The organism is Faecalibacter macacae, from assembly GCF_003687725.1.
Taxonomy (GTDB): Bacteria; Bacteroidota; Bacteroidia; order Flavobacteriales; family Weeksellaceae; genus Empedobacter; species Empedobacter macacae.
On record NZ_RDOJ01000001.1, the window covers coordinates 62867 to 120537 of the forward strand.

The 57671-nt window shown below is 33.3% G+C and carries 39 protein-coding genes and 4 tRNA genes (2 of these 43 running past the window's edge); 35 read left to right on the plus strand and 8 right to left on the minus strand.

Features of this window, described 5'->3' with window-relative positions:
* The 4 genes from EAH69_RS00340 to EAH69_RS00355 form a co-directional block, all read right to left on the minus strand.
* Positions 1 to 1886 carry the 5' portion of an alpha-amylase family glycosyl hydrolase gene (locus EAH69_RS00340; RefSeq protein ID WP_121933219.1) on the minus strand. The gene continues 910 nt to the left of window position 1, outside the view, so only the first 1886 of its 2796 coding nucleotides appear in the window; its start codon is at positions 1884 to 1886; its stop codon lies beyond the left edge, outside the window.
* Between the two features lie 95 nt (positions 1887 to 1981).
* A complete protein-coding gene (locus tag EAH69_RS00345; RefSeq protein WP_121933220.1) occupies positions 1982 to 3043 on the minus strand; it encodes a SusE domain-containing protein in 1062 nt (353 codons plus the stop codon).
* A 1-nt stretch (position 3044) separates the two neighbouring features.
* On the minus strand, positions 3045 to 4679 hold the full coding sequence (locus EAH69_RS00350) for a RagB/SusD family nutrient uptake outer membrane protein (protein WP_121933221.1): 1635 nt from the start codon (positions 4677 to 4679) through the stop codon (positions 3045 to 3047).
* Positions 4680 to 4690: 11 nt separating this feature from the next.
* Positions 4691 to 7612 (minus strand): SusC/RagA family TonB-linked outer membrane protein, encoded by a 2922-nt coding sequence (locus EAH69_RS00355; RefSeq protein WP_121933222.1) that lies wholly within the window; start codon positions 7610 to 7612, stop codon positions 4691 to 4693.
* Positions 7613 to 7834: 222 nt separating this feature from the next.
* On the opposite strand from EAH69_RS00355, the gene EAH69_RS00360 reads away from it, so the two are divergent.
* From EAH69_RS00360 to EAH69_RS00410, 11 genes are all read left to right on the plus strand, one after another.
* Complete coding sequence (locus tag EAH69_RS00360; RefSeq protein ID WP_121933223.1) at positions 7835 to 8854, plus strand: LacI family DNA-binding transcriptional regulator; 1020 nt, start codon at positions 7835 to 7837, stop codon at positions 8852 to 8854.
* 160 nt (positions 8855 to 9014) lie between these two features.
* On the plus strand, positions 9015 to 10361 hold the full coding sequence (locus EAH69_RS00365; protein WP_121933224.1) for an MFS transporter: 1347 nt from the start codon (positions 9015 to 9017) through the stop codon (positions 10359 to 10361).
* 5 nt (positions 10362 to 10366) lie between these two features.
* Positions 10367 to 11023 carry a beta-phosphoglucomutase gene (pgmB, locus tag EAH69_RS00370; RefSeq protein WP_121933225.1) on the plus strand — a complete coding sequence of 219 codons (657 nt, stop codon included), beginning with the start codon at positions 10367 to 10369 and terminating at the stop codon, positions 11021 to 11023.
* A gap of 28 nt (positions 11024 to 11051) precedes the next feature.
* Positions 11052 to 13346: a glycoside hydrolase family 65 protein gene (locus EAH69_RS00375; protein ID WP_121933226.1), complete on the plus strand. Its 2295-nt coding sequence runs from the start codon at positions 11052 to 11054 to the stop codon at positions 13344 to 13346.
* Positions 13347 to 13629: 283 nt separating this feature from the next.
* Positions 13630 to 15498, plus strand: coding sequence for a glycoside hydrolase family 13 protein (locus EAH69_RS00380; RefSeq protein WP_121933227.1), 1869 nt, complete (start codon positions 13630 to 13632; stop codon positions 15496 to 15498).
* A gap of 418 nt (positions 15499 to 15916) precedes the next feature.
* Positions 15917 to 18022, plus strand: a complete 2106-nt coding sequence (locus tag EAH69_RS00385) for a glycoside hydrolase family 97 protein (RefSeq protein ID WP_121933228.1) — start codon at positions 15917 to 15919, stop codon at positions 18020 to 18022.
* Positions 18023 to 18285: 263 nt separating this feature from the next.
* The gene (locus tag EAH69_RS00390; protein WP_121933229.1) at positions 18286 to 20454 is read left to right on the plus strand and encodes a glycoside hydrolase family 97 protein; all 2169 of its coding nucleotides are present in this window, start codon (positions 18286 to 18288) and stop codon (positions 20452 to 20454) included.
* 252 nt (positions 20455 to 20706) lie between these two features.
* Positions 20707 to 22368, plus strand: a complete 1662-nt coding sequence (locus EAH69_RS00395) for an alpha-amylase family glycosyl hydrolase (RefSeq protein ID WP_121933392.1) — start codon at positions 20707 to 20709, stop codon at positions 22366 to 22368.
* A 169-nt stretch (positions 22369 to 22537) separates the two neighbouring features.
* Positions 22538 to 23914, plus strand: coding sequence for an alpha-amylase family glycosyl hydrolase (locus tag EAH69_RS00400; protein ID WP_121933230.1), 1377 nt, complete (start codon positions 22538 to 22540; stop codon positions 23912 to 23914).
* 93 nt (positions 23915 to 24007) lie between these two features.
* A complete protein-coding gene (locus tag EAH69_RS00405; protein WP_121933231.1) occupies positions 24008 to 24535 on the plus strand; it encodes a PepSY-like domain-containing protein in 528 nt (175 codons plus the stop codon).
* A 143-nt stretch (positions 24536 to 24678) separates the two neighbouring features.
* Complete coding sequence (locus EAH69_RS00410; RefSeq protein ID WP_121933232.1) at positions 24679 to 26274, plus strand: class I SAM-dependent methyltransferase; 1596 nt, start codon at positions 24679 to 24681, stop codon at positions 26272 to 26274.
* A 58-nt stretch (positions 26275 to 26332) separates the two neighbouring features.
* Here the strand turns inward: EAH69_RS00410 and EAH69_RS00415 are convergent, their stop codons facing one another.
* Together EAH69_RS00415 and EAH69_RS00420 are read right to left on the minus strand one after the other, a co-directional pair.
* Entirely contained in the window at positions 26333 to 27283 is a 951-nt protein-coding gene (locus tag EAH69_RS00415) for a hypothetical protein (protein ID WP_121933233.1), read from the minus strand.
* A 115-nt stretch (positions 27284 to 27398) separates the two neighbouring features.
* The gene (locus tag EAH69_RS00420; protein WP_121933234.1) at positions 27399 to 30140 is read right to left on the minus strand and encodes a M16 family metallopeptidase; all 2742 of its coding nucleotides are present in this window, start codon (positions 30138 to 30140) and stop codon (positions 27399 to 27401) included.
* 117 nt (positions 30141 to 30257) lie between these two features.
* Here EAH69_RS00420 and EAH69_RS00425 point away from each other — a divergent pair, with 117 nt between their 5' ends.
* From EAH69_RS00425 to EAH69_RS00440, 4 genes are all read left to right on the plus strand, one after another.
* Positions 30258 to 32675 carry an alpha-ketoacid dehydrogenase subunit alpha/beta gene (locus EAH69_RS00425; RefSeq protein ID WP_121933235.1) on the plus strand — a complete coding sequence of 806 codons (2418 nt, stop codon included), beginning with the start codon at positions 30258 to 30260 and terminating at the stop codon, positions 32673 to 32675.
* 85 nt (positions 32676 to 32760) lie between these two features.
* Entirely contained in the window at positions 32761 to 34026 is a 1266-nt protein-coding gene (locus tag EAH69_RS00430) for a type IX secretion system plug protein (RefSeq protein ID WP_121933236.1), read from the plus strand.
* Between the two features lie 48 nt (positions 34027 to 34074).
* Positions 34075 to 35058 (plus strand): hypothetical protein, encoded by a 984-nt coding sequence (locus EAH69_RS00435; RefSeq protein WP_230466650.1) that lies wholly within the window; start codon positions 34075 to 34077, stop codon positions 35056 to 35058.
* A gap of 3 nt (positions 35059 to 35061) precedes the next feature.
* Positions 35062 to 37596 (plus strand): hypothetical protein, encoded by a 2535-nt coding sequence (locus tag EAH69_RS00440; protein WP_121933237.1) that lies wholly within the window; start codon positions 35062 to 35064, stop codon positions 37594 to 37596.
* Positions 37597 to 37635: 39 nt separating this feature from the next.
* Here the strand turns inward: EAH69_RS00440 and EAH69_RS00445 are convergent, their stop codons facing one another.
* On the minus strand, positions 37636 to 38091 hold the full coding sequence (locus EAH69_RS00445) for a hypothetical protein (protein ID WP_147439059.1): 456 nt from the start codon (positions 38089 to 38091) through the stop codon (positions 37636 to 37638).
* Between the two features lie 114 nt (positions 38092 to 38205).
* Here EAH69_RS00445 and pruA point away from each other — a divergent pair, with 114 nt between their 5' ends.
* Positions 38206 to 39834 carry an L-glutamate gamma-semialdehyde dehydrogenase gene (gene pruA / locus EAH69_RS00450; protein WP_121933239.1) on the plus strand — a complete coding sequence of 543 codons (1629 nt, stop codon included), beginning with the start codon at positions 38206 to 38208 and terminating at the stop codon, positions 39832 to 39834.
* 49 nt (positions 39835 to 39883) lie between these two features.
* Positions 39884 to 40792, plus strand: a complete 909-nt coding sequence (locus EAH69_RS00455; protein WP_121933240.1) for a cation diffusion facilitator family transporter — start codon at positions 39884 to 39886, stop codon at positions 40790 to 40792.
* A 65-nt stretch (positions 40793 to 40857) separates the two neighbouring features.
* Here the strand turns inward: EAH69_RS00455 and EAH69_RS00460 are convergent, their stop codons facing one another.
* Positions 40858 to 41493: an OmpW/AlkL family protein gene (locus EAH69_RS00460; RefSeq protein WP_121933241.1), complete on the minus strand. Its 636-nt coding sequence runs from the start codon at positions 41491 to 41493 to the stop codon at positions 40858 to 40860.
* Positions 41494 to 41757: 264 nt separating this feature from the next.
* Here EAH69_RS00460 and EAH69_RS00465 point away from each other — a divergent pair, with 264 nt between their 5' ends.
* From EAH69_RS00465 to EAH69_RS00550, 18 genes are all read left to right on the plus strand, one after another.
* The gene (locus tag EAH69_RS00465) at positions 41758 to 42900 is read left to right on the plus strand and encodes an acyl-CoA dehydrogenase family protein (protein ID WP_121933242.1); all 1143 of its coding nucleotides are present in this window, start codon (positions 41758 to 41760) and stop codon (positions 42898 to 42900) included.
* 68 nt (positions 42901 to 42968) lie between these two features.
* Positions 42969 to 43163 carry a 30S ribosomal protein S21 gene (gene rpsU, locus EAH69_RS00470; protein WP_121933243.1) on the plus strand — a complete coding sequence of 65 codons (195 nt, stop codon included), beginning with the start codon at positions 42969 to 42971 and terminating at the stop codon, positions 43161 to 43163.
* A gap of 85 nt (positions 43164 to 43248) precedes the next feature.
* Entirely contained in the window at positions 43249 to 44148 is a 900-nt protein-coding gene (locus EAH69_RS00475) for a tyrosine-type recombinase/integrase (protein ID WP_121933244.1), read from the plus strand.
* Positions 44149 to 44150: 2 nt separating this feature from the next.
* Positions 44151 to 44450, plus strand: a complete 300-nt coding sequence (hpf, locus tag EAH69_RS00480) for a ribosome hibernation-promoting factor, HPF/YfiA family (protein ID WP_121933245.1) — start codon at positions 44151 to 44153, stop codon at positions 44448 to 44450.
* Between the two features lie 139 nt (positions 44451 to 44589).
* Positions 44590 to 44663, plus strand: a tRNA-Thr gene (locus EAH69_RS00485).
* 26 nt (positions 44664 to 44689) lie between these two features.
* Positions 44690 to 44770: transfer RNA gene (locus tag EAH69_RS00490), tRNA-Tyr, on the plus strand.
* 78 nt (positions 44771 to 44848) lie between these two features.
* Positions 44849 to 44921, plus strand: a tRNA-Gly gene (locus EAH69_RS00495).
* A gap of 157 nt (positions 44922 to 45078) precedes the next feature.
* Positions 45079 to 46266, plus strand: coding sequence for an elongation factor Tu (gene tuf, locus EAH69_RS00500; RefSeq protein WP_121933246.1), 1188 nt, complete (start codon positions 45079 to 45081; stop codon positions 46264 to 46266).
* Between the two features lie 65 nt (positions 46267 to 46331).
* Positions 46332 to 46402: transfer RNA gene (locus EAH69_RS00505), tRNA-Trp, on the plus strand.
* A gap of 16 nt (positions 46403 to 46418) precedes the next feature.
* Complete coding sequence (gene secE, locus EAH69_RS00510) at positions 46419 to 46607, plus strand: preprotein translocase subunit SecE (protein ID WP_121933247.1); 189 nt, start codon at positions 46419 to 46421, stop codon at positions 46605 to 46607.
* Between the two features lie 38 nt (positions 46608 to 46645).
* Positions 46646 to 47194 carry a transcription termination/antitermination protein NusG gene (gene nusG / locus EAH69_RS00515; protein ID WP_121933248.1) on the plus strand — a complete coding sequence of 183 codons (549 nt, stop codon included), beginning with the start codon at positions 46646 to 46648 and terminating at the stop codon, positions 47192 to 47194.
* 72 nt (positions 47195 to 47266) lie between these two features.
* Positions 47267 to 47707 carry a 50S ribosomal protein L11 gene (gene rplK / locus EAH69_RS00520; RefSeq protein ID WP_121933249.1) on the plus strand — a complete coding sequence of 147 codons (441 nt, stop codon included), beginning with the start codon at positions 47267 to 47269 and terminating at the stop codon, positions 47705 to 47707.
* A 16-nt stretch (positions 47708 to 47723) separates the two neighbouring features.
* A complete protein-coding gene (rplA, locus tag EAH69_RS00525) occupies positions 47724 to 48419 on the plus strand; it encodes a 50S ribosomal protein L1 (RefSeq protein WP_121933250.1) in 696 nt (231 codons plus the stop codon).
* A gap of 12 nt (positions 48420 to 48431) precedes the next feature.
* Complete coding sequence (gene rplJ / locus EAH69_RS00530; RefSeq protein WP_230466651.1) at positions 48432 to 48962, plus strand: 50S ribosomal protein L10; 531 nt, start codon at positions 48432 to 48434, stop codon at positions 48960 to 48962.
* A gap of 40 nt (positions 48963 to 49002) precedes the next feature.
* The gene (gene rplL / locus EAH69_RS00535; protein ID WP_121933251.1) at positions 49003 to 49368 is read left to right on the plus strand and encodes a 50S ribosomal protein L7/L12; all 366 of its coding nucleotides are present in this window, start codon (positions 49003 to 49005) and stop codon (positions 49366 to 49368) included.
* A 101-nt stretch (positions 49369 to 49469) separates the two neighbouring features.
* Positions 49470 to 53312, plus strand: a complete 3843-nt coding sequence (rpoB, locus tag EAH69_RS00540) for a DNA-directed RNA polymerase subunit beta (RefSeq protein WP_121933252.1) — start codon at positions 49470 to 49472, stop codon at positions 53310 to 53312.
* A 61-nt stretch (positions 53313 to 53373) separates the two neighbouring features.
* Entirely contained in the window at positions 53374 to 57648 is a 4275-nt protein-coding gene (gene rpoC / locus EAH69_RS00545; protein WP_121933253.1) for a DNA-directed RNA polymerase subunit beta', read from the plus strand.
* Positions 57648 to 57671 carry the 5' end (the start) of a DUF3467 domain-containing protein gene (locus tag EAH69_RS00550; protein ID WP_121933254.1) on the plus strand. It continues 267 nt past the right edge of the window, so the window shows 24 of its 291 coding nt (coding positions 1-24); it begins with the start codon at positions 57648 to 57650; the stop codon falls past the right edge of the window. The genes rpoC and EAH69_RS00550 overlap by 1 nt, the downstream gene beginning before the upstream one ends.

The window sequence follows — 57671 nt, forward strand, 5'->3', positions numbered from 1 at the left end:
AAGTTACTTTCTTCGGCATAACCCATAGTATTTTGATTAAAATTATGAGTAGCTTTTCCCCAAAGCATTATTCCTTTTCCTTCGTTATTTCTGTAATTCGCCCATTCTGTTTCTTCTTGTGCAGAACCGTTTTGTCCTAAATGTTCAAAAATTATATAAGAAGTAGGATCTACCGACCATTGATAATCAGCGTATTGTTTTAAGATGTTCACACGGTCTTGTTGATAACTATTGGTGCAATTCTCATCAGATAGCGAACAATTCTGAGTAAAACCTTTTGTTAAATCCCAACGAATTCCATCAATTTTAAATTCTTTAATCCAATATTCTATCGTGCGATTTACGTAATGTTGTGTAGGAGTTAATTGATGATTTAAATCGTACCCAACATTGTAACTGTGTTTAGCTTCCGTATTGACGTAAGGATTAGTATTTGTAGGTTCACCAAAACCATCTCCGTCTGGGTCATTCATCCACATTCTTACTAATGGAGAACGTCCGTAGACGTGATTTAAAGCAATATCTAAAATAACTGCAATCCCGTTTTGATGACATAAATCGATAAACTCTTTCATCTTATTTGCAGGTCCATACGCTTTATCCAAAGCCAAATGATAGGCAGTGTTGTAACCCCAAGAAATATTTCCTTCAAATTCCATTACGGGCATAATTTCGATTGCATTTACATTTAAATTTTTGAAATAATCGAAATCATCAATCAAAGATTCCCATGTTTTAGCCGTGTTAAAATCACGAATTAATAATTCATAAATAATTAAATTTTCTTTGTTTGGTTTTGCGAAATTTTGAACATTCCATTGATAAGAAGGCGCGTTTGTTTGTAAAATAGAAACTTCAAATTCCTGTCCATTTGGATAAATTGGAAGATTTGGGTAAGATGAGGTTGAAATGTATTGATCGTCATAAGGCGATAAGACCAAAGTAGAATATGGATCTGCGGTTTTGATTCCGTCGCTCGTGCGATATTGGAATGAATAGATTTCTCCTGGATTTAAATTATTGATTTCTATCCAATATAAATCTGGATTTGAAGTATCGCGTTTCATAACATAATCATTCGAAATGTTCCAATTATTAAACGATCCAATGACATGAATAAATTCTTTTTGTGGCGCAAATAAAACTAAATAAGCTTTGGTATGATCATTTGTATAGTTAATTCCTTGTTTTAAATTTTGAGGAATAGCTTGGGTAATTACAGTTGGTTTTAAAAACGCTTTGAACGAATTTGAAATGACTTCTTGGGTTATTGGATTTGTAGCTGATAAAGTATAATCTTGGTTAGAATTAATGGTATAATTACGATTAAATATTGTCGTATTATTTAATTCCTGAATTACATTTCCATTGCTTGATAAACGCCAATTTGCAGCTAGAGTAGAAGTAGCATGAATTGTAAATGAATTTCCTGTAGTTACATTCGTAATAGAATTTGGAGCAGGTTGAATCATCTGGACTCTAAATCCACCAACCGAAATATGTATATCTGGATTGGTTTGTAGATTTCCTTGTGCATTTCTAAAAACAAACGAGATTTCTGTTATGTTTGTAGAAGTGTCTACGCCGTAAAATTGGCGAATATAAGTAGGGATTTCTAATTTATAAATTGTACCAGAAACATAAGTTAATTTGGGCTGAGTTGTATTATTTCCCCAATTCCCTATTACATTTTGCCATCTATTTCCATTTATTGTAACACCTGTATGTGCATAAATGTCTCCAGAATAACTCGCTAAGTTTGTATTTGCTTTGTCAAAATAAATTGTTGCTGGTAAATCAGCTTCTAAAGGATTTGGATTCGTTGAAACTTGTGCTTGAATTATTATTGTAAAAAGTCCTAAAATAATAGACATAATGTTTCTCATAAATTGTGGTTTTGAGATTAGACAAAAAAAGCCATTAAAAAAAACTTGAAGAATTTTAATGGCTTTAAATAATTTATTATAAATAGAGGAAATTTCTATTGAGCAGGCGTTAACGTGTATGTTAAGTTATTAAAATCAACAACTATATCATAAGTTCCTGCATCTACAGTGATGTTATCTCCACCGGCAACTAAACTTCCGTTTGCACCACCAAAGTTTTCATCCCATGCATTATTTTTACGAATTTTTAACTCTCCTGCATTTAATACAACATTGTTAGCATACCAAACTTCATTGATTCCATCGAAAGATAATACTTGTGTATCAGGTCCGTCCCATCCGTTAGGAGTTGAACTACCTACTAATCCCCATTGGAAAAATTCAGCAGTATATTCTAAGCTATTTAAATCTAAAGTGATTTTGTAATTTCCAGTTAAAGGCGCTACAATATTAGATCCTCCACTAGCTAAAGAACCTTGGAAAGTATTTTCAGCTGCATTAGCAGTTGTATTTTCACTTCCATAATTTACAGCCCAATCAGCATCTTTACGGAATTTAATTTCGTCACCAACAGCTACTCCTAAATAAGCAACTAATACATTTGGTGTCGTTGTTTTCCAGAATGGAATATCTGGAGAAGAGCCCCAATCAGTAATAGAACCTACTACACCCCAAGGAGTAGAAAGATCCGTAGAAAATGGAGTCACTGTGAACGTCTTTGTTTCTGAGTATAATTTCTCTGCTCCAAAAGTTCCTAAAGATGAAACAATACGGTATTGAACTGTAGCTTCAGTTCCTGCTTCTAAACCTAATTGATCAACTAAGAAAACATTTAAATCAGTTCCAGTAACTGCATAAGAAGTTTCTTGGATAGAAGTTAAAACTTTTGCATTGTCAAAAGTATCAGTTCCTTTAGCTAATTCAATATCATATTTAGGAGTTGTAGAAACTCCATAGCTTGCAGCTGTCCACTCAAAAGTAATTGCTGTTTGTGTTTGTGTATCTTCTGATAGAGCTACTGTATTTGCAGTTGTGGTAATTGCAGGAGCAGTAAATTCAGAAGGATTTAAAACGATGTTTTCGTCATCGTCAGAACAGCTGCTTAGAGACACAATCCCTAAACATGCTGCTGCCATATATTTAATTATTTTTTTCATTTTAGTAACCAGGATTTTGAGTTAAGTTTGGATTAATCGCAATAATGTTTACTGGAATTGGGAATAATTTTCTGATATCAGAAACTGAAGTTCCGTTCGCTACATCTCCTTTGAATGGCCAATCGTATCCAGAAACGAATTTGTTGAAACGAATTAAATCTGTTCTACGTGTTCCTTCCCAGTATAATTCTCTTGAACGCTCATCTAAAATGAAATCTAACGTTAAATCAGCATTAGAAACATTTCCGTTTGCATTACCATATCCACGAGCTCTTAATGCGTTGATATAAGATAAAGCAGTTGCTCTGTCTCCACCAGCTCCACCACGTAAAACAGCTTCTGCATAGTTTAAGTAAACTTCAGCTAAACGAATCATTGGTACATCTGTATCTACAAATTCTCCAGTTGCATCGTTACCGTTAGTTCCGTTTGATTTTTTGTTTGAGAATTTATTAACTGCATAACCTTCATTAAAAGTACTTACGTTAGCAATTTCGTAAGTCTGTCCGTCTGTATAGAACATAGCTCTTTTATCAGACCAAGCAATTGGATTTCCATTACTATCATTTTGTGAAGCTTGGAATTTTTCAACTAAAGCTTTAGTTGAACGTGGACCTCCCCAACCTCCATTAACTCCAGAGTTTGCTGGTTGCATTGTTCCACCGATTGCTGCTTTTACTAAGAAAGTAGATCCACCGTAAGTTTTAGAAGCGTTTCCATCAAAATTTAAAGCGAAGATGAATTCGTTTTGTGCACCGTTTGAATCATTATCTGCTAAGAATAATTCATCATAAGCAGTTCCGTTACCATTAACGTCAGTAGTATGCAATGAATAACCTGATTGAATAGCTAAGTTAGAATAAGCAATAGATTCTGAGTATTTAGCCTGATTAATCCATGTTTCTGCATTTAAGTATAAACGTGATAATAAAGCGTAAGAAGCTACTTTATCAACACGACCGTATTCGTTTCCTCTTGCTTCAGCTAAGCTATTTTGAATATCTAATAATTCAGATTCAACAAAAGTAAAAATTTCTTGACGATTGCTTTGTGTTGGTGTATTACTAGATATTTCCTTAACTAATGGAACGTTCGCGTATAAGTCCATTAAGTTGTAATATGCGTAAGCACGGATAAAACGAGCTTCAGCAATATATTGTGCAACTTCTGGATTTGTAGCTGCTAATCCTTCAGCATTTTTGATGAAAGAATTTGCATAAGATACACTAGTTGCTAAACGGTAGTACATACCTTCGATAAAGCTGTTGTTAGATCCCCAAGACATGGCATGCATGTTTGGTAATCCTGGATCTCCCCAACCAACAATAGCCTCATCTGTAGTTACAACGTTTAAAGTAAACAATGAACGCGTAAACTGAGATGCTCCTTCATCAACACCTATGATGTCTGGTTCACCTAAAATAGGGTCTCCAGCAGGTCCCTTAGTTCCTGTAATAGCTAAAGCAGCATATACTTTAGCTAATGCTGATTTTGCTTGTGTAGCATCTGCGAATACATCATTTTCTGTGATAATATCCGGATCATTTGGCATTAAATCTAAATCATCGTGACAAGATGAAATTGAGAATGCTAAAGCAGCTGCTAATAAATATTTTGTTAATTTAATTTTTTTCATGACTTGTTTGATTAGAATTTAACATTTAAACCAAATACAAATGTTCTTGGACGTGGGTAGAAATTGTTGTCAATTCCTCTAAAAATTTCTGGATCAATACCATCGTAGTTAGTAAATACTGCTACGTTTTGTACTGCTCCGTATAAACGAACATTCATTCCTTTAATAGGCTCATCTAAGTTGTATCCTAATGTAATATTATCGATACGTAAGAATGATGCATCTTGAATGTAGTGATCACTTAATAAGTTTGTTTCTGTAATGTTTACAAATCCTGTTTGGTAGTAATCTCTGTGTACGTTAGATAAATAATTTTGTCCATTACCTGTAGCTTTACGGCTGTAACCTTTAGCAGAAGCTACGTTATTGTATGCGTAGTTTCCGATGTTAGCACGTGCAGAAGCAGATAAGTCCCAGTTTTTGTAACGGAAATAAGTATTGAATCCCATCGTTACATCAGCAAAAGGATCTTTGTGAATGTAGCGGTCATCATCATTAATGATACCGTCATTATTTAAATCTTCGTATGCTCCTTCGATCGCTTTACCGTTAGCATCATAGATTTGTTTGTAAACAAAGAAACTAAATGGATCATGTCCTTCACGGTGAATTTGGATGTTGTTTCCTGTTCCACCATCAATATCTCCTGTCCTGTTATCTGTAGATAAATTCGTTATTTTATTATCGTTTAATGCAATGTTGTAACCAATTCTGAAATCTATATCTTGAGTTTTTACGATATCAGCATTAATACTAAATTCAACTCCTTTATTCTCCATATCACCGATGTTTTTATCGATTTTATTTCCGAAGTTCGTAAAAGGATCTACGTAAACGTTTGCAATTAAATCTTTTGTTTTCTTTTGGTATACATCAACAGAACCGTAGATTCTATTTTTGAATAAGGCGTAATCAATACCAATGTTTAAAGTTTCAGCAATTTCCCATTTCAAATCTGGGCTGATAGTTGCTGGGCGGTATGTTTGATAAAATTGACTACCAAATTGATAATATGCTGTTGATTGAGAAATATCGTAACGAGTCATGTACTTGAAAGTTCCTAAACCATTTACGTTACCTACTTGTCCAAAACCTGCTCTTAATTTTAAATCGTTAACAACAGTAGAACCTTTTAAGAAGTCCTCATTTGTCATGTTCCAAGCAACTGCAACAGACGGGAAATAACCCCACTGATTACCTTCGGCAAATTTAGAAGAAGCATCAGCACGTAATGTACCTGTTACGATATATTTGTTATCGAAATTGTAGTTAAAACGTCCGTAGTAAGATAATAAAGTATGATGATCTCTGTCAATAAATTCATACTCTGGGTTACCTTGCTCAAATAACTCGCTATCGTATCTGTGTTTAAATTCGTTAAAGTATTGGTATCCGTAACCTGCAACAACGTTTAAGTTATGTAATCCAAAATCTTTACTGAATGTTAAATAAGCATCTAATAACTTGTTATAGTTTTGGTTATCGTATCTGTAGTAAGAACCATCCCAAGTGTTTGATGAACTAGGCATATTAGCAGAAACAATATTTCTTCCATTAGCGTTAGAAATATCATATCCAACATTAACAGTTGCAGTAACTGATGGTAAGAAATGTAACTTATAATCCATTTTTGCATTACCTACGAAACGTCTAACTTCAGATGTGTCGTTTTGCTCATTTAATAAAGCAACAGGGTTAGAAGGTGCTAAATTGTGTTTTACTGCTCCATCCATCCATGTGTGGTAACCCCCGAAAACGTTTGCCCCAGAATAAATTGGTTGAGTTGGATCGTATTCTAAAGCAGCTCCAATTGCTCCACGATTCGCAAAAGTATTTTCGATATATGATCCACGAGCATTTAATTCAAATTTTAAGTGGTCATCTAAGAATGAAGGTGATAACGCCATAGATGCAGTTGTTCTATTGATGTTATCTCCTTTTAAAATACCATTTTGATCTGTGTTAGATAAAGAGAAACGAGATGGCATTTTTCCACCAATATTTCCCATAGCACTGAAACTGTGATCAAAACCTACAGCTTTCTTGTAAATTTCTCTTTGCCAGTCCGTATTTGCATTTCCTAATCGAGCAATTTCATCTGCTGTACCAACTTGTTGAACTAACTGACGGAATTCATCACCGTTCATCATATCAACAAATTTTGTTGGAGTATATACAGATGTTGTAGCGTTATAGTTATATGTAAATTTACGTCCTTTTCCTTTTTTAGTTGTAATCATTACAACTCCATTCGCTGCACGAGAACCATAGATAGCAGTAGCCGATGCATCTTTTAAGATTGTCATCGCTTCAATATCGTTAGGATTAATGAAATCTAATGGGTTACGAGAACCACCAATATTATTTTCTGCTAACGGAACGCCATCAACTACGTATAATGGTTGCGAATTTAATGATAATGAACTGTTTCCACGGATAATAATGTTTTGTCCATCTCCAGGTGCACCACCTGCAGAAGTTACAACAACACCTGAAATTTTTCCTGTAACTAACTCTTGTGCAGATGTAATAGAACCTTTGTTAAAGTCCTTTTCAGAAATTTGATTTACAGATCCTGTAATATCTTCTTTCTTAGCCGTACCATATCCAATTACAACAACTTCGTCAAGATTAGTTTCAGAAGATTTATTTAATGAAAATTGAATTTGGTTTTGACCTGTATAAGTATATTCTTGGTCATCGTAACCAAAATAGCTGATTACAATGATATCGCCATCGTTTGCCTCTATTGTAAAGCTTCCTTTATCATCAGCAACTACAGAATCTCCAGAAGTAATGTTTGTAACTTCTGCGCCACTTAAAGTGGTTTTTGTAGACTGATCTGTAACAGATCCTTTAACAATATTTTGTGCCATTAAAATGGCTGGGCATGAAAAAACTAAAGCGATAAGAGATTGCTTTAAAACTCTCATATGTTATTTGTTTTGTTTGTGTTATTTTTAAATTATATTTTTACTTCTCGATACGAAATTAGTTATTTAAATCGTTAGTTGTGTAGCAGTTACACTAATTATATTAACGAAATCGTTTTCGTGTTAATAAAAAATTAAATTTTTAGTTAAGGAAACTTAAATTGCTAAACTTTATAGTTATTTAAGTTTATGTAGAATGAATCAAAGGGGAGGGGTAATAAAATGAAAAAAAATTTAACATTAAAACAAATTGCAAAGGAGTTAGAGGTTTCTGTTTCAACAGTTTCTAAAGCTTTAAAAAATAGTGAAGAAATTAGTGAGGCTACTCGTCAAAAAATACAAGCTTTTGCAAAATTGTATAACTACAAACCAAACAATATAGCCCTTAGTTTAAAGAATAGAAAGACGAAAACGATTGCGGTAATCATACCTGAGGTAGTGCATCATTTCTTTGCGATGGTAATCAGTGGAATAGAAAGTGTATCGAATCAAAAAGGATATAATGTTATTATCTGTATGTCGAATGAGTCGTACGAAAGAGAAGTAATCAATATGGAGATGTTAGCTTCAGGAAGTATTGATGGTTTTATAATTTCGTTATCTAAAGAGTCGCAAGAAAAAAAGGATTATCACCATATTAAAGAGGTAATAAATCAAGGAATGCCTGTTGTGATGTTTGATCGTGTAACGCGCGAAGTTTATACAGATAAAGTAATCATTGATGATGTACTTGCTACACAAGAAGCTATTCAGTTCTTTTTGAGTAAAGAACGAAAGAAAATTGCAATGATATCTACTCCAGATTATATCTCTGTTGGCCGTTTACGCACAGAAGGATATATCCGTACTTTAGAGCAAAATGATATTTCTGTAAACGAAGATTTAATTTTAAGAATAGAGGACGAAACTAAATTAACAGAACAGTTAGAGAACTTATTCGATACACAAGATTTTAATGCACTTATGGCTGTAAACGAAATCTATGCCGTAGCAGCTTTAAAAGTAGCATTAAGAAGAGGAATTAAAGTTCCGGAAGAATTAAATATTATCGGATTTACAGATGGAATTATCTCTCAACATTCTACACCTGCAATATCTACAGTAAAACAAAATGCCTTTAAAATGGGTGAAATTTCTGCTAAACTTCTGATTGATAAATTGGAAGCTGATAATGAACATGAACATTACATAACAGAGGTTATTGGTACTGAATTATTACACCGTGAAACTACATCGTTGTAGTGTAATTTTTTTTCGTTAAATAATTGATTGACTTGTATTAATCCCAAAAAAAAGTCTTAAAATTGTAATCTAATCAAAACATATTTTTACTTCTCAACAATAAAATATAGTTTTGATAAGCTGAAACGCTTATCGTAAATAGTTAATTATAATTACGATAATGGAAAAGCGTAGACTAGGGTTCTGGGAAATCTGGAACTTAAGTTTTGGATATTTTGGTATTCAAATGGGATTTGCATTACAAAATGCAAACGCAAGTAGAATCCTCCAGACTTTTGGTGCTGATGTGCATCATTTGTCTTGGTTTTGGATTGTAGCTCCATTAATGGGTTTAATAGTACAACCTATTATTGGACATTTTTCTGATCAAACATGGGGACGATTTGGTCGCCGTAAACCATATTTCTTAGTAGGAGCAGTATTAGCAAGTTTAGGATTAATCTTAATGCCGCAAGCTGGTGCTTTCACTGCATTACTTCCAGCACTTTGGATGGGAGCAGGTTTTTTAATGATAATGGACGCCTCGTTCAATATCGCGATGGAACCTTTCCGTGCCTTAGTTGCAGATGTTTTACCTTCAGACCAACGTACTTTAGGATTCTCAATTCAGACTTCTTTAATTGGTTTCGGAGCCGTTTTAGGTTCTTGGTTACCTTACATTTTAAGTAATTGGATTGGTGTTGAAAGCGTAGCTGCTGAAGGTCAAGTACCATTTCATTTAATATTTTCATTTATAATTGGAGCATTAATCTTAATTCTTTCTGTAATTATTACAGTTTCGACGACAAAAGAATATTCTCCTGAAGAATTAGAAGCTTTTGATCGTGCCGAAGGTAAAGAAATTGTAAAAGAGGATAAAGCATCTTTGTCTCAAATTTTTTCTGATTTTGGAAATATGCCAACAACAATGAAACAGTTGGGATGGGTGCAATTCTTTACGTGGTTCGGATTATTTGGTATGTGGGTTTTTGCGACTCCAGCAATCGCTCATCATATTTATAAATTACCATTAACTGACACATCTTCTGTAACTTATAATCAAGCTGGTGACTGGGTCGGAATCATTTTTGGGGTTTATAATGCAGTTTCTGCTGTATTTGCTTTCTTTTTACCGGCAATCGCATTAAAAATTGGAAGAAAAACAACTCACACTATTTCATTAATAGCAGGTGGTATTGGTTTACTTTCTATTTATATTATTGATAATCCATATTTATTAATCCTTTCTATGATTGGTGTTGGTGTGGCTTGGGCAAGTATTTTAGCAATGCCTTATGCAATGTTAGCAGGTTCTATTCCAGCCAAAAAGATGGGAGTTTATATGGGAATTTTCAATTTCTTTATCTGTATTCCTCAAATCATCAACTCGATTTTAGGAGGTCCAATTGTTAAATATATCTATGGTGGAAATCCAATTTACGCAATCATGATGAGTGGTGTTGCATTTATTATTGCAGCATTATTAGTTCAACGCGTACAAGATGATGAAAAACCAATCAAAGCATAATTATTTTGAAAACGAAAGCATTTATTTTCGACTTAGACGGTGTTATTGTTGACACAGCAAAATACCACTTTTTAGCTTGGCAAAAGTTAGCTGTATCTTTAGGAATTACTTTTACACACGAAGACAACGAGCAATTAAAAGGTGTTTCTCGTGTACGTTCTTTAGAGTTAATTTTAGGTTTAGGAAACGTAGAAGCTACTGAAGCGCAAAAAGAAGAATGGCTAGTTCAAAAGAACGAAGATTATTTAGGTTACATCAATAAAATGGATGATTCTGAGATTCTTCCTGATGTCATGAAGGTTTTAAATTTCTTAAAAGAAAACAATCAACCAATTATTTTAGGATCTGCTTCTAAAAATGCACGTCCAATTTTAGAGAAAGTAAACATCTTACATTATTTCGATGATATCGTGGATGGAAACGATGTTTCGAATGCAAAACCAGATCCAGAAGTATTTTTAGTCGGAGCAAAAAAAGCAAATCAGACTAATGAAAATTCAATTGTTTTTGAAGATTCAGTTGCTGGAGTTCAAGCTGCAAATGTTGCAGGTATGATAAGTGTAGGAATTGGAGAAGCTTCTGTTTTAAACGAGGCTAAATACAATTTTAATGATTTCACTGAAATCTCAGAAGAATTCTTGTTAGAATTAATCAATCAATAAAACATTACAAACAACATACAATTACAAAATGAATCAAGATTATATCATCCCGAATGCGTGGTCAATTATCGAAGAAGGGTTTGAAAAAGATCGTGTAAAATCGTCTGAAAGTTTATTCTCTATCGGAAACGGGGCAATGGGGCAACGTGCAAATTTCGAAGAGTTTTATTCAGGAGATACTTTTCAAGGAAGTTACATAGCCGGAGTTTATTATCCAGACAAAACAAAAGTTGGATGGTGGAAAAACGGTTATCCAGAATATTTCGCTAAAGTATTAAATGCACCAGTTTGGATCGGAATCAACATCGAAATTAACGGTGAACAATTCGATTTAAATACGTGTAAAGAAGTTAAAAACTTCCGTCGCGAATTAAATATGCAAGAAGGTTTATTGGATCGTTCATTTGTAGCGGTTTTACCTTCAGGATTAGAAATTGAAGTTTTTGTACGTCGTTTCTTAGCTGCTGATTTAGATGAATTAGGTGCAATTAAATACGACATTAAACCATTAAATGGTGATGCAAATATTGTCTACAAACCATACGTTGATGCTCATGTAAAGAATGAAGATGCGAACTGGGAAGAAATTTTCTGGGAATCGATTGGTTCTGAAATCAAAGGTGAACAAGGTTTTGTACAAGCACGTACATTCAAAACTCATTTCAATGTCGTAACATATATGGAGAATGCAATTTTCATCAACGGTGAAAAGCAAGCGATTACTCCATCAGCAACAAAAACAGAATGGAAAGTTGAATTTACGTACGAAGTTAATGTAAAAGCAAACGAAACAGTAACAATCCAAAAATTTGGAGGTTACGTTGTTTCGACAAATCATAAAGCAAACGAATTAGTTACTGCTGCCGAAAATGTATTAGCACAAGCCAATGCTTTAGGTTATGAACAATTGTTAACAAACCAAAAACAAGCTTGGGCACAAACTTGGGAAATGGCAGATATCACAATTGATGGTGACGTTAAAGCACAACAAGGAATTCGTTTTAATATCTTTCAATTAAACCAAACATATTCTGGTAAAGATGCTCGTTTAAACATCGGACCAAAAGGTTTCACAGGTGAGAAATACGGTGGATCTACTTACTGGGATACTGAAGCATATTGTTTACCATTTTACATGGCGACGAAGAACCAGGAAGTTGCACGTAATTTATTAACATACCGATACAACCAATTAGATAAAGCGATTGAAAATGCTGAGAAATTAGGATTTACGAATGGAGCGGCATTATATCCGATGGTTACTATGAACGGAGAAGAATGTCACAACGAATGGGAAATTACATTCGAGGAAATTCACCGTAATGCAGCCATTGCATTTGCTGTGTTTAATTACACTCGTTTTACAGGCGATGAGTCGTATATTCCTGAAGCTGGTTTAGAAGTGTTATTAGGAATTGCTCGTTTCTGGAAACAACGTGTAAACTGGTCTACAGATAAAAAACAATACGTGATGTTAGGTGTTACTGGTCCTAACGAATACGAAAATAATGTAAACAACAACTTCCACTCAAACTATTGTGCACAATGGTGTATGAATTATTTGATTGAGCAAGCTGAAAATGTAAAAACAAATTATCCTGAGGATTTCGCTCGTATCGCTGCTAAAACAAACATTACTGATGCTGAATTAGCAGAAATGAAAGAAGTAGCTGCGAATATCTATTTCCCATACAGCGAAGAGTTTGATGTTTACTTACAACAAGACGGTTTCTTAGATAAGGATTTAACTCCTGTTTCTGAATTAGCGAAAGAAGAACGTCCAATTAACCAAAAATGGTCTTGGGATAGAATTTTACGTTCGGCTTACATTAAACAAGCAGATACGTTACAAGCATTCTATTATTTTGAGGATGATTTCTCAAGAGAACAATTAGAAAAACATTTTGATTTCTACGAACCATTAACAGTTCACGAATCGTCTTTATCTCCTTGTGTGCATTCGATTCAAGCTGCTACATTAGGTCGTATGGAACAAGCATATACCTTCTATTTAAGAACTTCTCGTTTAGATTTAGATGATTACAACAAAGAAGTTCATGAAGGATTACACATCACATCTATGGCTGGTACTTGGATGTCGATTGTAGAAGGATTTGGTGGAATGCGCGTTAAAAACGATGCATTATATTTTGAACCTCGTTTACCAGAACAATGGGAAGGATTCTCGTTCAAAATTAATTTCCGTAACCAAATCTTAAAAGTCAATGTAAATAAAGGAGAAACTACTTTCGAACTGGAAGGAACTGAACCGTTAGAGGTTTATGTTTTCGACCAAAAAGTTGTAGTGCAGCCTTCTATTTAATAAAGGGAAAAATAGAATACCTTGAAGGCTCTGGCTTTCGAGGTATTTTTTTATCAGATTGTTGATGAAAGTTGATACTGTCATACAGAACTCGTTTCAGGATCTGATAAAGTAGGATGAGATGTTGAAACAAGTTCAACATGACAATTTCTAAAATGGCATTTAAATCTATGATGTTAAGAAATGAAATTTAATTTTAGTCCAATAGATTTAAAGCCATGACTTTTTTGTTTCGTTTTTGTGTCAAGACAAAAATGAAAATAAATAAACAAACATTACGAGAATGAAAAAACTATTTATACTAACCTCTTTACTTTCTTCCTTCGCTTTTGCGCAAATACAAAAAGTTGAGCCAATGTTTTGGTGGAAAGGAATGAAAAATCCGGAACTTCAAATTTTAGTTTACGGAAAAGATGTAAGTAAATATAACATCGAATTATCAGATCAAATTCAGATTAAGGATATCCAAAAAACGGAAAATCCGAATTATGTTTTTGTGACTATTAATACAAATCAAGTCAATAAATCTTCATTTAAAATCAACATCAAAAATAAAAACAAAGTTGTTGATTCATATACTTACGAATTAAAAGAGCGAAATCCAAATTCAGCCAATCGTTCTTCATTTTCTTCAAAAGATGTGGTGTATTTAATTATGCCAGATCGTTTTGCAAATGGCGATGAAAGTAATGATTCAAAGAAAGAATTAATTGATAAAGCAGATCGTTCAATTCCGGATAGCCGTCATGGAGGAGATTTACGTGGTATCATTAATAATATCGATTATCTTCAAAACCTTGGAGCAACTGCAGTTTGGTTAACGCCTGTGAATGAAGACAACGAAAAGAAGCATTCATACCACGGATATGCTCAAACCGATTTATATAAAATTGATGGTCGCTACGGAACAAACGAAGAATATCGTGAATTATCTCGTGAATTAAACAAACGTGGAATGTACTTAATCCAAGATTATGTAACCAATCACTGGGGAATTTCACATTGGATGATTCAGGATTTACCATCTCAAGATTGGATTCATCAATTTTCTCCGGCAGAAGGCGGGGAAGCGAAAGGTTTCAAAAGATCAAACTACCGTACAACAACTCAAATGGATGTAAATGCATCAGAAATTGATAAAAAAGGTGCGTTAAATGGTTGGTTTGATTATACGATGCCAGACATAAATCAAGCAAATCCATTGGTCTTGAAATACCTTACGCAAAATGCAATTTGGTGGATTGAGTATGCTGAATTAGGAGGAATGCGTGTTGATACATATCCTTACAACAACAAGGAAGGAATGGCAACTTGGGTAAAAGCTATTACAAACGAATATCCAAATTTTAATGTCGTAGGAGAAGCCTGGATGTATTCGCCAGCTCATATTTCGTATTGGCAAAAAGATTCGAAAATCGCAGAAATGACGGGATACAATTCTAATCTTCCATCAATAATGGATTTCACATTATTTGCTGAAATGCCGAAAGCTTTCAATGAAGAGGAATCTTGGGATAAAGGAATGATTAAAATTTATAATTCATTTACGAGTGATTTCTTGTATCCAGATGTAAATAATATGTTCGTTTTCTTCGAAAATCATGATACTGAACGTTGGAACGAAATCTTTAATTCTGATCCGAAAGCATACAAATTAGCAACAACTTTAATCGGTACTGTTCGTGGAATTCCACAAGTATATTATGGTTCTGAAATCGGAATGCGAGGAGATAAAAATACTGGAGGAGATGCTGCAATTCGTCAAGATTTTCCTGGAGGATGGAAATCGGATAAGCAAAATGCATTTACATCAACTGGAAGAACTGCCGAGCAAAAAGAATATCACGATTTTACAGCTAAGGTTTTTAATTGGAGAAAAAATAAAGAAGTAATCCATACAGGAAAAACAAAACATTACATGCCTGAAAAGAATGTATATGTGTATTTCCGTTACAATGCAAACGAATCTGTAATGGTTATTTTAAATTCTAATACAGAAAAACAAACTTTTAAATTAAATCGTTTTGCAGAATCTATCAACGGATTTAATTCTGGAAAAGATATTATTTCTGATCAAGTATTACCAATTTCTTCAAAAGGAGAAATCACAATTGAGGGAAAATCATCAATGATTATTGAATTGAAGATGTAATGTCACGCAGTGCTTGTCGAAGTGTTATTTTAAGATTCTTCGACAAGCTTAGAATGAAAAACGTCATTCTGAACTCGTTTCAGAATCACATAAAGTAGGATGAGATGTTGAAACAAGTTCAAGATGACAATTACAAGACATCAATTACAAGACATCCTGAATTTATTTCATGATCACATAAAATGAGTTGAGAAGCTAAAATGAATTCAGCTTGATAAATTAAAACGACATCCGATTTGTAGACGAGAGTCAATTCATTGAGAGAAACGAAAAAATGTTTACTGAGCGATAGCGAATGATTTAAACATTTTAGTGAAACGAAATTAAAATTGACCGTCGAAAATCGAAGTCTTGACTTTTTTGTTTCGTTTTTGTGTCAAGACAAAAATGAAAATTAAAATAGTAGAACTAAATACAAATGAAAAAATTAACATCAACAATATTTACCCTTTTAGCATTAGGATTACTTAATGCACAAACAATCGAATCACCTTCGAAAGAAATCAAGGTGAATTTCGAATTAACTAAAAGTGGACAACCATCGTATTCGGTAACATATAAAGGAAAAGAAATTGTAAAACCATCAACTTTAGGTTTCGTTTTAAAAGATGCCGAAGCGTTAGAAAACGGATTTACAATTGCTAATTATTCAACGAAATCTGTAAATGAATCGTGGCAACCAGTATTGGGAGAATACAAAGAGATTAATGATATTCACAACGAAGGGACTTTTCAATTAACACAAAATTCTACGAACAGAAACATCAATGTAACGTTCAAAGTTTATGATGAAGGAGTTGCTTTTCGTTACGAATTTCCAAAGCAAGATAATTTAAATTACTTTGTTGTTAAACAAGAGAAGACACAATTTAATTTAACGGGAGATCATAAAACTTTTTGGCTTCCAGGTGATTTTGATACGCAAGAATATACATTTATCGAATCTAAAATTTCAGAAATTAATCATGCGGATATTGATATGAATAATGGAATTGGAGTAAAATCTATAGCAAAACCAAATTCAGTTCAAACGCCATTTCAGATGAAAACAGCTGATAATTTATACATCAATATTTTTGAAGCTGCTACGGTAAATTATCCAGTAATGCATTTAGAATTTGATAAAAATACCTATCAATTTCAAGCTCATTTAGCACCAAATGCAATCGGAGATTTAGCGTATTTACAAGCGCCTTTCAATTCGCCTTGGCGCACAATTATGGTATCGGATGATGCACGTGATATTGTAGGTAAAGGTCCACAAATGATTTTGAATTTAAATGAACCATCAAAAATTGAAGATACTTCTTGGATTAAACCAATGAAATATGTAGGAATTTGGTGGGAAATGCATGTTGGAATTTCTACTTGGGATCGTCAAGGAACACAAAATGCACAAAATCAAGTAGGGCAGGAGAAGATTAAATTTCCGCACGGAGCTACAACAGAAAATACAAAACGTTACATCGACTTTGCTGCTAAACATGGATTCGACGGAGTGTTAGTAGAAGGATGGAACGAAGGTTGGGAAGATTGGTACGGAAACTGGAAAGAAGATGTATTCGATTTTACAACGGCTTATTCAGATTTTAATATCAAAGAAGTTTCAGATTACGCCAAAGCAAAAGGTGTAAAAATGATTATGCACCACGAAACATCTGGTTCGGTTACAAACTACGAACGTCGTTTTGATCGTGCGGTTGAAGTGATGAAAGAATATGGATATCCAGCGGTAAAAACTGGTTATGTTGGTCGTATTATTCCTCGTGGAGAATACCACGATGGTCAAGCGATGGTGAATCATTTCAATTGGACTGCTGAGCGTTTTGCTGAGAATAAAATCTTAGTTAATACACACGAAAGTTCTCGTCCAACAGGATATCACCGTACATATCCAAATTATATTGCTGCTGAAGCAACACGTGGTAACGAGTTCAATGCGTGGAGTTATGGAAATCCACCAGCGCATGAAACAATTTTACCTTTTACTCGATCTTTAGGTGGACCGATTGATTATACACCAGGAGTTTTAGAAACAGAAATGAAGGTATATAATGTTGGTCGTGATACTCGAATTCATACAACTTTAGCGAAGCAATTGGCTTTATATGTAACGATTTATTCGCCTTTACAAATGGCTGCTGATTTGCCAGAGAATTACGATAAATTTTCAGATGCATTTCAATTTATTAAAGATGTTGCTTTAGATTGGGATGATACAAAATATTTAGAAGCTGAGCCTGGAGATTATTTAACAGTTGCGCGTAAAGCGAAAGGAACTGAAAATTGGTTTGTAGGAGCAATTACAGATGAAAATTCTCGTCAATCAGAAATTAAATTAAATTTCCTAACGCCAGGAAAATCTTATGAAGCGATCATTTATCAAGATGCTAAAAATGCACATTGGGAGAAAAATCCAAAAGCATACGAAATCAAAAAAATGAAAGTAAATGCTAAATCTAAAATTAAATTGAATTTAGCTGCAGGTGGTGGAACAGCAATCTCTATTATTCCAAAGAATTAGATTTGATTGTCAGTTCATAATCTTTTGAATTGAGTGAGAATTTAAATGGCATCTAAATCTATGACGTTAAGAAAATAAATGTAATGAAGGAAAAGAATGAATTAGTGAGCGGTAGCGAATCATTTAATTCATTCCCGAAATGAAATTTATTTTTAGTCTAATAGATTTACAGCCTTGATTTTTTGAATACTTTTTTATCAAGAAAAAAGTATTGAATAATCATCATCCAAAATTAAAATAGTAGTAAAAAAAACAAAACAAATATGAAACAATTTAAAACCATATTAGCTTTAGGAATCTCGATGATGAGCCTTGTTTACGGTCAGGAGTTAAAATCACCAAACGGTAATTTTGTAATGGATTTCTCATTATCGAAAGACGGTAAACCAACTTATCAATTAAAATATAAAGGAAAAGATATTGTAAAACCTTCAACTTTAGGATTCGAATTCAAGCAGAACAATCAAATGAGTTTTGATTGGGAAGATAAAAATTTGGATAAAAATGCATTCTCAAACTTCATTTCTGGATTTCAAATTATTGATACAAAAACTTCAACTTTTGATGAAACATGGATACCAGTTTGGGGTGAAGTTGATAAAATCAGAAATAACTTTAACGAATTAGCGGTTACTGTTTCTCAACCAAAAACAGAACGTCAAATGGTAATTCGTTTCCGTTTATTCAATGAAGGGTTAGGGTTTCGTTATGAATTCCCAGAGCAAAAGAATTTAAAATACTTTGTCGTAAAAGAAGAAAAATCTCAGTTTGCCATGGCTGGAGATCATACGGCTTGGTGGCTTCCGGGAGACTATGATACGCAAGAATACGATTTTACAGAAACTAAATTATCTGAAATTCGTTCAACTTTCGATAAAGCATATACAGGAAATGCATCTCAAAAAGCATTTTCAAAAACAGGTGTTCAGACTTCTTTAATGATGAAATCTTCAAATGGATTATACATCAATATTCACGAAGCGGCATTAATCAATTATCCTGCAATGCATCTTAATTTAGATGATAAAACAATGACTTTCGAATCATGGTTAACTCCAGATGCAGTTGGTGATAAAGGATATTTACAAGCGCCTTTCAACACGCCTTGGCGTACAGTAATCGCAAGTGATAATGCGGCTGAAGTTGCTTTTAAAGGGCCACAGATGATTTACAACTTAAACGAACCATCTAAGATTGAAGATACTTCTTGGATCAAGCCAGTAAAATACATTGGTGTTTGGTGGGAAATGATTACAGGTAAAGGTTCTTGGGCTTATACAGACGAATATCCAACTGTACAATTAGGTGTTACAGATTATACAAAAGCAAAACCAAATGGAAAGCATTCTGCAAATACAAAACATGTAAAAGAGTATATTGATTTTGCTTCTAAACATGGATTTGATGCAGTTTTAGTAGAAGGATGGAATGAAGGATGGGAAGATTGGTTCGGAAATCACAAAGATTATGTTTTCGATTTCGTTACGCCATACCCAGATTTTGATGTGAAAGAATTGCATTCTTACGCAAAATCAAAAGGTGTTGAATTAATGATGCACCACGAAACTTCAAGTTCTGTTCGTAACTACGAAAGACATTTAGAAAAAGCGTATCAGTTTATGAAAGATAACGGATACAACTCTTTAAAAAGTGGATATGTAGGAGATATTGTTCCGCGTGGAGAGTTTCATTACAGCCAAAACATAATTAACCATTATCAATATGCAATTGAAAAAGCTGCAGAGTATAAAATTATGGTTAATGCACACGAAGCAGTTCGTCCAACAGGTGTTGCTCGTACATGGCCAAATTTAATTGGAAATGAATCAGCTCGTGGAACAGAATACCAAGCGTTTGGAGGATCAAAACCAAATCACGTTACGGTATTACCATTTACTCGTTTGTTAGGAGGGCCTATGGATTACACACCTGGAATTTTTGAAATGGATATTAAAAAATTAAATCCAAACAATCATTCTCACGTAAATTCTACAATCGCGAATCAATTGGCGTTATATGTAACAATGTATTCGCCTTTACAAATGGCGGCTGATATTATAGAAAACTACGAGCGTTTTCCAGATGCATTCCAATTCATCAAAGATGTTCCAGTTGATTGGAAAGATTCGAAATATTTAGAAGCAGAGCCAGGAAGATATTTAACGATTGCACGTCAGGATAAAAACTCTAACGATTGGTTTTTAGGAAATGTAAATGGAGATAATTCTCGTTCAACAAAGATCAAATTAGATTTCTTAGAGAAAGGAAAAAAATACGAGGCTACAATTTATGCTGATGCAAAAGATGCACATTATAAAAACAATCCTCAAGCTTATACAATAGAAAAAAAGAAAGTTACTTCTAAAACTATTTTAGATTTAACTTCAGCTTCTGGTGGAGGTTTTGCTATTAGCATTAAGGAAGTAAAATAATTTTGAGTGATGAGTATTAAGATGTTTTTTCTTAATACTCAAAACTTTTTTTATTAGAAAAATGGCATCTAAATCTATGGCGTTAAGAAATTAAATAGAATGTAGGACAAGAATGAATTAGTGACCAAAGGGAATCATTTAGTTCATTCCCGAAATGAAATTTAATTTTAGTCCAATAGATTTATAGCCTTGACTTTTTTGATTCGTTTTTGTGTCAAGACAAAAATGAATAATTATAAAAAACTTAAATCAATGATCAAAAAAATATTCGGAATAAGTTTAGTTGCAGGAATGTTATTAACTTCTTGTTCAACGTCAAAAATTGGAGCAACACAAGAAATTCCAACCTCAGAAAATCAACCATTCGTTTGGAATGCAGCTAATGTATATTTCTTATTAACAGATCGTTTTAATAATGGAGATACAACGAACGATGTTAATTACGGCAGAACTGATAAAACTGCTGTTTTAAGAGGTTTTGAAGGTGGTGATATCAGAGGTATTATTCAAAAAATAAACGAAGGTTATTTTACAGATTTAGGTGTTAATGCCATCTGGATGACTCCAATAGTAGAACAAATTAAAGGATCTGTAGATGAGGGGCAAGGTGCAACTTATGGTTTTCATGGATATTGGACAAAAGATTGGACTTCATTAGACAAAAATTTCGGAACTGAAAAAGACTTACATGAGTTAGTTCAGAAAGCACATGAGAAGGGAATCCGAATCATGTTAGATGCAGTAATTAATCACACTGGTCCTGTAACAGAATTGGATGAGGTTTTTCCTGCGGATTGGGTTCGTGTTACTCCGCAATGTACGTATGATTCGTATGTAAATACAACAGCTTGTACCTTAGTTAAGAATCTTCCAGATATTTTAACAGAGTCTGAAAATGATGTAACGCTTCCTCTACAATTATTAGAGAAATGGCAAAAAGAAGGTCGTTTAAAGCAAGAAATTACGGAATTAAATGAATTCTTCACAAAATATAATTTGCCGAAAGCACCAAAATATTACATCATGAAATGGTTATCAGATTATATTCGTGATTATGGTATTGATGCATATCGAGTAGATACAGTAAAACATACGGAGGAAGATGTGTGGAAAGTATTTGCTCAAGTTTGTAAAGATGCTTTGGCTGAGTATAAAGCTAAAAATCCAAATTTAGCTATCGATAATAACGAATTCTTTTTGTTAGGAGAAGTTTACAATTACACAATTAATGAAGGACAGATGTTCTCGTTTCCTGATAAGAAAGTAAACTATTACGAGAATGGATTTGATGCTTTAATTAATTTTGATTTGCGTTCATCTCAAGAAGAAACGAATCAACAATTATTTGAAAGATACAATGATATCATTCAAAACGAGATGAAAGGTAAAACGGTAATGAATTACATTTCTTCTCATGATGATGGTTCGCCTTATGATAAAGAGCGTAAGAATACTTGGGACGCAGGAACAAAATTATTGTTGACACCTGGGATGTCTCAAATTTATTATGGTGATGAAATTGCTCGTCCTTTAGTAGTAAATGGAGCAGATGGAGATGCGAATCTTCGTTCGTTTATGAATTGGGAAGATATTAAACCAAATTCTGAAACAGAGTCTTTATTAAATCACTTTCAAAAATTAGGTCAATTCCGTCGTAATCATCCGGCTGTTGGTGCAGGAGTACAAACTGTTTTAAAAGCAGAACCATATATTTTACATAGAAAGTATAAAGAGGATGAAGTAATTATTGCTTTAGATTATTTTAGAGAACAAAAAGTGATTGAAGTTTTTAATCTTTGGGCAGAAGGAACTAAAGTTCGTGATGCTTATTCTGGAGAGATTTCAGTTGTAAAGGATGGAAGAGTTGTGCTTTCGTCTACAAGTGAAATTGTGTTACTTGAAAAGATTAAATAATTTTCATTTTAAATTATATTTTATAATGAGAAGCTGAAATAAATTCAGCTTGACAAAATGGATATTGTCATTCTGAGTTTGTCGAAGAATCTAATAAAAGTCTGAAACTTTATTCGTATTTGATTCAAGACAAAAATGAATAATTAGAATAAAAGGAAAAAATATAAACATGATAAAACAATTTTTAGCTTTAGGATTAATAGCTGGTTTATTCTTAACAAGCTGTTCTAAAAAAGAAGATACTTCAGAAACTACTACTGAATTAGCAGAAGGTTCATTCAAACCTTTTACAGCAGATGAAGCAGAAACTGCAGTTATTTACGAGGTAAATGTGCGTCAATTTTCTCCAGAAGGAACGTTTGCTGCGGTAACAAAGGAAATTCCTAACATTAAAAAATTAGGAGTAAAGATTCTTTGGTTAATGCCAGTTCATCCAATTGGAGTTGAAAAACGTAAAGAAGGTTTAGGTTCATATTACTCGATTAGTGATTATCGTGGAGTGAATCCTGAATTTGGTACTGCTGAAGATTTAAAACAATTAATAGAAACTGCTCATGCTAACGGAATTTATGTTGTTTTAGATTGGGTAGCGAATCATACGGCTTGGGATCATCCTTGGATGAAATCGAATCCAGATTTCTATGAAAAGGACGAAAAAGGAAACTTTATTTCTCCATTTGATTGGACGGATGTTGTTTCTTTAGAATACAATAATCCAGCACTTCGTAAAGCAATGATTGCTGATATGAAGTATTGGTTAGATGAGTTCAAAATTGATGGTTTCCGTTGCGATATGGCACACATGGTTCCTACAGATTTCTGGGCAGAAGCTAAAAAAGAATTAGCAAATGGTCGTGAAATTTTCATGTTAGGTGAAACAGAAGAACCAGAATTATTAAAGAACGGAGTTTTTGATTCGGCTTATGGATGGGAATTACATCACATCATGAACGATATCGCTAACGCTAAAAAAGATGTTTCTGCAATTGATGTTTACATGGATAGTATTCAGCATAAATGGGAGAAAGATGATTATAAAATGTTATTTACTTCTAACCACGACGAAAATTCTTGGGCAGGCACAGAGTTCGAAAGAATGGGAGATGCTGTGGAAACTTTCGCAGCTTTAACGTATGCATTACCATCGGTTCCTTTAATTTATAACGGGCAAGAAGAAGATTTTAATCGTCGTTTAAAATTCTTCGTTAAAGATTCTATTGATCGTAATCCTAATGCGAAGATGCGTGGAGTTTATGAAAAATTAGGAGATTTAAAGAATAATAATGAAGCGTTTAATGGAGCTAAAAATGCTGGTTCTTACGAACGAATTAAAACTTCGGATGATAAATCTATCTTAGCGTTTAAACGTAAGAAAAATTCATCAGAAGCTTATTTTGTTGGTAATTTTACAAAAGAAACAAAAGAGGTTACATTACCAATTACTGGAGAGTTTGTAAACTTCATGACAAAAGATGCAATTACTTTAGATGCAACAAAAAAGGTTTCTTTAAAACCTTGGCAATACTATATTTTAGTGCAGAAATAATAGTTTTAAATTAAATATTTAGCGAGTCGATTTGGAAACAAATCGACTTTTTTTGTGGTATAATGATTGTGATGATGTAATAAAACCAATCTTATGAAAAAGTTAGTAGTAGCATTATTTTTAATTCCAATTATGGGATTGATTTCTTGTACAGATAAAAAAGAAATTGTTGTTGATCCTAATGAATCTTATACAGTAGTAAAAGAAAATGGAGAAGAAAAAGTAGTATCAAAAGATACTGACGAAACAATTATTAATGCAGGTAATTTACCAGAAAAGTCGAATCAATTTCTAAAAAATAATTTCGGAAGTGAAACAATTCAGAATGTCATTAAGGAAGCAAATATAAATGGTGATGAATATAAAGTTCAATTATCTAATGGTGTAAAGGTCGATTTTGATGCAAATGGTGATTGGAAACAAGTAGAAGCTGGTGTTGCAAATCAATCGGTGGGTGCTTTATTCTTACCTCAAATCACAAGAGATTATTTAAATAAAAATTATCCAGAAATTGGTATTAAATCAATTGACAAAGATGAGAAAGGTATAGACATCGAATTATTGCAGAATAATGTAGATTTAAAATTCGATACCAATGGAAAATTCCTTAAAATAGATTAATATATTAACTTATTATCATAATTGTTTTTGATTTAAATTTCTGAAATTGATTAATTTATAATTATTTATCTAAAATACTATATTAATCCAATAGAGTTTAAAGTCTATTTAATTATATTTACAAAAGAAATTTAGCAAAAGCTATGGATAAAAAATTTTTAAGATCATTAATTTTTAGACACCTTGACGGTATCGTTACAGCTCCTGTTGTAGCGGCTTTAGCTCATAAAGGAATCTTACATTATATTATAGAGAATAAAAAAATATCATTAACGCAACTTTCAAATCAATTTCAAACAAATGAAGGGTATTTAAATGTTGCTTTACGTGTATTGGCATCTCAAAATATGTTGAATTATAATTTAATTCAAGAGAATAATCAAGTAATAATAGAAATCAATAAATATTCAGAACGTGCATTTACGAATTTGGATATTTATGAAGATTTATCCACATTTTTAAAATCAGATGAGGTGATTAATCGCAAAGATTTTTCTGATGATTTTTGTAAAAAATGGACACATTTATTTGATAAATACGAAACTTACTTAAAATCAAGTAACGAACCTGAATTTGTTGAAAAGCATTTACATTTTCAGATTTGTAAACATATCGAAGGTGCTTTAGTTGGGCCTTTAATTGTCCGACTAGGCATGAGTGGATTGTTTCATAAATATTTTATGGAAGCGTCATTTAGTGCTGATGAGTTTCATAAAAATCCACAATTTTTTGAGAAGATTTTAGATTGTTTAGTTAAACTAGATTGGTTTACAAAACAAGGAAAAAATTATCAGTTTACAGAAACAGGATTATTTTTTGCTCGTCGCGCATCAGCCTACGGAGTAACGGTTTCTTACTTACCTATGTTCTCTAAATTAGACGATTTATTATATGGATCTCCATCAAAAATAAGAGAAATTAAAGATGGTGAAGACGAAATACACGTAGATCGTGAAATGAATGTTTGGGGTAGTGGAGGAGCACACGCAACTTATTTTAAAGTGATAGATGAATTTATCATGGATATTTTTAATCGTCCTTTAGAAGAACAACCAAAAGGTATCTTAGATATGGGATGTGGTAATGGAGCTTTACTGCAACATTTATACGAAGTTGTAGAACGTTACACATTACGTGGTCGTCATTTAGATGATTATCCTTTGTTTTTGGTAGGTGCAGATTATAACCAAGCCGCTTTAAAAGTAACGCGTGCTAATTTGATTAAAAATGATATTTGGGCAAAAGTAATTTGGGGTGATATAGGTGATCCAGAACGATTATCAAATGATTTACAAAATGATTATAATATCTCTTTAAGTGAACTTTTAAATATCAGAACTTTCTTAGATCATAATCGTATTTGGACAGATATTGAATCAACAAATCGTGTATCTACTTCTACAGGAGCATATGCTTTTAGAGGTAAAAGATTATTGAATGGGGAAGTGGAAGAAAGCCTTAAACAACACTTACAAAAGTGGGCGCCTTATGTACAACGTTACGGATTATTATTGATTGAATTGCATACATTAGCTCCAGATTTAGTTGCTAAAAATTTCGGGAATACCGCTGCGACAGCTTATGATGCTACACATGGTTTTTCAGATCAATATATATTAGAAGTTGATGTTTTTCACAGAATATGTCAAGAAGCAGGTTTAAATCCTGATAATAAATTATTCAAGAAATTTCCAGATAACGAATTAGCGACTGTAAGTATTAATTACTTGAAAGCATAAAAAAAGCGAGGTTAAAAACCTCGCTTTTTTAAAATCTATAATATTTATTGGAATTGAATTATCTTAAAACTACGTCAGCTTGACTAATTTTAAAACCATTCTGGTAAATGTCAATTTTGTAAGTTCCTGCTTCAAAAGCCGCATCTTCCCAATCAAAACTTACTGTTTGTCCAGCACCATTTTGATAGTTAATTTTTACTTTATCAGAGTAAGCAACTTCATCACCCGAGTGTAATTTTAAAGTTCCAGATTCAGCTCCACCAAATTTTCCAATTTGTCCGTTTGGTTTACGAATAGCAACATAAATCTCTTTGTCTCCACTTACAGCACGAGAGTTTCTATCGATATCAAATGATACTCTAATTTTATCCACTTTCGTTGCTTTATTTTTAGTAACCTCTTTTCCGTTGTTACGTACTTTTAAAGGAGCAATTTTGTGGTTAGATACAGATAAAGTTGTACTTAATTCTTCTTCTTTTTGTTGTGCAATTTGTTTTTCAGCAACACGTTCAGTTCTTTCATTAGCTAAAGTAGTAGTAATACTATCGCGCTCTGTAGTTAATAATGCATTGTTTTTAACTAAGATTGCGTTTTCTTTTTCTAAACGAACAATTTCTGATTTATAAGTTGAAATTTCTGATTTTAAATTTTTAATCATCGCTTCAGCTTTAGCTAAATCTTCTTTTGATGCATTTGCATCATTTAAGATTTTGTTGATTTCTTCTTGCTGAATTTTGATGTCGTGCTCTTTGTTTGCTAATAATCCATCGTTATCAACAATAGAACTTTTTAAAGTTTCGTACTCGTCTTGTAAGTTTTTGTAGTCAAATTCTAATTGAGATTTTTCAGAAGAAATAGCTGATAATTCTTTTACAGATTTTTCTAAAGTATCTTGATTGTTTTTGCTATCCATAAACTGATAAGCATTAAAACCTAAACTCAATAATAAACCAACTCCTAAAGCAATTGGTAGTGTGGAGTTGTTTGATTTCTTTTGTTCTTGTTCCATTGTAATGAATTTTTAGATGTGTTTTTTAAATATTTTCAAGTTGTAATTTAGCAAAATTAGTTCCAAAAATTAAGGCAGTCAATAAAGACTGCCTTATGTATTGATATTAAGTGAATTATTTTTTAAATGTACCTGTGTAAACTGAAATGATTTTTTCTAAATCAATATATTTTTTAACCACATCATTTACTTCTTTCAGGCTTAATCTCTCTACTTTTTGTTCAAGAGTAGTGAAATCGTCAAACGAAGTTCCATTTAAAAGGTAACCATTAGATAAACCAATTAAGGTCCCGTCGCTTCCTAAATTCGTTGCACGTCCAGTTTTCCAGCTCGAGATATTTGTTTTTAATTCCTCTGCTGTGAAACCATCTTTAATCGCTTTTTGGATTTCATCTTTTACTGCATCTTCTACATCTTTACGTTTTGTAGGATTTAAGAATGCGTAATAACCCCAAGTTGCGCTTTCGTTTTTATGATCGTTAGAAATATTTAAATACGAACCAGCTCCATAACTAATTCCTTCTTTTTCACGTAAACGCATTGGTATACGAGCAGATAAGAAGCCACCGCTACCGATCATTTCGTTGGCAATAACTAATGCTGGATAATCGGGATGATTACGATTCATTTTGAAATTAATTATACCAACAGCCGCAGCATTTTCTTTGTCTGCAATGTTGATAATTTTATCTTGTTTTGCCGAATTTTGAATTACTGGATAAGCTTTTTCGTATTTAGATTTACTGTTCCACTTTCCAAAAGTTTCATCTAATGACGATTTAACTTTCGCTTTATCATTAATTCCAATTACTGTTGCTACACCATTATTTGCACCAAAAATATTTTTATGAAAATCAACAAGATCTGTGCGTTTTACCTTCTTAACAGCATCAATCATTTCTTGATATGTAGGAGTATAAAAAAGTGATGATTTTGGATAATTTGAACTGATTCGTTGAGCTTCAGCAAAAGCTAAAGATTGTGGATCGTTCATGTTTCCTTCTAAATAAGTTACATTTTCGTTGATTGTTTTTTGTAACTCAGTTTCAGGGAAAATAGGTTCAGTGATCATTTGGTTTACAATTTTCATTGTTTCATCCAATGATTTTTTATAGGTACTAATTGATACATGTAAAATTTGTCCAGAGAACGAGAAATAAACTGAAGATTTTAATTCATCTAAACGATCTTTGATTTGTTCATTCGTCATCGATTTAGTTCCTGCATTCATCAACTGTGCAGTTAAATCTCCGATCATTTGTTTGTTCGCTAGATCTTTCTCATTAGATACTGGTAAATTCAACGCAATGGTTACTTTTTCACCTTTAATTTCTTTATCTATAATTCCGAATTTTAAACCATTATTTAACTTTCCTTCAGCGTAATTAGCTTTTAAATTAGCAATTGAAGCTTCAAAAGCTTTGGCTTCTTTTTCAACCTCTCGTCCTTTATAATTAGTAACTAAATTTTTGATTTCTTTAGAAGAAACTTCGTTTGGTAACACACGGATTTCATCTTTAGTCGGAATAAAAATTCCAACTGTTCTGTTATTCTCTCTAAAGTATTTTTCTGCTACACGTTTTACATCTGCTAATGTTACTTTTTCAACATTATCACGGTAAATAAAGTTTAAGCGATAATCTCCAGAACCAATAATTTCAGTCAAGTTAACTGCTTGTCCAATCGTATTATTTTTTAGATTTTCTAATTGTTTAGAAATTGAAGCTTGCGCACGTTTGACATCAGCTTCAGTATAATTGTTTGAAGCAATTTTATTTAATTCGGCACGAACATCTTCACGTGTTTTCTTGATGTCTTTATCTTTACTTACCTCTGCACCGATAAACATAAATCCTGCATCACGTAATTGTGGAGAAAATGACCAAATTGAAGAAACTTTATGTGTATCTACTAAAGATTTATATAAATATCCAGACGGATTAGAAGTTAAAATTTCATCCAAAACTGATAAGGCAGCGTAATTTTTGTCGGCAAATGGAGCTGTGTGGTACATGATTCCTACCGCTTGACTATCTCCGGCACGTTTTACTTCAACAAATTTTTCACCATCTTGTGCAGGTTCTTTTGTTTGTATTTCCTCTAAAACTCTTGAAGGTTTTGCAATTGATCCGAAATATTGATTGACATATTCTAATGCTTTTTTCTCATCAAATTTTCCTGCAACAACTAAAACTGCATTATCTGGCTGATAATATTTTTCGTAAAATTTACGTAATTGCGGTGCTTTTACACGTTCTATATCTTCTCGAGAACCGATGGTTGAATTTCCGTAATTGTGCCAAACATATCCAGCATTAATTACTCGTTCCATTAATACACTCATTGGATTATTTTCTCCAATTTCAAATTCATTTCTTACGACAGAGAATTCTTTATCTAAATCCTCTTGAAGAATTGTAGCATTCAACATACGATCTGCTTCCATTTCAATACTCCAACGTAAATTTTCATCAGAGTAGGGGAAGATTTCGTAGTAATTTGTACGATCGTACCAAGTAGTTCCATTCGCATTTCCTCCTTTATCCGATAACATTTTTTTGATATCTCCTAAGTTTTTTGTGCTTTTAAAAAGCATGTGTTCTAATAAATGCGCCATTCCTTTTTCACCATATCCTTCGTGTTTAGAACCTACATGATAGGTAATATTTACAACAACGTTACTTTGTGATGCGTCCGGAATAAATAAAACTTGCAAACCATTGTTTAATTTATATTCTTTTATTCCTTCAACTTGAGTAACAAATTGCGCTGTATTGGTTGTTGATTTTTGGGCAAATGCAGAAGGTGCTGTCCCAAGTATAAAGGCGAATACAAGACTGTATAGTGTTTTTTTCATAGTAGATTTTATCTTGTTTGGTTAATAATTTTATTAAATATAGCGTCTAATAAGTTGTAAATAGTATGGTTATGTTACAAATCTTTTGTTAAATTTGTTTTGCAACAAACAAATGAAATGGAAACACAAGAGGTAAATAAAATTACTTTCGAGGAATTCAAAAATCAAATCGTAAACGATTATCGTTTAGCTTTTTTGTCACGTGAAGTGAGTCTGCTTGGTCGTAGAGAAGTATTAACTGGAAAAGCTAAATTTGGGATTTTTGGAGACGGAAAAGAGTTACCACAAATCGCTATGGCTCGCGTTTTTAAAAACGGAGACTTTAGATCAGGATACTATCGTGATCAAACTTTTATGTTTGCGATTAATGAATTAACAGTAGAAAACTTTTTCGCACAATTATACGCTTTAACTGATTTAGAGCACGAACCTGCATCTGGAGGTCGTCAAATGACTTCACATTTTGCTACTCGATCTTTAAACGAAGATGGTAGTTGGAAGAATTTAGCAGATCAAAAAAATTCGAGTTCAGATATTTCTCCAACAGCTGGACAAATGCCTCGTTTATTAGGTTTAGCTCAAGCTTCAAAAGTGTATCGTCAAGTAAAAGGTGCAGATGATAAAGAGCAATTTTCTAGAAATGGAAATGAAATCGCATTTGGTACAATTGGTGACGCAAGTACTTCTGAAGGGCATTTTTGGGAAACTGTAAATGCAGGTGGAGTATTACAAGTACCAATGATTATTTCTATTTGGGATGATGGATACGGAATTTCTGTTCCTGCTCAATTTCAAAGAACAAAATCAAATTTATCAGAATTATTATCTGGATTTCAACGTACAGAGCAAGAACGTGGTTACGAAATTATTTCTGTAAAAGCATGGGATTATCCAGGTTTAATTGATGCTTATACAAAAGCAGAAGAATACGCAAGAAAACATCATATTCCATGTATTGTTCACGTTTCAGAATGTACACAACCACAGGGTCATTCAACTTCTGGATCTCATGAGCGTTACAAATCAAAAGAGCGTTTAGCTTGGGAAAAAGAATATGATGGTATCGCAAAATTCCGTGAATGGATGATTAAATTTGGAGAAACTGCTCCAGAACCAATTATCTCTTCAGAGGATTTATTAGCGTTAGAAAACCAAGTGAAAAAAGAAGTGCGTGATGCGCAAAAGAAAACTTGGGATTTATACTTGAATCCAATAATCGAGTTAAAAAATGAAGCGATTGCATTAATTGAAAAAGTTGTTGGAGAAAGTGCTAATGGTGCATTTTTAACAATTGAAATCAATCAATTAAAAGCAAAATCAACTCCATTTAAACGAGATATTTTCTCAGCGATTCGTAAAGTTTTACGTATTGTTCGTGAAGAAAAATTAACATCAAAAGTTGAATTAATTAATTGGTTAACTAATCAATTAGAAATTCAAGAAGATATATATTCTTCTCATTTAGTTTCAGGAACTGCTGTTAAAGTTCCTCAAGTTGAGATTAAATATGAAGGTAAAGAAGTTGTAGAAGATGGACGTGTTATTGTTCGTGATAACTTTGATAAAATCTTCGAAAAATATCCAAATACATTAATTTTTGGTGAAGATGCCGGTAATATTGGAGATGTAAACCAAGGTTTAGAAGGTTTACAAGAAAAATACGGAATCGAAAGAATTATGGATACCGGAATTCGTGAAGCTACAATTCTTGGTCAAGGTATCGGAATGGCAATGCGTGGACTACGTCCAATCGCTGAAATTCAATATTTAGATTACGTTTTATATTGTTTACAAGGAATTTCTGATGACTTAGCTTCTGTACTTTATCGTACAAAAGGTGGGCAAAAAGCTCCATTAATTATCCGTACTCGTGGTCACCGTTTAGAAGGTGTTTGGCATTCTGGTTCTCCAATGGGAGGAATTTTAAACTTAGTTCGTGGTGTAAACGTTTTAACGCCTCGTAACCTAACAAAAGCAGCTGGTTTTTATAATACATTATTACAATGTGATGAACCTGCAATTGTTGTTGAAAGTTTAAATGGTTACCGATTAAAAGAGCAAAAACCATCTAATATTGGTGAATTTACAACTCCAATAGGTGAAGTTGAAATCACGAAAGAAGGAGCAGATGTTACATTATTAACTTATGGTTCTACTTGGCGTATTGTAATGGATGCAGCAAAAGAGTTAGAACAATTGGGGATTTCTGCAGAAGTTATCGATGCGCAATCGTTATTACCTTTTGATATTAATCATGATGTAGCAAAATCTTTGGCCAAAACAAATCGTTTAGCTATTATTGATGAAGACGTTCCGGGGGGAGCTACTGCGTTTTTATTACAAGAAATCATCGAAAAACAATCGGCTTACTTTAGTTTAGATAGTAAACCAATGACGATTACTGCGAAAGCGCATCGTCCTCCGTATGCAACAGATGGAGATTATTTCTCTAAACCTTCTGTTGATGATATTGTAGAACGTGTTTATGCAATGATGAATGAGTCGAATCCGACAAAATATCCATCAATTTATTAAGTAACGAATTAATTTAAATTATAAAGTGTTCAATTGAAAAGTTGGACACTTTTTTTATTGTTGTATTTTAGTAAAAAATATAGAAATGAAGTTTTTAAAAATATTCTTTTTTGTAGCAACTATAGTTTTTTCAAATACAATTTTTGCACAAGAACTTGAAGTTAAACCTCCAAAAAATATAGGAACAGTTCAAGTTTTTAATCCATCAAAAAATGATAATACACCAATTATTCGTCTAAATTCAAATGAAACTTTACTTTTTTTATTTGATGATTTGGATGCTGGTTATAAACGATACAATTATAAAATAGAACACAGAAATGCTGATTGGTCTGAATCTGGAATTTTCCAATCAGAATTTTTAGTTGGTATTAATAGTGATTATGTTCGTACACACAAAAATTCATTTAATACATATAAAAGATATACAAACTATCAAATTCAGTTTCCAAACAGAGATATGAATGTGAAATTAGGAGGGAATTATTTGTTAAAAGTGTTTTTAAACGACGAAAATAATCCTGTTTTCACCAAACGATTTGCTGTTTATGAAGGAAACGTGGATGTAGGTATGAGTTCATCTCGTTTTATCAATCCAAGAGTTAAAGATTTAAATCAAAAAATTCAAACAGTTGTTTCAAGTGGATATCAAAATTTTACTGAAACTCCGGATGGCGCAAAATTGTTCATCATGAAGAACAATAATTGGAATGAACATATTACAGATTTATCACCAGATTTTACACGTACCAATCAATTAACATATAATAATGTTGATTGGACTTTTGAGGGTGGAGCTGAATACAATTGGTTTGATACTAAAAATTTAGATGTTCCGGGATTAACTACTGAACGTAATTTCAGAAAAGATTCTGTTTATCATACTGTTTTACGTGTAGATTTTCCAAAATATAATCTTCCTTATGATGATTTTGGCGATGTAAATGGTAATTTTTATATCCGTAGTAATCGTTACGGGAATGAATATTTAGCTGCTTCAGAAGCAGATTATACTTGGGTTTATTTTGCTTTAGATGCTTTTGAGGATCAAAATGGATTGTATGTGCCATATGTAGTTGGTGCATTTAATAATTGGGAAATTTCTGAAGCTTCGAAACTAAAATTTAATAAAGATTCTCAACTTTGGGAAAACGAATATTTCTTGAAACAAGGATATTATAACTATCAATATGTAGTTGTAAATACAAAAACCAAACGCGTAGAACCAAGTTATGTTAGTGGAAGTTTTTGGCAGACAGAAAACATGTATCAAGGTTTATTTTATTACCGTCCTTGGGGAGGACGATATGATATATTAATGGGATATGGAGAAGTAAATACAAGAAATTAAATAGTAACCTGGTCAAAATGATCAGGTTTTTTATTTTAAATTTATAGAATGAAAAATCCAATCTACTACATTTTTGTCTATTTATCTCTTTTTAGTTGTTCGAAGGAAAGGAATCATCCAATTGATTTCTATTATTGGCGATCTAATTTTCAAGTGAACGAATCTGAAAAGAAAGTTGTTCAAGATTTAAAAGTTGAAAATATTTATATCCGTTTTTTTGATGTGGATAAAACAGATATTCAACCAAAACCAATCGGAACAATTAAAAATTTTAATGCATCAGTTTTAAATGTTAATTATATTCCTACAGTTTTTATTACCAATCGAACATTTCAAAGTTTATCTTCAGAGGAAGTCAAAAAATTAGCTGCTAATGTAAATAAGTTGATTAATGAAATTGCTTTTGCAAGTGAATTAAAATCTTTTTCAGAAATTCAAATTGATTGTGATTGGACCAAATCAACGAAAGCTAATTATTTTTTATTCTTAGAAGAATTAAAGAAAATTTCTGACAAAAAACTTTCAGCAACTTTGCGTTTACATCAAGTCAAATATAAAGATAAGGAAGGGGTTCCGCCTTTAAATAAAATGGTTTTGATGTGTTATGCAACTGAAAATCCAACTGAAGTTGAAGAAAAAAATTCGATTTTAGATGTAGAAATCGCAAAAAATTATCTGCAAAATTTAGAGCAATATCCATTTCAGTTAGATGTGGCTTTGCCAATCTATTCGTGGGCGATTGTTACGAATCATCTAGGAAAAGTAAAATTAATTAATTCTTTTTCGAAAGATGATTTAAAAGATAAACCTGTAATTGATAAAGGAAACGGAATTTATGAAGTAACAGAAGATTTCTTCCTAGAAAAATTTTATCTTAGTAAAGGATTCAAAATCAAAGTTGAAACAATTTCTGAAGATGTTTTAAAAGAAACAATCTCATTTTTGGATTCAAAATTGAAAAATGATTATCGAATTATTTATTATCATTTAGACGAAAAGTTTACTCAAAACTATAACCTTAAAAACCTTTAAAAAATGAAAAAAATACTACTTGGTCTAGCTACAGTTTTTGGATTCAGTTTCCAAGGATTGGCTTGTGCAGATTATAGCGAAGATTATACTTACTATAATTTATTTAATCAAGCAATTGTTCATTCTCCTCAGTATCAACCTTTTTTAATGGTTATGGATAGTCCTTTTTATGATACTTCTGATGTACGAATTCAGGACGAAAAAATAGAGGATTGGTCAAATTACTTAGGAATTAGTTACGATGAAGCGCATTATTTAGTTTATAAATCGACTAAATCTTCGATTGATCAATTGACTAAATCAGGAAAATCTTCAGATTCAAAATTAAAATTTGCGAATGCAGATTTCATAAAAAAACACAAACAAGCACTTTTATATTTATCGTACGCGAAATATTTAGAACCGTACATGAATCACAATTACATAGATACAGGTGATTCGTGGTCATATATTGAAAGAAGTGATAAAAATGCCACACAATTAGATAATCTAAAAGTGATGAAGGTGTTAGAAAGTAGTTATAAAGCCGAAACAGATTCAGCTTTAAAAATGCGTTATGCGTACCAAATGGTTCGTTTTGCACATTATTCTAATCAATACAATGAAGCAATTAATTTGTTTAATAAATATGTAGTTCCGCTAAATCAAAAGTCAGTGATGTATTACTATGCTTTAGATCAAAAAGCAGGAGCAGAGCGTGCAGTCGGGAATTACATTCAAGCGAATTATGATTTTTTTGAAGTGTTTTCACACACTAAAAACAGAAAAGAAAGTGCTTTCAATTCAATGAAAGTAACGCAAGATTTGGATTATGAAAAATTGTTGAAAAACGCTAAAACGAATCAAGAAAAGATAGATTTGTACTTACTAATTGGATACAAAGAATTTAATAATCCGTTAGCAGCTATGCGTCAAATTTTAAAATTAGATCCTAATGCAGAGCAAGCAAAGGTTTTATATGCGCGTGCGGTTAATTTAGTAGAAAGACATTACTTAAATCAATATGTGAATGGAAGTAATTGGAGCGAATCTCAAATGAAACCAATGAAATTACCAGCTTTATCTCAATATGATTATGGTTCTGATTTACCTGCTAATTTTATTTTAGAAACGATTACTCTTGGAAAAGAGCAAGCGAATAAAACAAATGATAAAGATTTTTGGAATCTTTCGGTGGCTTATTTATCAACCTTAAATAAAGATTTTAAACAAGCGAATTCTTATTTATCAAAAGTAAATAGTCAACATTCTGATTTTGTTTTACATAAAAAAATGATTGAAATGTTGATTGATTTAAATCAGCAAGACAAAATAACACCAGCTTTCGAACAAACGATTATGACGAAATATGGTGATATATTAAAGTCAGAATTAGTTTATCCAGCCGAATATGAATACGGAGCAAAATTGTTTACTGACGAACAATTATTAAAAGATAGATTTAAGGATGTAGCGAAAGATATTTTAGCGAATCGTTATTTTTTACAAGGCGATAAGGCAAAAGCTTTCTTGTTACATAATACAATTTATGATCTTGCTTCGAATGTAAATTGGGATTTATTAAATTCGATTGATGCTTTTGATAAAAAGTCAAACAAAAATAGTTTTGAACAATATTTAGCCTCAAATATTACATTCTTTAAATATAATTCAACAACATACCAATCAACTTACGAAAACTCTAAATTTAAATTGGCAGATTTTATAGCGAACTATAAAGGAACGTTATATTTAAAAGAAAGAAAGTTTGATTTAGCAAAAGCAGAATTCAAGAAATTACCACAAGATTTTAGGTTAGAAGAAATCGGATATTATACGGATGATAATACAAATCCATACGATTGGTACAGTCATATCTCGAACGGAATTTTCGGTTACAATAAAATAGAATGTTTTACGTGTCCTGAATCTCAGGTTATTGCAAAGCCTTATGTGAATGAATTTAGTTTTATTCCAAAAGAAATGAACAAACTACAGTTGACTGATATTTTGATTCAATTAACTGATTTAGCTAAAAAGAATGATGATAAAGGTGTGAAGGCAAATTATTTGTTATCGAATTTTTATTATAACACAACTTCATTAGGATATTTTAGAGAGTTACTTTCTTTTGATCGTAACAATTGGAATGGTCCAAAATTCCATGATTTTATAGAAGCTAAAAATGAAAACAAAGCTGGGAATTTGATTTTTGTAAACTATTATAAGAATTATACGATGAATGCGCAGTACATAAATAATTTTGATTTGAGTTTGGATTATGCAAAAGCTGCGTTAGCAAAAGTTACAGATTCTGAATTAAAAGCTCAGATTTTATTTACTGCGGCAAAAGCAGATCAAGGGAAGTTTTATACTCATGCAACCAATTATTTATCAGAAGATAGTTGGTATGTACCTTACGACGAACCAAAATTTGTAGCGTATAAAGTGAAAAATCATAGAACGTATTTCAATCAATTAAAATCATTGTCAAATACTAAAGCGTATAAAGAAGTAAAATCAAATTGTAAATATTTTGATACGTATGTCAATCTTTAAACAATATAGTATAAAAAAGTCCTCTAATGAGGACTTTTTTTATTTTGAAAATGTAATAAATCTTTCAGCAGGTATATTGATACTTTTGGTAGGATAAGTTCTTCCCATATCATAGGAAAGTTGTAAAAATCCAGTTATAGTATCTTTTTCAGTTAATTGATTGGTTAAATCATTTTGTTTATTAAGATCTGTAATCATTACATCAACTAAATAGTAATATTTATTGTTTTTTATAACTTGATTATTTGTGTTAAAATTTCCAGTTACAATTATGCTTTTATCTCTAAAATCTCTGTTTTTAATTTCTCCGATAAAATCTTGTTGAGTAAATTGATGTTTCTTTTTTATTTCATCCAAATTAGTTTCAGTAGAAACAACAAGTTGGTAGTTATTTTTCTCTTTTTTTAAAGATTCAAATTGTAATGTGTATACTTTATTATCTAAAGAGCATCCAAACAAAAGCAATATGGCAATAAAACAGAAGGAATATTTCATTCTTGAAAACGTATATTTATGCATTATTATCAAAGTGTCAAATGTAATTGATTTATTTTTACTAATTTTGAAATTAGAAAATAAAACAAAACAAAAACATAATTAGTATTAAAAATGGCTAAATCATTCGCTAAAATTCCTTCTGTTGTTAATGAAGAGGTAAAATCGTATGCACCTGGTACACCAGAAAGAACAGAATTGTTAGAGACATACAAGAAAATGTACAATGAGGTAATTGAAGTTCCTCAATACATCGGTTCTGAAGAGATTTTCAGTGGAGTAAAAAAAGAAATTCGTCCACCACACGACCACCAAAAAGTTGTTGGTTACTACCACGAAGGTACTCAATCAGATGTTCAAAAAGCAATTGAAACTGCATTAGAAGCAAGAAAATCTTGGGCAAATATGGCTTGGGAAGATCGTGCAGCTATCTTTTTAAAAGCAGCTGATTTAATCGCAGGTCCTTACCGCGCAAAAATTAATGCAGCTACAATGATTGGTCAATCTAAAAATGCTATGCAAGCTGAAATTGATTCTGCTTGTGAGTTAATTGACTTTTTACGTTTCAACGTGAAATTCATGACAGAAATTTACGCAGATCAACCAATTTCTTCTCCAGGAGTTTGGAATAAAGTAGAATACCGTCCATTAGAAGGTTTCACTTTTGCAATTACTCCATTTAACTTTACTGCAATTGCAGGTAACTTACCATCTTGTATGGCTTTAATGGGTAACGTTGTTGTTTGGAAACCATCTGACAAACAAGTTTACTCTGCACAAGTTACAATGGAAGTTTTCAAGAAAGCAGGTTTACCTGATGGTGTAATTAACATGGTATTAGGTGATCCAGCAGAAACTGCAACAACTTGTATTTCTCACCCAGATTTTGCAGGTTTACACTTTACAGGATCAACACACGTTTTCAAACACTTATGGAAACAAATCGGAAATAACGTAGATATTCACAAAACTTACCCTCGTGTAGTTGGTGAAACTGGAGGTAAAGATTTCGTAATGGTTCACAAATCAGCTTGTCCAACAGAAGTTGCTGTAGGATTAGTGCGTGGAGCATTCGAATACCAAGGACAAAAATGTTCGGCAGCATCTCGTGCATACATTCCATCTAACTTATGGCCAGAAGTTGAAAAACAAGTTAAAGAGATGTTAGCAACGATTAAAGTTGGTTCTCCTGAAGATTTTTCAAACTTCGTTACAGCTGTAATTGATGGAAATTCATTCAAAAAAATCACAGGATTTATCGATCGTGCTAAAGCATCTACAGAAGCAGAAATTATTGCAGGTGGAACTTATGATGATTCAGTAGGATACTTTATTGCTCCAACTGTTATCGTAACAACTAATCCAACTTATGAGTCTATGACAGATGAAATTTTTGGACCTGTATTATCTATCTATGTTTATGACGAAGATAAATATGAAGAAACATTACAATTAGTAGACGAAACATCAGCATACGCTTTAACAGGTTCTATCTTCTCTCAAGATCGTGCTGCTGTTGAGGTTGCTTACAAAGCGTTAGAAAATGCTGCTGGTAACTTCTATATTAATGATAAACCAACTGGTGCAGTTGTAGGACAACAACCATTTGGTGGTGCTCGTGCATCAGGAACTAACGATAAAGCAGGTTCTGCAATGAACTTATTACGTTGGGTTTCTGTACGTACAGTAAAGGAAACTTTAGTACCAGCTAAAGATTACCGATATCCATTTTTAGCAAAATAATATCGTATATTTATAGCCCTGCAATTGCAGGGCTTTTTTTTTTTTGACAATGAGTAAAAATTCAGAAACCGCTATAAACGCTTCTATATTCAGCATTTTAGGAAATGCTTGTTTAGCTGCTATTAAATTTTTAGGTGGTTATTTCGGAAATTCTTATGCATTAATCGCAGATGGAATAGAATCAACAACTGATGTTTTTTCATCAATCTTAGTTTTTTTAGGATTAAAATATTCATCTCGACCTGCAGATGAGAATCACCCATACGGACATGGAAAAGCTGAAGCTTTAATTACTTTTTTAGTTGTTTTATCTTTAATTGTAGCTGCTTGTGTAATTGCTTACGAAAGTTTCCATAATATTTTCACTCCTCATGAAAGCCCAAAACCATTTACTTTATTAATTCTTGGAGGAATTATTCTTTTTAAAGAAGCTTCTTTTCATTATGTTATGAAAAAAAGTAAAGAAACCAATAGTTCTGCTTTAAAAGCAGATGCTTGGCATCATCGTTCAGATGCAATTACATCTTTAATGGCTTTTGTTGGTATTACAGTTTCTTTAGTGATGGGAGATGGATGGGAAATAGCTGATGATGTTACAGCGCTTTTAGCTTCAGGTTTTATCATTTTCAATGCATATAAAATTTTGCGTCCTGCTTTAGGAGAAATTATGGATGAAGATTTATATGGTAAAGAAAATGAAGATATAAAAGTAATTGCTCGTAAAGTTCCAGGCGTAAAAGCTGTTGAAAAATGTGTAATTCGAAAATCAGGAATGGTTTATTTTGTAGATATGCATGCTGTAGTAAGAGGTAGCCTTTCGGTAGCAGAAGGTCATGCAATTAGTCATTTAATTAAAGATCGTGTGATGGAAGAAATTCCTCAAGTACAAGATGTTTTAGTGCATATAGAACCAGATTTTCTTTCGATAGAAGAATATTATAAAAACTTTAAAAAGTAAAAAAGAGAACTCCAATTAAGTAGTTCTCTTTTTTATTGTTTGAATATATAGTTAGAAAAAAATGATTAGAATAATTTAAATCCAATACCAGTACTGATTAACCATGGATTTAAATCTACTGCTGCTGGTACTTCAACTCCTAATGTAGTTCCTACAGCTACGTCTGTATCCATATATAATTTCTTCACGTCAACGTTCCAGTACATTTTATCAGTGATTTTATAATCAAATCCTAATTGAAAACCGTATCCAAATGCATTTTCGTAATCTACATCTGTTACTGCTGCATGTCTTCCTTTTCCTTGACCTTGATCGTAGAATATTGTATAGTTAGCACTTAAACCTACGTAAGGTTTTAATTTTTGAGTTGGGTAAAAGTGATATTGTAAATTTAAAGTTGGAGGTAATAACATTACACGACCTAAATCTATATTACCTAAAGATGTATTCGTAGCAACAACTTCGTGTTTAGAAGTACCTAAAATTAATTCGGCTGCTACATTTTTTGTGAAATAATAAGTGAAATCTACTTCCGGAATTAAGTTATTTGTTACCTCTACGTTTCCTCCAATAGCACCTACTGTTGCATTTTCCATTGGAACAACTCCAGTTGCACGAACTCTCATATGTAATTCACCAGCATTTTGAGCAAATGTTACTACTGATCCTAATAGTGTCGCAAGTATTAAATATTTTTTCATGTTATATTTTATTTCGTCGTTAGTATTTTTGTTTGAAGCAAATCTCGGATAATTTTATCCGAGTTAAAATGTCAAAAATCATTTCACGATATGATTCATTTCATAGAATTAGTATAGCTGATTTGTTATATTAATGCGCTGATAATCAGTTATTTTTACTCATTATAAATAATTAAGACATTTTTATCCTTTTTATAACTATTGCATTAATTTTGCAGTTGATTATATTTTGTTAAATTTGGTATTATCAAACCGAACAAAAGAATGAATTATTTAGAAAACGAAAACTTAAAGTTAGTAGCTCAGTCAGCAAGAGAGTTTGCAGAGCAATACATTCGCCCTAATATTATGGAATGGGACGAAGCACAAACCTTCCCTGTAGAATGTTTCAAAGAATTAGGTAAAATGGGATTCATGGGAATCGTTGTTCCGGAAGAATACGGAGGAAGCGGATTATCTTATGATGAATATGTTACTATTGTTGATGAAATTTCACAAGTAGATCCATCTATCGGATTATCTGTTGCAGCACACAATTCTTTATGTACTAATCATATTTTAGCTTTCGGAAATGAAGAGCAAAAACAACGATGGTTGCCAAAATTAGCAACTGCAGAATGGATTGGTGCTTGGGGATTAACTGAGCATAATACAGGATCTGATGCAGGAGGTATGTCTACAACGGCTGTAAAAGATGGTGATGAGTGGGTGATTAATGGAGCAAAAAACTTTATTACACATGCAATTTCTGGAGATGTAGCTGTAGTTATGACTCGTACCGGAGAAAAAGGAGCAAAAAATAACGCAACAGCTTTTGTTATAGAGAAAGGAACACCAGGTTTTACATCAGGTAAAAAAGAAAATAAATTAGGAATGCGTGCCTCAGAAACTGCAGAGTTAATCTTTGACAATGTTCGTGTTTCAGATGCAAATCGTTTAGGAGAAGTAGGAGAAGGTTTTAAACAAGCTTTAAAAATCTTAGATGGCGGACGTATTTCTATTGCTGCATTATCTTTAGGTATTGCAAAAGGTGCTTATAAAGCAGCTTTAAAATATGCACAAGAACGTCACCAATTTGGTCAGGCAATCGCAAACTTCCAAGCAGTAAATTTCAAATTAGCAGAAATGGCTACAGAAATTGAAGCTTCTGAATTATTAATTAGAAAAGCATCATACTTAAAAAATAATCATTTACCAATGGCTACAGAAGGTGCTATGGCTAAATATTATGCATCTGAAGCTTGTGTTAAAATAGCTAATGACGCAGTGCAAGTGTTTGGTGGATATGGATATACAAAGGATTTCCCTGTAGAGAAATTCTACCGTGATTCTAAGTTATGTACGATAGGTGAGGGGACTACTGAAATACAAAAATTAGTAATTGGACGAAATATTTTAAAAGATTAATTAAAAAGGATTTGTTTAATTATTAAAGAGTTGTATATTTGCATTCTTAAAAAGAAATAGATAAAATTATGTTGATTATACCAGTAAAAGACGGAGAGTCAATTGAAAGAGCTCTTAAAAAATACAAAAGAAAATTTGACAAAACAGGAACTGTACGTCAATTAAGAGCACGTCAGCAATTCACTAAGCCATCTGTTGCAAACAGAATTAAGATGAGTAGAGCAATCTACAAGCAATCTTTATTAGCTAAAGAAGAGGCTTAATTGTCACAAAAAAAATAATAGGAAATCTATTGATTTTCTGTAAACCTATTTGTTAAAGTTTTATCTTTGATAAATAGGTTTTTTTATGGAATATACTCAACGATTCTTAGATTATTTAGCGCTCGAAAAGAACTATTCTTCACTTACTATAACGAGTTATCAAAAAGATTTACAAGATTTTATTACATTCTATTCCCAGGAAGAGGGAAATGAGAATATACATGACGCAAAAAAAACACATATTCGTGCATTTGTAATGTCTCTTTCACAATTAAATAAATCAGAAAAAACAATCAATAGAAAATTAAGTACACTTCGTAGTTTTTATAAATATTTAGTCAAAGAAAAGATCTTATTAATTAATCCAATAGAACAGGTTCATTCGATGAAGCGTAAAAAGGAAGTAGTTGTTCCTTTTACAGAGCAAGAGATAAGTACATTGTTAGATACGGAAGAATATTTTACAAAAGACTTTGATGGAGTTAGAGATAGATTAATGATTGATTTGTTGTATCAAACAGGTATTCGTCGTGCCGAATTAATAAATCTGAAGGAATCTGATATAGATGCAATCCAATGTTCTATAAAAGTATTAGGAAAGAGGAATAAAGAGCGATTAGTGCCTATATCTAAATATTTATTGCAGGAAATTGAAATTTACAAGCAACAAAAACTGAAGTTTAACTTAATCGCTACGCCAAATTTATTTGTTACATTAAAGGATAAACCATTGTATGATACTCTTGTTTATTCCAAAGTAAAATACTATCTTAGTTTAATAAGTGTAAAACATAAGAAAAGTCCTCATATGTTGAGGCATTCTTTTGCAACCCATATGTTAGATTCCGGTGCGGATCTGAATGCTGTAAAAGATTTATTAGGGCATTCAAGTTTGTCGTCAACTCAGGTTTATACACATGGTAGCATAGAAAATCTTAAAAAAGTGTTTAATCAAGCTCACCCACGTGAGCAAAAAAAAGAGTAACTATGACAATTAATGTACAAGCAGTAGGCTTCGATTTTAAACCAGGTTTAGAGGAGTATTTAGGAAAGAAATTATCAAAGTTAGAAACGTTATCAGATAAGATCATTTCTGCACAAGTAACCATGAAAGTGGAGAATTCTTCTGATAAAAATGATAAATGTGTTGATATTATTTTAGAAGTACCAGGTGATGATATTGTTGTAAAAAAATGCGGACAATCATTCGAGGAATGCATTGATTTGTCGGTAGATACATTAAAAAAGCTAATTGTTCGTAAAAAAGAAAAGGTAAGCGAGAGATAAAAAATCTCAAAAAAAATCTAAATTATTTTTCAAAAAAATTTGGATTATTCAAAAAACAGCGTAAATTTGCAGTCCGTTAAACAAAGAGAAGTACATTGCTCTATCTAACGGACTGTTCTTTTGAAACAATAGATTTTTCGCCGATGTAGCTCAGTTGGCCAGAGCAGCTGATTTGTAATCAGCAGGTCGTGGGTTCGAATCCCTCCATCGGCTCGAAAAGAAAAATTAAGTAATTTAGCGGGGAGATACTCAAGCGGCCAACGAGGACGGACTGTAAATCCGTTGGGTAACCTTCGCAGGTTCGAATCCTGCTCTCCCCACATTAACTTAATTTTAATCATAAAAGGTTTTGTTAATTTAAATTAATGATTAAATTTGCAAAGCTTTAAATGAAGTATGCGGGAATAGCTCAATTGGTAGAGCGTCAGCCTTCCAAGCTGAATGTTGCGAGTTCGAGTCTCGTTTCCCGCTCAACTTTTTATACAAAGGTTGAGCGCTTGCAGGTAAATGAATTTTATCATGAGCTCTTCAAAGTGAAATACTTTATCTAAGGCGTGATGTGTAAAATATCATTTTTAGATATAATATTTATTTTAAGTATAACAATAGAAATTAATAAAAAAGTAAAATGGCAAAGGAAACTTTTAACCGTAATAAGCCGCACTTAAATATTGGTACTATTGGTCACGTTGACCACGGTAAAACAACTTTGACTGCAGCGATTACTAAAGTATTAGCTGATGCTGGATTCTCAGAAGCAAAAGCTTTTGATCAAATCGATAACGCACCAGAAGAAAAAGAAAGAGGTATTACAATTAATACATCTCACGTAGAGTACGAAACTGCAAACCGTCACTACGCTCACGTTGACTGTCCAGGTCACGCGGATTACGTAAAGAACATGGTTACAGGAGCTGCACAAATGGATGGTGGTATCTTAGTAGTAGCTGCTACTGATGGTCCAATGCCTCAAACTCGTGAGCACATCTTATTATGTCGCCAGGTAAACGTTCCTCGTATCGTTGTTTTCTTAAACAAAGTTGATATGGTTGACGATGCTGAGTTATTAGAGTTAGTTGATATGGAAGTAAGGGATTTATTATCTTCTTACGAGTATGACGGAGATAACACTCCAGTTATCCAAGGATCTGCTTTAGGAGCTTTAAACGGTGAGCCTCAATGGGTTGAAACTGTATTAAGCTTAATGGCTTCTGTTGATGAGTGGATTGAAGAGCCAGTTCGTGACTCTGAAAAGCCATTCTTAATGCCAATCGAAGACGTATTCTCTATTACAGGACGTGGTACTGTAGCTACAGGACGTATCGAAGCAGGTGTTATCAATACAGGTGATGCAGTTGATATCGTAGGTATGGGAGAAGAAAAATTAACTTCTACTGTAACTGGGGTTGAGATGTTCCGTAAGATCTTAGATCGTGGTGAAGCTGGTGATAACGTAGGTATCTTATTAAGAGGTATTGATAAAGCTGATATCCGTCGTGGTATGGTTATCGCTAAGGCTGGATCTGTAACTCCACACAAAAAATTCAAAGCTGAGGTTTATATCTTAACTAAAGAAGAAGGTGGTCGTCACACTCCATTCCACAACCGTTACCGTCCACAGTTCTACGTACGTACAACTGACGTAACAGGAGAAATCTCTTTACCAGAAGGTGTTGAGATGGTATTACCAGGAGATAACTTAACTATTACAGTTGAATTATTACAACCAATCGCATTAAACGAAGGTTTACGTTTCGCAATCCGTGAAGGTGGACGTACAGTTGGTGCTGGTCAGGTAACTGAAATCTTAGACTAATTATTAGTTTAAAAATATAATCAGAAGACGTGGTAGTCTTCATAGACTACCACTCTTTTTATTCTACGGGCATAGTTCAATGGTAGAATAGCGGTCTCCAAAACCGTTGATCAGGGTTCGAATCCTTGTGCCCGTGCTAATTTCACAACGATATGAAAATCGTAAATTACATTAAAGAATCTTATGTGGAGTTTAAAGATAATGTGACATGGCCATCATTCTCTAAACTACAACAAGATACATTAATTGTTGCAATAGCTACAGTTTTGTTAGCTATATTTTTGTATGCGGTAGATACATCTTTTGCTAAGTTATTAGATGTTATTTATAGCGCATTTTAATTGTTTAAACAAATTACCCGTTCAGTAATAGAAGAATCATGAGTGATAAAAAATGGTATGTGATCAAAACTGTAGCTGGTCAAGAGCTTAAGGTTAAAGATTATATTGAAAGAGAAATTCAATACCAAAATTTGAATGATTATATAGGACAGATTGTTGTTCCTATGGAAAAAGTGATTCAAACTAGAAACGGTAAAAAATATCAAAAGGAGAAAGTACACTTTCCTGGTTATGTGATGATTGAGGCAGCCTTACAAGGTGAAGTTCCTCACGTTATCAAAAATATCTCAGGAGTTATTAGTTTCTTAAGTGCAACTAAAGGTGGTGATCCTGTTCCAATGAGACAATCAGAGGTGAACCGTATGTTAGGTATTGCTGATGAATTAGCTGTAAATGTAGATAACTCTTACATGACACAATATATCATTGGTGAGACTGTTAAGGTAATTGATGGTGCTTTCAACGGATTCAACGGAACTGTTGAAAAAATTATTGAAGACAAACGCAAATTAGAGGTAATGGTTTTAATCTTCGGAAGAAAAACACCTTTAGAGTTAAACTTCAACCAAGTTGAGAAGATAGTATAATCTTTCAACAAAATTTAAAGTAGAATAAATTTAGGCTGCTTCCACATAACGCTTAATTTTAAGATAAAAAAAATGGCAAAAAAAATTGAAAAAGTTGTAAAACTTCAAGTTAAAGGAGGACAAGCAAATCCTTCACCTCCAGTAGGTCCTGCTTTAGGTGCTGCTGGTGTTAACATTATGGAGTTTTGTAAGCAATTTAACGGACGTACACAAGATAAACAAGGGGCAGTTTTGCCTGTTGTTATTACTGTGTATCAAGATAAATCATTTGATTTCGTAATTAAAACTCCACCGGCTGCTGTACAGTTAATGGATGCTGCGAATTTAAAGAAAGCTTCTGGTGTTCCAAACCGTCAAAAAGTTGGTACTGTTACTTGGGATCAAGTAAAAACTATTGCTGAGGACAAGTTAGCAGATATGAACTGTTTTACTATCGAGTCTGCAATGAAAATGATTGCTGGAACTGCACGTTCTATGGGTATAACTGTAAAAGGTGGTCAAGCTCCAGAATAATTAAAAACATTTAGACATGGCAAAGTTGACAAAAAGACAAAAGGAAGCACAAGCTAAAGTAGAAAAAAACAAATTATACTCAATTGAAGAAGCATCTTCATTAGTAAAAGAAGTTAACTACGCAAAGTTTGATGCATCAGTAGATATCGCTGTTCGTTTAGGAGTAGATCCTAAGAAAGCAAACCAAATGGTTCGTGGTGTAGTTTCATTACCTCACGGAACAGGGAAAGATGTTAAAGTATTAGCATTAGTTACTCCAGATAAAGAAGCAGAAGCTAAAGCTGCAGGTGCTGATTATGTTGGATTAGACGAGTACTTACAAAAGATTAAAGAAGGTTGGACAGATGTTGACGTTATCGTTACAATGCCAGCTGTTATGGGTAAATTAGGACCATTAGGACGTGTCTTAGGACCACGTGGTTTAATGCCTAACCCAAAATCAGGTACTGTTACTTTAGAAGTTGGTAAAGCTGTTGCTGAAGTAAAAGCAGGTAAAATTGATTTCAAAGTAGACCGTTACGGTATCATCCATGCAGGAATTGGTAAAGTATCTTTCGATGCTAATCAAATTAAAGAAAATGCGAACGAATTAGTTCAAACTTTAATTAAATTAAAACCAACTGCTGCTAAAGGTACTTACGTAAAAAGCATCACGCTTTCTACAACTCAGTCAGTAGGAGTTCCAGTTGATCCAAAAAGTGCAAACGCTTAAAATTAGTAGACTATGGCAATGACAAAACAAGATAAAGCATCTATGATCGCAGAATTACAAGGTGTTTTAGATTCTTCAAAAATTATCTATTTAGCAGATATCGAAGGATTAAACGCTGTTAATTCTACTGAATTAAGAAGAGCATGTTTCAAAAGCAATGTATCTTTACGCGTTGTAAAAAACACTTTATTAAAGAAAGCTATGGAGAACGTCGAAGACAAGAACTTCGAAGAACTTTATGGATCTTTAAAAGGTAACACTGCATTAATGACTGCTGAAGTAGGAAACGCTCCTGCTAAAGTAATCGATACTTTCAGAAAGAAGGCTGAAAAACCTTTATTAAAAGGTGCATGGATTGAAGATAACGTATTTGTTGGTGATGATAAATTACCTCAATTAGTAGCATTAAAATCTCGTGAAGAATTAATCGCGGATATCGTAATGTTACTTCAGTCTCCAATCAAGACTGTTGTTTCTCAATTAGAGAACAAAGAAAATGCATCTACTGCAGAATCAACTGAAGAAGTTGCTGCAGCTGAATAAGACGCACTCATATATTATATAATAAAGTAAAAAAAACAAAATGGCAGATTTAAAAAAATTAGCTGAAGAGTTAGTAAACTTAACAGTATTAGAAGTTAACGAATTATCTACAATCTTAAAAGACGAGTACGGAATCGAACCAGCTGCTGCTGCAGTTGTTGTTGCTGCTGGTGGAGCTGAAGCTGCAGAAGAGCAATCAGAATTCGACGTAATCTTAAAAGACGCAGGTGCATCTAAATTAGGTGTTGTTAAATTAGTTAAAGAATTAACTGGTAAAGGATTAAAAGAAGCTAAAGATTTAGTTGATTCAGTTCCAGCAGTAGTTAAAGAAGCAGTTTCTAAAGACGAAGCTGAAGCTTTAAAGAAACAGCTTGAAGAAGCTGGTGCAGTAGTTGAATTAAAGTAATTTTACTTCCAACAAGATATAGGTTAGGACCTTCACAGCTAGTGAAAGGTCTTAACCTTTTTACGCATAAAGTCATTATATAAACCAAAATTCATTCGAAATTGGCCACTAAAGCAACAACAAACAACTCGACTGAGAAAAAGCAAAGATTGAGTTTTTCATCTGCTAAAGCAGTAGCTCAGTTCCCTGATTTCCTTGACATACAGATTAAATCTTTTGAAGATTTTTTCCAGTTGGAAACAAGACCAGACCAACGTGGAAACGAGGGTCTATACAGAACATTTGCTGAGAATTTTCCAATCACGGATACTCGCAATCAGTTTGTTTTAGAATTTTTGGACTACTTCGTAGATCCACCTCGTTACACAATTGATGAGTGTATTGAAAGAGGATTAACTTACAGCGTGCCATTAAAAGCTCGTCTAAAACTTTACTGTACAGATGATGAGCACGAAGATTTCGAAACTGTAGTACAAGACGTGTACTTAGGAACTATTCCTTACATGTCTCCTTCAGGATCGTTTATCATCAATGGTGCAGAACGTGTAATCGTTTCACAATTACACCGTTCTCCTGGTGTTTTCTTCGGTCAATCTTTCCATGCTAATGGTACGAAATTATATTCATCTCGTATCATCCCATTCAAAGGATCATGGATTGAATTTGCTACTGATATCAATAGCGTAATGTACGCATACATCGATCGTAAGAAAAAATTACCTCTTACGACTTTATTACGTGCAATTGGTTACGAAAGAGATAAAGACATCTTAGAGATTTTCGACTTAGCTGAAGAAGTTAAAGTTAATAAAGCAAACTTAAAGAAAGCGATTGGACGTAAGTTAGCTGCTCGTGTATTAAACACATGGCATGAAGATTTCGTAGATGAAGATACTGGTGAAGTAGTATCTATTGAGCGTAATGAGATTATTTTAGATCGTGAAACTATCATCGAAAAAGATCACATCGATCAAATCGTTGATTCAGGGGTTAAAACAATCTTATTACACAAAGAGGATATTAATTCTGCTGATTACAGCATTATCCACAACACTTTACAAAAAGACCCTACTAACACTGAAAAAGAGGCAGTAGAGTATATCTATAGACAATTACGTAACGCTGAGCCACCAGATGAGGAGACAGCACGTGGAATCATTGAAAAATTATTCTTCTCTGATCAACGATACTCATTAGGTGAAGTAGGTCGTTACCGATTAAATAAAAAATTAGGTTTAAATATTTCGGACGAAATTCAAGTATTAACGAAAGAGGATATTATCTCTATCATTAAATATTTGATTGAATTAATCAACTCTAAAGCAGAGGTAGATGATATCGACCACTTATCAAACCGTCGTGTACGTACAGTTGGAGAGCAAATGGCTTCTCAATTCGGTGTAGGTTTAGCTCGTATGGCTAGAACTATCCGCGAAAGAATGAACGTTCGTGACAATGAGGTGTTTACGCCGATTGACTTAATCAACGCGAAAACATTATCATCTGTTATTAACTCTTTCTTTGGTACGAACCAGTTATCTCAGTTCATGGACCAAACGAATCCATTATCAGAGATTACACACAAACGTCGTTTATCGGCATTAGGACCAGGAGGTTTATCTCGTGAGAGAGCAGGATTCGAGGTACGTGACGTTCACCATACACACTATGGTCGTTTATGTCCAATTGAAACTCCTGAGGGACCAAACATTGGTTTAATTTCATCTTTATGTGTATTTGCGAAAGTAAATAACTTAGGTTTCATTGAAACTCCTTACCACAAAGTAGAAAATGGTATCGTTGATTTAGGGTCAGAACCAATCTATTTATCTGCAGAAGAGGAAGAGGAAAAAGTTATTGCACAAGCAAACGTTGATATAGCTGATAATGGACAAATCTTAACTGAACGTGTTACTGCTCGTGAAGACAGTGATTACCCAGTTGTAGAGCCATCTGAAGTAGATTTAATGGACGTAGCTCCAAACCAGATCGCTTCTATTTCAGCATCTTTAATTCCATTCTTAGAGCACGATGATGCTAACCGTGCGTTAATGGGATCTAACATGATGCGTCAGGCTGTACCATTATTACAACCACAAGCACCTATCGTTGGTACAGGTTTAGAGAAGCAAGTTGCCAAAGATTCTCGTATCTTAAACAATGCTGATCGCGACGGTATCGTAACTTACGTAGATGCTAATAAAATCGTAGTTAAATACGATCGTTCTGAAGACGAAGAGTTAGTAAGCTTTGACATTGCAGAGAAAACTTATAGCCTAACTAAATTCCGTAAAACGAATCAAGGTACTACTATTACATTAAAACCAATTGTAAAAGTTGGAGATAGAGTAGAAAAAGGTCAAGTATTATCTGAAGGTTATGCTACTGAAAATGGAGAATTAGCAATTGGTCGTAACATGGTTGTTGCCTTCATGCCTTGGCAAGGGTACAACTTCGAGGATGCCATTGTTATCTCTGAAAAAGCTGTTCGTGAGGACTGGTTTACTTCTATCCACATCGATGAGTATTCATTAGATGTACGTGACACTAAATTAGGTATGGAAGAATTAACTTCTGATATTCCTAACGTTTCTGAAGAGGCTACTAAAGACTTAGACGAAAACGGTATGATCCGTATCGGTGCTGAAGTTAAACCTGGTGATATCTTAATTGGTAAGATTACTCCAAAAGGAGAATCTGATCCAACTCCAGAAGAAAAATTATTACGTGCAATCTTTGGAGATAAAGCAGGTGATGTAAAAGACGCTTCATTAAAAGCATCTCCATCATTACGTGGTGTTGTTATCGACAAAAAATTATTTTCACGTAGTATTAAAGATAAGCGTAAACGCTCTCAAGATAAGGCAATCATTGATAGCATCGAAGCTGAATACGATGTTAAATTCAATGAATTAAAAGAGATTTTACTAGAAAAACTTTACGTTTTATTAAACGGTAAAACATCTCAAGGTGTATACAACGACTTGAATGAGGAAGTAATCAAGAAAGGAGTTAAGTACACTCAAAAAATCTTATCTAGTGTTGATGAATTCTTAAACTTATCAGGTGCTGAAACAATGTGGACGACTGATGAAGACAAGAATGAATTAGTAAAAGAGTTATTACACAACTATAAAATTAAGTACAACGACTTACAAGGTGCATTAAACCGTGAACGTTTCACAATCTCAGTTGGTGATGAGTTACCAGCAGGTATTGTTAAATTAGCTAAAATTTACATTGCTAAGAAACGTAAATTAAAAGTAGGGGATAAAATGGCCGGACGTCACGGTAACAAAGGTATTGTTGCTCGTATCGTTCGTGACGAAGATATGCCTTTCTTAGAAGACGGAACACCTGTAAACATCGTACTTAACCCATTAGGGGTACCTTCTCGTATGAATATCGGTCAGATTTATGAAACGGTATTAGGATGGGCTGGTATGAAATTAGGTCGTAAGTTCGCAACACCTATCTTCGATGGTGCTACTGCAGAACAAATCGATGACTTAACTGAAGAAGCTGGATTACCACGTTTCGGTACAACGTACTTATACGACGGTAATACAGGTGAGCGTTTCGCTCAAAAAGCTACAGTTGGTGTAATTTACATGCTGAAATTAGGACACATGGTAGATGATAAAATGCACGCGCGTTCTATCGGACCATACTCTTTAATTACACAGCAACCATTAGGAGGTAAAGCACAATTCGGAGGTCAGCGTTTTGGAGAGATGGAGGTATGGGCATTAGAAGCATTCGGTGCTGCTAATATCTTACGTGAAATCTTAACTGTTAAATCGGATGACGTAATCGGACGTGCTAAAACTTACGAAGCAATCGTAAAAGGAGAGCCAATGCCAGAACCTGGTATTCCAGAATCATTTAACGTATTGTTACATGAGTTACAAGGTCTTGGATTAGACATAAACTTGGAAGAATAATAGGGCAACCTATTATTCTACCATTTCGTTATAATAATAATATTGTTAGATACATTTTTATATGTCAACAAAAAACAAAACAAGTCAATTCTCAAAAATTCGTATTGGGTTAGCTTCTCCAGAATCGATTCTTCAAGAATCTAAAGGTGAAGTTTTAAAGCCTGAAACGATTAACTATAGAACGCACAAACCAGAGCGTGATGGGTTATTCTGTGAGCGTATCTTTGGACCTGTAAAAGATTACGAATGTGCCTGTGGAAAATACAAAAGAATCCGCTATAAAGGTATCGTTTGTGACCGTTGTGGGGTTGAAGTTACTGAAAAGAAAGTTCGTCGTGAGCGTATTGGACATATTAACTTAGTTGTTCCAATTGCACACATTTGGTATTTCCGTTCACTTCCTAATAAAATTGGTTACATCTTAGGATTACCTTCTAAGAAATTAGACATGGTAATTTACTATGAAAGATATGTTGTAATCCAACCAGGTATCGCTAAAGGACCAGAAGGTGAAGAATTAAATAAATTAGATTTCTTATCTGAAGAAGAGTACTTAGACATCTTAGAAACTCTTCCAATCGAGAATCAATATTTAGAAGATACAGATCCTAATAAGTTCGTTGCGAAAATGGGAGCTGAAGCTTTAGAAGATTTATTATCTAGAGTTAATTTAGATGAGTTATCTTACGAATTAAGACATAAAGCACACCACGAAACGTCTAAACAACGTCGTACTGAAGCGTTAAAACGTTTACAAGTTGTTGAGTCGTTACGTGAATCAAATATGCACCACGTAAACCGTCCAGAATGGATGGTAATGCGCGTTATTCCGGTTATTCCACCAGAATTACGTCCATTAGTTCCATTAGATGGTGGTCGTTTCGCAACTTCAGATTTAAATGATTTATATCGTCGTGTAATTATCCGTAACAATCGTTTAAAACGATTAATGGAGATCAAAGCGCCAGAGGTAATCTTACGTAATGAAAAACGTATGTTACAAGAAGCGGTTGATTCATTATTCGATAACACGCGTAAAGCATCTGCTGTTAAAGCTGATGGTAACCGTCCGTTAAAATCATTATCTGATTCATTAAAAGGTAAACAAGGTCGTTTCCGTCAAAACTTATTAGGGAAACGTGTAGATTATTCTGCTCGTTCTGTAATTGTTGTAGGACCGACTTTAAAATTACACGAGTGTGGTTTACCTAAAGATATGGCAGCTGAATTATATAAACCATTCGTAGTTCGTAAATTAATCGAGCGTGGAATTGTTAAAACAGTTAAGTCTGCTAAGAAAATTATCGATAGAAAAGAGCCAGTTGTTTGGGATATTTTAGAAAATGTAATTAAAGGTCACCCAGTTTTATTAAACCGTGCCCCAACGTTACACCGTTTAGGTATCCAAGCATTCCAACCGAAATTAATCGAAGGTAAAGCAATTCGTTTACACCCATTAGTATGTACTGCCTTCAATGCCGATTTCGATGGTGACCAGATGGCCGTTCACTTACCATTAGGACCAGAGGCTGTTTTAGAAGCACAATTATTAATGTTAGCTTCTCAAAACATCTTAAACCCTGCTAATGGTTCTCCTATTACTGTACCTTCTCAGGATATGGTTCTTGGTCTATACTATATGACTAAAATCCGTTACTCTACAGAAGAAGTAAAAGTAAAAGGTGAAGGATTAACATTCTATTCTGATGAAGAAGTTCAAATTGCTTACAACGAAAAAGCAATTGATTTAAATGCGGCGATTAAAGTTAAAACTATCGTTCGTGAAGGTGAAGAATTATTACCAAAAATTATCGAAACTTCAGTAGGACGTGTATTATTTAACCAAATTGTACCAAAACAAGTAGGATACATTAATGAAGTATTAACGAAAAAATCGTTACGTACTATTATTAATAAAATCATCAAGATTACTGATTTCCCTACAACGGCAGCGTTCTTAGACGATATGAAAGGTTTAGGATACCGTAATGCCTTTGAAGGTGGTTTATCATTCTCTTTAGGTGATATCTTAATCCCAGAACAAAAGAAAGATCTTATCTCTGGTGCAATCTCTCAAGTAGAGAACATCAAGATGAACTATAACATGGGTCTTATTACAAATAACGAGCGTTACAACCAGGTTATTGATGTTTGGACAACAACAAACGCAACTTTAACTGAAATTGTAATGAAACGTATGACTGAAGACCAACAAGGATTCAACTCTGTATTCATGATGCTTGATTCTGGAGCACGTGGTTCTAAAGAGCAGATTCGTCAGTTATCAGGTATGCGTGGATTAATGGCAAAACCTCAGAAAGCTGGTTCAGCAGGAGGGGACATCATTGAAAATCCAATTGTTTCTAACTTCCGTGAAGGATTATCAATTTTAGAGTACTTTATTTCTTCGCACGGTGCACGTAAAGGTCTTGCCGATACTGCGTTAAAAACAGCCGATGCCGGATATTTAACACGTCGTTTAGTTGACGTTGCTCAAGACGTTATCGTAATGTCTAAAGATTGTGGTACTTTAAGAGGTTTAGAAGTTACAGCTCTTAAGAAAAAAGAAGAAATTGTTGAAAAGATTTCTGATCGTATCTTAGGACGTACTTCATTACAAGAGGTATATGATCCAGAAACAGGTAATTTAATTGCTGCTGCAGGTGACTTAATTAATGAAGAGATTGCTGCTGCTATTGAAGCTGCAGGAATTGAAACTGTAGAAGTTCGTTCTCCATTAACTTGTGAAGCTAAAACAGGTATCTGTGCTAGCTGTTACGGACGTAACTTAGCAACAGGTAAACTTGTACAAAAAGGTGAGTCTGTTGGTGTAGTTGCTGCACAATCTATTGGTGAGCCTGGTACACAGTTAACATTACGTACTTTCCACGTTGGGGGTACAGCCGGAAACGTTTCTGAGCAAAATACATTAAATGCTAAGGCAGATGGTGTTGTAGAATTTGATGATTTACGTACAGTTAAATCTGAAACAGAGGAGGGTAATATCGTTGATATTGTTGTTTCTCGTTCTACAGAGATGAAGTTAATTGACGCTTCAGGAAATGTTCGTCAAACAACTAACATTGCTTATGGTACTATCTTAATTGTAGATAACGGTGCTAAAGTAACTAAAGGTCAAGAAATTGGTAACTGGGATTCATATAATGGGGTAATTGTTGCAGAATCTACTGGACGTATTGAATACGAACAATTAGAGCAAGGTATTACATTCCAGATCGAAATCGATGAGCAGACAGGATTCCAAGAAAAAGTAATTTCTGAATCTCGTAACAAAAAATTAGTTCCAGCTTTACGTGTTATCACTTCAGATGGAGAGGAAAAAACTTACAACCTACCAGTTGGTGCCCACTTAATGGTTAATGACGGTGACTCAATTAAAGCAGGTAAAGTATTAGTTAAGATCCCTCGTAAATCTGCTAAGACAGGGGATATTACAGGAGGTTTACCTCGTATTACAGAGTTATTAGAAGCTCGTAATCCATCTAACCCATCAGTAGTTTGTGAGATGGATGGTGTTGTAACATTTGGTAAAATTAAGCGTGGTAACCGTGAGATCATCGTTGAATCTAAAAATGGTGAAATCCGTCGTTACTTAGTTAAATTATCAGCTCAGATTTTAGTTCAAGAAAATGACTTTATCCGTGCAGGTGAGCCGTTATCTGATGGAGCTATTACTCCAGAAGATATCCTTAAAATTAAAGGACCTACAGCTGTACAAGAGTACTTAGTAAACGAAATTCAAGATGTTTACCGCTTACAAGGGGTAAAAATCGACGATAAACACTTTGAAATCATCGTACGTCAAATGTTACGTAAGGTTAGAATTGTTGACTCAGGAGATTCTCGTTTCTTAGAAGATAGTTTAGAGCACAAAGACGACTTCATGGTTGAAAACGATCGTTTATTCGGTATGAAGGTAGTTGAAGATGCTGGTGATTCTTCAGAATTACATCCAGGACAAATCATCACTGCACGTGAGTTACGTGATGAAAACTCTAAATTAAAACGTGAAGACAAGAACTTAGTAACAGCTCGTGAAGCATTGCCAGCAACAGCTGAAGCAGTTTTACAAGGTATTACAAGAGCATCGTTACAAACAAAATCTTTCATGTCTGCGGCATCGTTCCAGGAAACAACTAAAGTTTTAAATGAAGCTGCAGTTGCTGGTAAAATTGATGACTTAAGAGGATTGAAAGAAAATGTTATCGTTGGTCACTTAATTCCAGCTGGAACAGGTCTTAAAGAATATGAAGACATAATCGTAGGATCTAACCGTGAATACGAGGAATTAATAAACGCAAAACAAGAATTATAATGTCAGAAAATCAACAAAACGAA

What these genes read in the sequence shown, in the direction of transcription:
- EAH69_RS00355 (WP_121933222.1), bottom strand. Translation starts at nt 7,612, where the DNA reads ATGAGAGTTTTAAAGCAATCTCTTATCGCTTTAGTTTTTTCATGCCCA.
- EAH69_RS00430 (WP_121933236.1), top strand. Translation starts at nt 32,761, where the DNA reads ATGAAGTTTTTAAAAATATTCTTTTTTGTAGCAACTATAGTTTTTTCA.
- EAH69_RS00475 (WP_121933244.1), top strand. Translation starts at nt 43,249, where the DNA reads ATGGAATATACTCAACGATTCTTAGATTATTTAGCGCTCGAAAAGAAC.
- rplK (WP_121933249.1), top strand. Translation starts at nt 47,267, where the DNA reads ATGGCAAAAAAAATTGAAAAAGTTGTAAAACTTCAAGTTAAAGGAGGA.
- rpoC (WP_121933253.1), top strand. Translation starts at nt 53,374, where the DNA reads ATGTCAACAAAAAACAAAACAAGTCAATTCTCAAAAATTCGTATTGGG.
- EAH69_RS00410 (WP_121933232.1), top strand. Translation starts at nt 24,679, where the DNA reads ATGGATAAAAAATTTTTAAGATCATTAATTTTTAGACACCTTGACGGT.
- secE (WP_121933247.1), top strand. Translation starts at nt 46,419, where the DNA reads ATGAAAATCGTAAATTACATTAAAGAATCTTATGTGGAGTTTAAAGAT.
- tuf (WP_121933246.1), top strand. Translation starts at nt 45,079, where the DNA reads ATGGCAAAGGAAACTTTTAACCGTAATAAGCCGCACTTAAATATTGGT.
- EAH69_RS00380 (WP_121933227.1), top strand. Translation starts at nt 13,630, where the DNA reads ATGAAAAAACTATTTATACTAACCTCTTTACTTTCTTCCTTCGCTTTT.
- EAH69_RS00425 (WP_121933235.1), top strand. Translation starts at nt 30,258, where the DNA reads ATGGAAACACAAGAGGTAAATAAAATTACTTTCGAGGAATTCAAAAAT.
- EAH69_RS00415 (WP_121933233.1), bottom strand. Translation starts at nt 27,283, where the DNA reads ATGGAACAAGAACAAAAGAAATCAAACAACTCCACACTACCAATTGCT.
- EAH69_RS00465 (WP_121933242.1), top strand. Translation starts at nt 41,758, where the DNA reads ATGAATTATTTAGAAAACGAAAACTTAAAGTTAGTAGCTCAGTCAGCA.
- rplL (WP_121933251.1), top strand. Translation starts at nt 49,003, where the DNA reads ATGGCAGATTTAAAAAAATTAGCTGAAGAGTTAGTAAACTTAACAGTA.
- EAH69_RS00400 (WP_121933230.1), top strand. Translation starts at nt 22,538, where the DNA reads ATGATAAAACAATTTTTAGCTTTAGGATTAATAGCTGGTTTATTCTTA.
- EAH69_RS00440 (WP_121933237.1), top strand. Translation starts at nt 35,062, where the DNA reads ATGAAAAAAATACTACTTGGTCTAGCTACAGTTTTTGGATTCAGTTTC.
- EAH69_RS00365 (WP_121933224.1), top strand. Translation starts at nt 9,015, where the DNA reads ATGGAAAAGCGTAGACTAGGGTTCTGGGAAATCTGGAACTTAAGTTTT.
- pruA (WP_121933239.1), top strand. Translation starts at nt 38,206, where the DNA reads ATGGCTAAATCATTCGCTAAAATTCCTTCTGTTGTTAATGAAGAGGTA.
- EAH69_RS00435 (WP_230466650.1), top strand. Translation starts at nt 34,075, where the DNA reads ATGAAAAATCCAATCTACTACATTTTTGTCTATTTATCTCTTTTTAGT.
- EAH69_RS00360 (WP_121933223.1), top strand. Translation starts at nt 7,835, where the DNA reads ATGAAAAAAAATTTAACATTAAAACAAATTGCAAAGGAGTTAGAGGTT.
- nusG (WP_121933248.1), top strand. Translation starts at nt 46,646, where the DNA reads ATGAGTGATAAAAAATGGTATGTGATCAAAACTGTAGCTGGTCAAGAG.
- EAH69_RS00455 (WP_121933240.1), top strand. Translation starts at nt 39,884, where the DNA reads ATGAGTAAAAATTCAGAAACCGCTATAAACGCTTCTATATTCAGCATT.
- EAH69_RS00405 (WP_121933231.1), top strand. Translation starts at nt 24,008, where the DNA reads ATGAAAAAGTTAGTAGTAGCATTATTTTTAATTCCAATTATGGGATTG.
- rpsU (WP_121933243.1), top strand. Translation starts at nt 42,969, where the DNA reads ATGTTGATTATACCAGTAAAAGACGGAGAGTCAATTGAAAGAGCTCTT.
- EAH69_RS00420 (WP_121933234.1), bottom strand. Translation starts at nt 30,140, where the DNA reads ATGAAAAAAACACTATACAGTCTTGTATTCGCCTTTATACTTGGGACA.
- EAH69_RS00390 (WP_121933229.1), top strand. Translation starts at nt 18,286, where the DNA reads ATGAAACAATTTAAAACCATATTAGCTTTAGGAATCTCGATGATGAGC.
- EAH69_RS00375 (WP_121933226.1), top strand. Translation starts at nt 11,052, where the DNA reads ATGAATCAAGATTATATCATCCCGAATGCGTGGTCAATTATCGAAGAA.
- EAH69_RS00385 (WP_121933228.1), top strand. Translation starts at nt 15,917, where the DNA reads ATGAAAAAATTAACATCAACAATATTTACCCTTTTAGCATTAGGATTA.
- EAH69_RS00350 (WP_121933221.1), bottom strand. Translation starts at nt 4,679, where the DNA reads ATGAAAAAAATTAAATTAACAAAATATTTATTAGCAGCTGCTTTAGCA.
- rplA (WP_121933250.1), top strand. Translation starts at nt 47,724, where the DNA reads ATGGCAAAGTTGACAAAAAGACAAAAGGAAGCACAAGCTAAAGTAGAA.
- EAH69_RS00395 (WP_121933392.1), top strand. Translation starts at nt 20,707, where the DNA reads ATGATCAAAAAAATATTCGGAATAAGTTTAGTTGCAGGAATGTTATTA.
- EAH69_RS00445 (WP_147439059.1), bottom strand. Translation starts at nt 38,091, where the DNA reads ATGAAATATTCCTTCTGTTTTATTGCCATATTGCTTTTGTTTGGATGC.
- EAH69_RS00460 (WP_121933241.1), bottom strand. Translation starts at nt 41,493, where the DNA reads ATGAAAAAATATTTAATACTTGCGACACTATTAGGATCAGTAGTAACA.
- EAH69_RS00345 (WP_121933220.1), bottom strand. Translation starts at nt 3,043, where the DNA reads ATGAAAAAAATAATTAAATATATGGCAGCAGCATGTTTAGGGATTGTG.
- hpf (WP_121933245.1), top strand. Translation starts at nt 44,151, where the DNA reads ATGACAATTAATGTACAAGCAGTAGGCTTCGATTTTAAACCAGGTTTA.
- rplJ (WP_230466651.1), top strand. Translation starts at nt 48,432, where the DNA reads ATGGCAATGACAAAACAAGATAAAGCATCTATGATCGCAGAATTACAA.